Source organism: Roseateles sp. (assembly GCF_047654805.1).
GTDB lineage: Bacteria > Pseudomonadota > Gammaproteobacteria > Burkholderiales > Burkholderiaceae_C > Pelomonas.
The window spans coordinates 3,803,964-3,860,548 of sequence record NZ_JASGIV010000001.1 but is presented as its reverse complement, the minus strand read 5'-3'; the positions used below and the strand labels follow the sequence as shown (position 1 = coordinate 3,860,548).

General features: G+C 67.7%; 51 protein-coding genes and 1 tRNA gene (2 of these 52 cut by a window edge). 32 read left to right on the top strand and 20 right to left on the bottom strand.

Annotation, left to right across the window (positions count from 1 at the left end):
* Positions 1-880 carry the 3' portion of a dihydroorotase gene (locus QM732_RS17575; protein ID WP_415657391.1) on the top strand. The gene continues 425 nt to the left of window position 1, outside the view, so only the last 880 of its 1,305 coding nucleotides appear in the window; the start codon falls outside the window, past its left edge; it ends in the stop codon at positions 878-880.
* Positions 877-1,599, top strand: coding sequence for a lysophospholipid acyltransferase family protein (locus QM732_RS17570; protein ID WP_415657390.1), 723 nt, complete (start codon positions 877-879; stop codon positions 1,597-1,599). The genes QM732_RS17575 and QM732_RS17570 overlap by 4 nt, the downstream gene beginning before the upstream one ends.
* Here QM732_RS17570 and QM732_RS17565 read toward each other — a convergent pair.
* Positions 1,586-3,001, bottom strand: coding sequence for a PLP-dependent aminotransferase family protein (locus QM732_RS17565; RefSeq protein ID WP_415657389.1), 1,416 nt, complete (start codon positions 2,999-3,001; stop codon positions 1,586-1,588). The two genes, QM732_RS17570 and QM732_RS17565, sit on opposite strands and share 14 nt — an antisense overlap.
* A 206-nt stretch (positions 3,002-3,207) precedes the next feature.
* Here QM732_RS17565 and QM732_RS17560 point away from each other — a divergent pair, with 206 nt between their 5' ends.
* From QM732_RS17560 to QM732_RS17550, 3 genes are all read left to right on the top strand, one after another.
* Positions 3,208-4,491 (top strand): MFS transporter, encoded by a 1,284-nt coding sequence (locus tag QM732_RS17560; protein ID WP_415657388.1) that lies wholly within the window; start codon positions 3,208-3,210, stop codon positions 4,489-4,491.
* A 75-nt stretch (positions 4,492-4,566) separates the two neighbouring features.
* Complete coding sequence (locus tag QM732_RS17555; protein WP_415657387.1) at positions 4,567-4,878, top strand: autorepressor SdpR family transcription factor; 312 nt, start codon at positions 4,567-4,569, stop codon at positions 4,876-4,878.
* Positions 4,871-5,533: an SdpI family protein gene (locus tag QM732_RS17550; RefSeq protein WP_415657386.1), complete on the top strand. Its 663-nt coding sequence runs from the start codon at positions 4,871-4,873 to the stop codon at positions 5,531-5,533. The genes QM732_RS17555 and QM732_RS17550 overlap by 8 nt, the downstream gene beginning before the upstream one ends.
* Before the next feature lie 6 nt (positions 5,534-5,539).
* Here the strand turns inward: QM732_RS17550 and QM732_RS17545 are convergent, their stop codons facing one another.
* The gene (locus tag QM732_RS17545) at positions 5,540-6,298 is read right to left on the bottom strand and encodes a hydroxypyruvate isomerase family protein (RefSeq protein ID WP_415657385.1); all 759 of its coding nucleotides are present in this window, start codon (positions 6,296-6,298) and stop codon (positions 5,540-5,542) included.
* Complete coding sequence (locus QM732_RS17540) at positions 6,295-6,918, bottom strand: DUF4254 domain-containing protein (protein WP_415657384.1); 624 nt, start codon at positions 6,916-6,918, stop codon at positions 6,295-6,297. Before QM732_RS17540 ends, QM732_RS17545 begins: the two co-directional genes overlap by 4 nt.
* 38 nt (positions 6,919-6,956) lie before the next feature.
* On the opposite strand from QM732_RS17540, the gene QM732_RS17535 reads away from it, so the two are divergent.
* Complete coding sequence (locus QM732_RS17535) at positions 6,957-7,958, top strand: glycosyltransferase family 9 protein (RefSeq protein WP_415657383.1); 1,002 nt, start codon at positions 6,957-6,959, stop codon at positions 7,956-7,958.
* On the opposite strand, the gene gpmA is transcribed toward QM732_RS17535, so the two are convergent.
* A complete protein-coding gene (gene gpmA / locus QM732_RS17530; protein WP_415657382.1) occupies positions 7,892-8,635 on the bottom strand; it encodes a 2,3-diphosphoglycerate-dependent phosphoglycerate mutase in 744 nt (247 codons plus the stop codon). The two genes, QM732_RS17535 and gpmA, sit on opposite strands and share 67 nt — an antisense overlap.
* Positions 8,636-8,723: 88 nt before the next feature.
* On the opposite strand from gpmA, the gene QM732_RS17525 reads away from it, so the two are divergent.
* The 4 genes from QM732_RS17525 (at position 8,724) to QM732_RS17510 (ending at position 11,095) form a co-directional block, all read left to right on the top strand.
* Entirely contained in the window at positions 8,724-9,134 is a 411-nt protein-coding gene (locus QM732_RS17525) for a rhodanese-like domain-containing protein (protein ID WP_415657381.1), read from the top strand.
* A gap of 35 nt (positions 9,135-9,169) precedes the next feature.
* Positions 9,170-9,430, top strand: a complete 261-nt coding sequence (gene grxC / locus QM732_RS17520) for a glutaredoxin 3 (protein ID WP_415657380.1) — start codon at positions 9,170-9,172, stop codon at positions 9,428-9,430.
* Positions 9,431-9,546: 116 nt separating this feature from the next.
* A complete protein-coding gene (gene secB / locus QM732_RS17515; RefSeq protein WP_415657379.1) occupies positions 9,547-10,020 on the top strand; it encodes a protein-export chaperone SecB in 474 nt (157 codons plus the stop codon).
* A 76-nt stretch (positions 10,021-10,096) separates the two neighbouring features.
* Positions 10,097-11,095: an NAD(P)H-dependent glycerol-3-phosphate dehydrogenase gene (locus QM732_RS17510; RefSeq protein WP_415659406.1), complete on the top strand. Its 999-nt coding sequence runs from the start codon at positions 10,097-10,099 to the stop codon at positions 11,093-11,095.
* A gap of 66 nt (positions 11,096-11,161) precedes the next feature.
* On the opposite strand, the gene QM732_RS17505 is transcribed toward QM732_RS17510, so the two are convergent.
* On the bottom strand, positions 11,162-11,632 hold the full coding sequence (locus tag QM732_RS17505) for a tRNA (cytidine(34)-2'-O)-methyltransferase (protein ID WP_415657378.1): 471 nt from the start codon (positions 11,630-11,632) through the stop codon (positions 11,162-11,164).
* 21 nt (positions 11,633-11,653) lie between these two features.
* Positions 11,654-12,409 carry a ComF family protein gene (locus QM732_RS17500; protein WP_415657377.1) on the bottom strand — a complete coding sequence of 252 codons (756 nt, stop codon included), beginning with the start codon at positions 12,407-12,409 and terminating at the stop codon, positions 11,654-11,656.
* Between the two features lie 23 nt (positions 12,410-12,432).
* Between QM732_RS17500 and QM732_RS17495 the strand changes: the two genes are divergently transcribed.
* The 7 genes from QM732_RS17495 to QM732_RS17465 all read left to right on the top strand — a co-directional run bounded on the left by QM732_RS17495 (position 12,433) and on the right by QM732_RS17465 (position 18,299).
* A complete protein-coding gene (locus QM732_RS17495) occupies positions 12,433-13,356 on the top strand; it encodes a methyltransferase domain-containing protein (protein ID WP_415657376.1) in 924 nt (307 codons plus the stop codon).
* Between the two features lie 206 nt (positions 13,357-13,562).
* Positions 13,563-14,726, top strand: a complete 1,164-nt coding sequence (coxB, locus tag QM732_RS17490; RefSeq protein ID WP_415659405.1) for a cytochrome c oxidase subunit II — start codon at positions 13,563-13,565, stop codon at positions 14,724-14,726.
* Positions 14,727-14,754: 28 nt separating this feature from the next.
* Positions 14,755-16,401 carry a cytochrome c oxidase subunit I gene (gene ctaD, locus QM732_RS17485; RefSeq protein ID WP_415657375.1) on the top strand — a complete coding sequence of 549 codons (1,647 nt, stop codon included), beginning with the start codon at positions 14,755-14,757 and terminating at the stop codon, positions 16,399-16,401.
* An 11-nt stretch (positions 16,402-16,412) separates the two neighbouring features.
* Positions 16,413-16,523 carry a cytochrome oxidase small assembly protein gene (locus QM732_RS17480; RefSeq protein WP_331174656.1) on the top strand — a complete coding sequence of 37 codons (111 nt, stop codon included), beginning with the start codon at positions 16,413-16,415 and terminating at the stop codon, positions 16,521-16,523.
* Between the two features lies 1 nt (position 16,524).
* Complete coding sequence (locus QM732_RS17475; protein ID WP_415657374.1) at positions 16,525-17,130, top strand: cytochrome c oxidase assembly protein; 606 nt, start codon at positions 16,525-16,527, stop codon at positions 17,128-17,130.
* Positions 17,127-17,366, top strand: coding sequence for a DUF2970 domain-containing protein (locus QM732_RS17470; RefSeq protein ID WP_415657373.1), 240 nt, complete (start codon positions 17,127-17,129; stop codon positions 17,364-17,366). The genes QM732_RS17475 and QM732_RS17470 overlap by 4 nt, the downstream gene beginning before the upstream one ends.
* A 48-nt stretch (positions 17,367-17,414) precedes the next feature.
* Positions 17,415-18,299 carry a cytochrome c oxidase subunit 3 gene (locus tag QM732_RS17465; RefSeq protein ID WP_415657372.1) on the top strand — a complete coding sequence of 295 codons (885 nt, stop codon included), beginning with the start codon at positions 17,415-17,417 and terminating at the stop codon, positions 18,297-18,299.
* 57 nt (positions 18,300-18,356) lie between these two features.
* Here QM732_RS17465 and QM732_RS17460 read toward each other — a convergent pair whose 3' ends face one another.
* Positions 18,357-18,578 (bottom strand): DUF2909 domain-containing protein, encoded by a 222-nt coding sequence (locus tag QM732_RS17460; protein ID WP_415657371.1) that lies wholly within the window; start codon positions 18,576-18,578, stop codon positions 18,357-18,359.
* Between the two features lie 30 nt (positions 18,579-18,608).
* Between QM732_RS17460 and QM732_RS17455 the strand changes: the two genes are divergently transcribed.
* Genes QM732_RS17455 through QM732_RS17430 form a run of 6 tightly spaced genes read left to right on the top strand, consistent with a single transcriptional unit; the run spans position 18,609 to position 23,911 of the window.
* Positions 18,609-19,319: an SURF1 family protein gene (locus tag QM732_RS17455; protein ID WP_415657370.1), complete on the top strand. Its 711-nt coding sequence runs from the start codon at positions 18,609-18,611 to the stop codon at positions 19,317-19,319.
* A complete protein-coding gene (locus QM732_RS17450) occupies positions 19,267-19,977 on the top strand; it encodes an SCO family protein (protein WP_415657369.1) in 711 nt (236 codons plus the stop codon). Before QM732_RS17455 ends, QM732_RS17450 begins: the two co-directional genes overlap by 53 nt.
* 7 nt (positions 19,978-19,984) lie before the next feature.
* A complete protein-coding gene (locus QM732_RS17445; RefSeq protein ID WP_415657368.1) occupies positions 19,985-21,073 on the top strand; it encodes a COX15/CtaA family protein in 1,089 nt (362 codons plus the stop codon).
* A gap of 2 nt (positions 21,074-21,075) precedes the next feature.
* The gene (gene cyoE, locus QM732_RS17440) at positions 21,076-21,981 is read left to right on the top strand and encodes a heme o synthase (RefSeq protein ID WP_415657367.1); all 906 of its coding nucleotides are present in this window, start codon (positions 21,076-21,078) and stop codon (positions 21,979-21,981) included.
* The gene (locus QM732_RS17435) at positions 21,978-22,580 is read left to right on the top strand and encodes an SCO family protein (protein WP_415657366.1); all 603 of its coding nucleotides are present in this window, start codon (positions 21,978-21,980) and stop codon (positions 22,578-22,580) included. The genes cyoE and QM732_RS17435 overlap by 4 nt, the downstream gene beginning before the upstream one ends.
* 32 nt (positions 22,581-22,612) lie before the next feature.
* A complete protein-coding gene (locus tag QM732_RS17430; RefSeq protein ID WP_415657365.1) occupies positions 22,613-23,911 on the top strand; it encodes an ectonucleotide pyrophosphatase/phosphodiesterase in 1,299 nt (432 codons plus the stop codon).
* 102 nt (positions 23,912-24,013) lie between these two features.
* Here QM732_RS17430 and rpoH read toward each other — a convergent pair whose 3' ends face one another.
* The 5 genes from rpoH to QM732_RS17405 form a co-directional block, all read right to left on the bottom strand.
* Positions 24,014-24,931, bottom strand: coding sequence for an RNA polymerase sigma factor RpoH (rpoH, locus tag QM732_RS17425; protein ID WP_415657364.1), 918 nt, complete (start codon positions 24,929-24,931; stop codon positions 24,014-24,016).
* Between the two features lie 222 nt (positions 24,932-25,153).
* Positions 25,154-25,654: a chemotaxis protein CheW gene (locus QM732_RS17420; protein ID WP_415657363.1), complete on the bottom strand. Its 501-nt coding sequence runs from the start codon at positions 25,652-25,654 to the stop codon at positions 25,154-25,156.
* 32 nt (positions 25,655-25,686) lie between these two features.
* On the bottom strand, positions 25,687-28,893 hold the full coding sequence (locus QM732_RS17415) for a CHASE domain-containing protein (protein WP_415657362.1): 3,207 nt from the start codon (positions 28,891-28,893) through the stop codon (positions 25,687-25,689).
* Complete coding sequence (locus QM732_RS17410) at positions 28,890-31,457, bottom strand: ABC transporter permease (RefSeq protein WP_415657361.1); 2,568 nt, start codon at positions 31,455-31,457, stop codon at positions 28,890-28,892. The genes QM732_RS17415 and QM732_RS17410 overlap by 4 nt, the downstream gene beginning before the upstream one ends.
* Before the next feature lie 99 nt (positions 31,458-31,556).
* The gene (locus tag QM732_RS17405; RefSeq protein WP_415657360.1) at positions 31,557-32,663 is read right to left on the bottom strand and encodes an alpha/beta hydrolase; all 1,107 of its coding nucleotides are present in this window, start codon (positions 32,661-32,663) and stop codon (positions 31,557-31,559) included.
* Between the two features lie 211 nt (positions 32,664-32,874).
* On the opposite strand from QM732_RS17405, the gene QM732_RS17400 reads away from it, so the two are divergent.
* Positions 32,875-32,948, top strand: a tRNA-Gly gene (locus QM732_RS17400).
* A gap of 80 nt (positions 32,949-33,028) precedes the next feature.
* Here the strand turns inward: QM732_RS17400 and QM732_RS17395 are convergent.
* From QM732_RS17395 to QM732_RS17385, 3 genes are all read right to left on the bottom strand, one after another.
* Entirely contained in the window at positions 33,029-33,967 is a 939-nt protein-coding gene (locus QM732_RS17395) for a diguanylate cyclase (RefSeq protein WP_415657359.1), read from the bottom strand.
* Positions 33,964-36,600, bottom strand: coding sequence for a response regulator (locus QM732_RS17390; RefSeq protein WP_415657358.1), 2,637 nt, complete (start codon positions 36,598-36,600; stop codon positions 33,964-33,966). Before QM732_RS17390 ends, QM732_RS17395 begins: the two co-directional genes overlap by 4 nt.
* A gap of 130 nt (positions 36,601-36,730) precedes the next feature.
* On the bottom strand, positions 36,731-38,413 hold the full coding sequence (locus QM732_RS17385) for a bifunctional metallophosphatase/5'-nucleotidase (protein WP_415657357.1): 1,683 nt from the start codon (positions 38,411-38,413) through the stop codon (positions 36,731-36,733).
* A gap of 433 nt (positions 38,414-38,846) precedes the next feature.
* On the opposite strand from QM732_RS17385, the gene QM732_RS17380 reads away from it, so the two are divergent.
* Positions 38,847-42,215: a TonB-dependent receptor gene (locus tag QM732_RS17380; protein ID WP_415657356.1), complete on the top strand. Its 3,369-nt coding sequence runs from the start codon at positions 38,847-38,849 to the stop codon at positions 42,213-42,215.
* 114 nt (positions 42,216-42,329) lie between these two features.
* Here QM732_RS17380 and QM732_RS17375 read toward each other — a convergent pair whose 3' ends face one another.
* Positions 42,330-43,814, bottom strand: a complete 1,485-nt coding sequence (locus QM732_RS17375) for an NAD-dependent succinate-semialdehyde dehydrogenase (RefSeq protein WP_415657355.1) — start codon at positions 43,812-43,814, stop codon at positions 42,330-42,332.
* Positions 43,815-43,921: 107 nt separating this feature from the next.
* On the opposite strand from QM732_RS17375, the gene alaS reads away from it, so the two are divergent.
* Entirely contained in the window at positions 43,922-46,546 is a 2,625-nt protein-coding gene (alaS, locus tag QM732_RS17370; RefSeq protein WP_415657354.1) for an alanine--tRNA ligase, read from the top strand.
* Positions 46,547-46,613: 67 nt separating this feature from the next.
* Here the strand turns inward: alaS and QM732_RS17365 are convergent, their stop codons facing one another.
* The 4 genes from QM732_RS17365 to QM732_RS17350 are packed head-to-tail and all read right to left on the bottom strand — an operon-like array spanning position 46,614 to position 50,216.
* Positions 46,614-47,138, bottom strand: coding sequence for a chemotaxis protein CheW (locus QM732_RS17365; protein ID WP_415657353.1), 525 nt, complete (start codon positions 47,136-47,138; stop codon positions 46,614-46,616).
* A 28-nt stretch (positions 47,139-47,166) separates the two neighbouring features.
* A complete protein-coding gene (locus tag QM732_RS17360; protein ID WP_415657352.1) occupies positions 47,167-49,308 on the bottom strand; it encodes a chemotaxis protein CheA in 2,142 nt (713 codons plus the stop codon).
* A 25-nt stretch (positions 49,309-49,333) separates the two neighbouring features.
* Complete coding sequence (locus tag QM732_RS17355) at positions 49,334-49,696, bottom strand: response regulator (protein ID WP_268165303.1); 363 nt, start codon at positions 49,694-49,696, stop codon at positions 49,334-49,336.
* 52 nt (positions 49,697-49,748) lie between these two features.
* Positions 49,749-50,216 carry a hypothetical protein gene (locus QM732_RS17350; RefSeq protein ID WP_415657351.1) on the bottom strand — a complete coding sequence of 156 codons (468 nt, stop codon included), beginning with the start codon at positions 50,214-50,216 and terminating at the stop codon, positions 49,749-49,751.
* Positions 50,217-50,416: 200 nt separating this feature from the next.
* Between QM732_RS17350 and QM732_RS17345 the strand changes: the two genes are divergently transcribed.
* The 6 genes from QM732_RS17345 to QM732_RS17320 all read left to right on the top strand — a co-directional run.
* Entirely contained in the window at positions 50,417-51,577 is a 1,161-nt protein-coding gene (locus tag QM732_RS17345) for a response regulator (RefSeq protein ID WP_415657350.1), read from the top strand.
* Positions 51,574-52,233, top strand: a complete 660-nt coding sequence (locus tag QM732_RS17340) for a response regulator (protein WP_415657349.1) — start codon at positions 51,574-51,576, stop codon at positions 52,231-52,233. The genes QM732_RS17345 and QM732_RS17340 overlap by 4 nt, the downstream gene beginning before the upstream one ends.
* Before the next feature lie 198 nt (positions 52,234-52,431).
* On the top strand, positions 52,432-53,649 hold the full coding sequence (locus QM732_RS17335) for an efflux RND transporter periplasmic adaptor subunit (protein WP_415657348.1): 1,218 nt from the start codon (positions 52,432-52,434) through the stop codon (positions 53,647-53,649).
* 4 nt (positions 53,650-53,653) lie between these two features.
* Positions 53,654-54,346, top strand: a complete 693-nt coding sequence (locus QM732_RS17330; protein WP_415657347.1) for an ABC transporter ATP-binding protein — start codon at positions 53,654-53,656, stop codon at positions 54,344-54,346.
* A gap of 10 nt (positions 54,347-54,356) precedes the next feature.
* Positions 54,357-55,526 carry an ABC transporter permease gene (locus QM732_RS17325; protein WP_415657346.1) on the top strand — a complete coding sequence of 390 codons (1,170 nt, stop codon included), beginning with the start codon at positions 54,357-54,359 and terminating at the stop codon, positions 55,524-55,526.
* A 1-nt stretch (position 55,527) separates the two neighbouring features.
* Positions 55,528-56,585, top strand: partial view of an ABC transporter permease gene (locus QM732_RS17320; RefSeq protein ID WP_415657345.1) — the 5' portion only. The gene runs 259 nt beyond the window's last position; 1,058 of the gene's 1,317 nt are visible here — the first part of the coding sequence; its start codon is at positions 55,528-55,530; the stop codon falls past the right edge of the window.

The following is a 56,585-nucleotide window of genomic DNA, read 5'->3' as shown; positions in this document are numbered from 1 at the left end:
CGAGGCCGGCTGCATCGGCTTTTCGCAGGCCGAGGTGCCGATCAAGGACACGTTGGTGCTGAGTCGCGCGCTGCAGTACGCCGCGACCTATGGCTACACCGTCTGGCTGCGCCCGCAGGACGCCTGGCTGGGCGGCGGCGTGGCCGCCAGCGGTGCCGTGGCGACGCGGCTCGGTCTGTCCGGCGTGCCGGTCAGCGCCGAGACCGTGGCCCTGCACACAATCTTCGAGCTGGTGCGTGCCACCGGCGCGCGGGTGCACCTGTGCCGCATCAGCAGCGCTGCAGGCGTGGAGTTGGTGCGTGCTGCCAAGCGGGACGGCCTGCCTGTCACGGCCGACGTGTCCATCAACTCCCTCCACCTCAGCGACGTCGACATTGGCTACTTCGACTCCGCAATGCGGCTCACGCCGCCGCTGCGACAGGGCCGTGACCGCGATGCGCTGCGCGCCGGCCTGGCCGATGGCACGCTGGATGCGCTGGTGTCCGACCACATGCCTGTGACTAGCGACGAGAAGGCCGTCCCCTTCGCCGAGGCCACGCCGGGAGCCACGGGCCTGGAGCTTTTGCTCAGTATGGCGCTGCGCTGGGCGCGGGACGCGCAGCTGCCGCTGCAGCGCGCGCTGGCCGTCGTCACGGCCGAACCGGTGCGAGTGCTGGGCGGCGCCTTGGGATCGCTGTCAGCCAGTGCCGGCCGCCTGGTGGAGGGGGGGGTGGCCGATGTCTGTGTGTTTGACGCCGATGCGAGCTGGGCCGTCACGCCTGAGGTGCTGGCCAGTCAGGGCAAGCACACACCCTTTGCCTTCGCCTCCAGCGGGTTCGAGCTGCCGGCGCGGGTACGCTGCACGCTGGTGGCGGGCCACATAGCCTACGAAGCAGGATGAGAGCGTTGTGGCGCCTCGCGCGCCTCGCGCCCCATGTGCTGCACGGCCTTTGGATCGTGAGCCGGCACTTCGGCCGCATGACGCCAGCGCGGCGCCATGAGCGCATCCGCTGGTGGTCGGTGAAGACGCTGCGCATCCTTGGCATCGAGCTCAAGGTCTCGGGCCAGGCATCGCCGGCCGGTCATCTGCTGGTGGCCAACCATGTGTCCTGGCTGGACATCGCCGGCGTCCATGCCGTGTTGCCGCAGGCGCGTTTCGTGTCCAAGGCTGACGTGAAGCACTGGCCCCTGATCGGCACGCTGGTGGACGGTGCTGGCACGCTCTTCATCGAGCGTGCCAGCAAGCGCGATGCACTGCGCGTCGTCCATCAGACGGCCGAGGCGCTTAAGAACGGCGACTGCGTGGCGGTCTTCCCTGAAGGCACGACCGGCGCAGGTCCGGGGCTGCTGCCCTTTCATGCCAACCTGCTCCAGGCTGCCGTCACCACCAACGTGCCCGTGTTGCCCGTCGTGCTGCGTTGGTATGAGCCCGGCGAGCGTTTCAGCCCGTCGGCCCGCTTCATTGGCGACATGACGCTGGCTCAGAGCCTGTGGCGCATCGCGTCGGCCCAGGGGCTGGGCATAGAGGTGCAGGTGCTGGATGCCGTCGCGACCGAGGGCCGGGATCGCCGTGCGTTGGCAGAGGCGCTGCGGGCTTTGATCGCGGCTAGGCTGGGCTAGCGCCGGCCAGCATCCGGCAGGCTGCCTCGCCCAGGCGCCGCAGCCCGGCCGCGCGCACCCCCTCCAGCGGATGCGCTGCTGTCAGGCGCAGGCAGTGATCGAAGCGCCCCGACAGGCTGAAGACGCCTCCCGGCACGAAGCCGTAGCCGTCGGCCTGGACCTGTGCCAGCAGCGCCGACGTGTCCAGCCCAGCGGGCAGCTCCACCCAAAGTACATAGCCTGCATCGCCGGCAGACACGCGCGTTCCTGGCGGGAAATGCTGCCTCGCGGCCCGGATCCAGGCCGCCACCTGCTGGCGCAATCGCGATCGCAGCCGGCGCAGATGGGCATCGAAGGCAGGCCCTGCGAGGAAGGAAGCGAGCACTCGATCGGTCAGCAGCGGGATCAGCTCGCCGTGCACCGAGCGCGCCGCGCGCAGCCGCAGGCGGTGGCGTCCGCTGGCGACGCAGCCCAGACTGAAGCCCGGGCCGGTGACGCAGGCTAGGCTGGTGCAGTAGATGACGCCGTCCTCGGCATCGAAGGACTTCAGCGGGCGTCCTTGCTCTGCGCCGCGATGCAGCTCGCCCATCAGGTCGAGCTCAATGATTGCGACGCCGTGGACCTTCAACAGGGTCACCAGAGCCTGCTTGTCGGCGTCGTGCATGGGCCCGGCTGCCGCAGCGAGCAGTCCCAGGTCGATCACGCAGACGGTGGGCCGCTCGCGCGCCAGCCATGCTGTCAGGGCGTCACCGGCCAGCGGCATGGGAAGTTCGACGGGCAGCAGGCCCAGGGCGGTCACCACTTCCAGCATCCGCAGCGAACCTGGTGACGCGACCGCGACGCGGTCGCCGGGGCGCGCCAGCAGGCCCAGGCACAGTTGCAGGGATTCGCCATCACCCTGCGTCAGGACCAGGTCTTCGGCATTGGCTCGCACGCCGCGGCGATCCAGCCGAGCGGCGAACTGCTCGCGCAAGGTCTGGCTGCCGAAGACGCTCCCCGACCCCAGCGCGTCAACCCCGGTCCGCAGGCAGGCGGCCATCTCGCGGCGCAGCGCGGCTAGCGGCAACAACGACGGCGCCAGCGCGAGATGGCTCAGCGACAGCTGGCCCTCCCGTGAGGCGGCCAACGCCATCAACCGCCGCCGCCTGTCTTCCAACTGCAGCGCGGGCGCTGCGGGCGGCGGCTGACTCAGCGGGCCGGTCGCGGCGGCGCGCACGAAGAAGCCGCGCCGGGGCCGGGCCTCGATCCAACCAGCGTCCTCCAGGCGATGTAGGGCATGGGTCACGGTGGCCAAGCTCATGCAGTGGGTCTGGCACAGCTCGCGCACCGAGGGCAGCTGATCGCCGGGGCGGTAGCGGCCTGCGCGCAGGGTATGAATCAGCTCGTTGGCGAGCGCCAGGTAGAGCGGTGGGCGAGAGGTCACGGTTGAGGCGATGAGGGCAACGCGGCAAAAGTTGCAAGGGGCCGAACGATATCGACAGTCGCCCCGGCCGTATCGATGCACGAAGGGGTATCAGCGATGGATACAGCATCGGCCTGTATCCATTGCCTCGGGCGGCCTCTGGGCCTGCCATGGCCGGACAGCCCTGCCTAGAGTCCTGACGCCCGATATTTCCAGGCCTTCCAAGCATGACTTCCTTCGTTGACGCCCTGCGCCATTGCCCGTCCGCCGTGCGCAAGCTCCTGGTTGGTGAGACGGCCGGGCTGTTGGCTACCGCGTGTACCCAGACCACGCTGGCCTGGTGGATCGCAAGTGCCGGCGGCGCGGCCGACCTGGCGCGCTACGGCATGGTCACGGCAGCCTGTGCGCTGGTGGCGCTGCCGCTGCTGTCGCCGCTTGGCGACCGCTGGCCCAAGCATCGTGTGGTGCAGGGGGCGCGCGCCGTGCTGCTGGTCGAGGCGTTGGCGCTGATGGTGCTGGCGTGCATCGAGGCCTACAAATGGCCGTTGCTGTGTCTGTCCGGAGTCTTGTCGGCGCTGGCCGGCGCGGCGTTGTTGCCGGCTCAGGCCAGCTTGCTGCCCGAGCTGGTGGATGGGGCCCGCCTGCCCGAGGTGATTCGGCTGCGGCGCGGGGCCCAGGCGCTGGGCGGGTTGCTGGGCCCTGCAGCGGGCGGTGTCTTGCTGGCGCTGGCCGGCATCGCCGTGGCCTCGGCAGGGGCTCTGCTGCTGGCGCTGCTCGCCGCGGGCGCGGCGTTGCGGCTGGAGCGACCCGGGCGAGTACCGGTCACCGCCGCGTCTGCCGGCTGGCTGGGCGACGTGGGTGCCGGCCTGCGCGCCAAATGGGGTGTTCCCGTCGACCGCTGGTGGACCTTGACGGGTGCCCTGATGATGGTGTTCTTGCTGCCGGCTACTGGCCTGCTGCTGCCATTGCGGCTGCAGGCCCTGGGCCTGTCCGGCGGCTGGCTGGGCGCTTGCCACGCTGCGCTGTCCCTTGGGGTGATGGCCGGCGTTGCGGGCCTGGCGGACGCGCTAATCCGCAGGCTGGATCGCGTGCGCGCGATCGCCGCCGCGATAGGCGCCTGCGCAGGCGCCGTGGCCGTCGTGGGGTGCAGCGCCCGGCCGTTGGTGTTGGTTGCCTGTTTCACGCTGATGGGTTTGTGTATGTCAGTCACGCAGCTGGTGGGTCAGACCCACCGGACGCTCGCGATACCGGAGCTGTTTCGCGCGCGCATGGCGGCGGTGCAGCTGACGCTGGCCCAGTTGGCGGCCACCCTGGCGCCGGCGTTCGCGGGCGTGTTGCTGACGCGCTGGCCTGTCGACGCCGTCTACCTCGGCATGGCAGCGGGTTTCCTGGCCAGCGGCGCGCTGTTGCTTGTCGTCCCTGGGCTGGGACCCTTCCTTCGGCTCGACCACGAGCAGGTCAGGGACTGGTACGGGCGGCGCTATCCACAGGCGTTTGCGCCCAGGCGCTGACGCGCGGGACAGGCACCCCGGAACGCTTCACCTCCGGGGGTGCTAATATTTTGCTAATTGGCAAAATAGCGAATCATGGACAAGGTCTTCAAGGCACTGAGCGACCCGACGCGGCGGCGCATCCTGCAGCTGTTGCGCGAGCGGGAGATGACTGCCGGCGAGCTGGCCGCTTGCTTCGAATTGTCCAAGCCGACGCTGTCGGGCCACTTCGCCGTGCTGCGGGAGGCCGACCTCGTGAGCTCCGACCGCAGTGGCACCACCATCACTTACCGGCTCAACGTGTCGACGCTGGAGGAGGCCCTGCTGGGCTTCGCCGAAGTCTTCGGCATTGGCGAGGTCAAGGCGAAAACACCATCTCCACACAAGGCAGGAAGCTCCCATGCTTGAACGTTTCGGCACCCGTATCCAGATCGCGCTGATCGCCGCCATGGCCTTGGCAGGCGCCTGGGTCTTCTTGCAGCTGCCCGAGGGCTCCCAGGTGCCGGTGCACTTCAACGCGCAGGGCGAGGCCGACGGCTGGGCTGCGGCCGGGCTGGGGCTCTTCATGCTGCCCGTGCTGGCCCTCGGTCTGCTCGCCCTCCAATGGGTGCTGCCGCAGCTGGACCCGCGCGGCGACAACTTGCGCAAGTCCGGCAAGGCGCTGGCAACGATCTGGCTGGCGATCACGCTGTTGCTGGCGCTGGTGCAGGCCCAGGTCGTGGCGATGTCGCTCGGCCTGTCCGGCCCCGCGCCCCGGCTGCCCATGTTGCTGATGGGTGGCCTGTTCGTCTTCATGGGCAATGTGCTGGGCAAGCTGCGCTCCAACTACACCGTCGGCATCCGCACGCCTTGGACGCTGGACAACGAGCGGGTCTGGGACCAGACACACCGCTTCGCCGGGAAGGTCTTCGTCGTGGCAGGCTTGCTGCTGGTGGCACTGTCGATGTCGCCGCTGCCGCCGCAATGGCAGGCCGGTGCCATCTGCGGAACGGCGCTGGCTGCGGCGGCGGTGTCGGTACTGAAGTCCTACTGGCTGTGGCGTCGGCAGCGGGGCGGGACCTGAGCGAGATCAGCCCAGCCAGGCCAGCCCGGCTCGCGTGTCGCCGCGCGGCCGGTACTCCAGGCCGATGGTGCCGCGCCAGCCGCGCTCGTCGAGCAGCGCGAGTTCGGCCGCGTACTCGTTCGCCTCGGGTTCGTGTCGGCCCTTGACGCCCGCGATTTGCACGTGTCCCAGCAGGTCCAGGTCCAGCGCCCGGACAAGGTGGGTCAGCGATTCGCCGTCTTCGGCCATACGGCAGTGGTAGAGGTCCAGTTGCAGCTTCACGCACGGCGACCCCAGCGCGGCCAGCAGTTCCAGCGCCTGGGCCTGCCGGTGCAGGAAATAGCCGGACATGTCGCGGCGGTTGATGGGTTCGATGGTCAGTGTCAAACCCGCGGGCGCGTGCTCGGCCGCCCAGGCAAGGTTGGCGAGCCAGGTGGCACGCGTCCTGACGCCGTCCTCGGCGATGCCCGACATCAGGTGCACGACGGGCGCGCCGACCTGCCCGGCAAGCTCGAAGCCGCGCAGGCAGTGGTCGCGGAATTCGGCTTCCCGCCCAGGCAGGGCGGCCAGGCCACGCTCGCCCCCTGCCCAGTCTCCCGCTGGCGCGTTGAGCAATGCTACGGGCAGACCGTCCAGTTGCGCGAGCAGCGCCGCGCGCTCCTGCTGGTGGGCCAACAGCATCTCGACGCGGCCGAAGCCGTCGGCACGCGCGGCGGCGATGCGGTCGAGGTAGGCCAGCTCCGGATAGAGCCAGTCCAGGTTGGCAGCGAAGCGGGGCGGGATCAAGTGGACTCAGCCACCAGGGCCGGATTCAGGCGCGGGTCGTTGTACATCTTGAACTGGCGGTAGACCTTGAAATAGGCCCGGCCGGCGCGGGCGTCGGCCAGCAGTTCGTCATAGCAGTGACCCAGGTCGGTGCGCTGCTGCGTCAGCTGCTGCAGCCGCTCGGTGCAGAGCCGGCGATGCGCATCGTCGACGTCGCCGCGCAACGTCTGCTCGCGCATCGCGGCGATTTTCAGGCCCAGGATGGAGATGCGGTCCAGCATGGAGCCGGCGGTCTCGCTGTTCAGCCGCACTCCGCCCTGCACGGTCGAGCGGGGTAGGGGACTGGCAAGCGTCTCGGGGTCGACAAGGCGCAGCGCGCCGAGCAAGAACTCGTCGATGCGTTCGACGGCATCGTTGCGGGCCTGGTTGTGGCGGTCAATGGCGCGCTTGTTGGCGACTATCTCTGCGTCGACCGCCAGCGTACGGCGCGCCAGGTCTTCCTGGGCCCAGAGGCTGCGGTTGTGAAAGTGGTTGGCGGCAATGCAGCCGGCCAGGTCTGTTGTCTCGGCCGCCACGGGGGGCTCGGCGAGAGCCTGATCGTGTGCGGCGATGACGTCGGCGGAGGTGGGAAGGGAGATCATGGGGCGCGAGAATCTCACACCATTTTGACGATTCGCTGATGATAAAAGCCCGGCCATTGATTGTTCGCCTGCGCAATTTCGTCGGCGACACGGTGTTGAGCCTGCCTGCGCTGCGGCTGCTGCAGGAACATGGCCATCGGCTGGAGCTGGTGGGCAAGGGCTGGGCGCGCAGCCTGCTGGAGGCCGAGGGCTGGCCGGTGCATGTCCGGCCCGCCGGCCTGCGCGAGCGCGTCGCGCAGTTGCGCGAGTTGCGACGGCGCCTGGTGGCAGAGGATCCGGGCTTCGACGGGCGCTCGAACACGCTGCTGCTGCCCTATGCGTTCTCGGCCGCGTTGGATGGGCGCCTGGCCGGATTGCATTCAGAAGGGCATGCCGGTGAAGGCCGCAGCGGGTTGCTGCGGCGTGCCCACGCGCGCCGCGAGGGCCGGCATGCGCTGCAGGAATACTGGGAGCTGGCCTGCGACTTCCTTGGCATCGAGGCCGAGCCGCCCGAGAGCATCGGCCTGCGGGTCAGCGAGGCGCAGCGCGAGCGGGCCCGGGCACTGCTGGCGGCACAGGGCATAGCGCCTGGCCGTTTCGTGCTGATCTGCCCATTCGCCAATGGGCGCGTGGAATTCCTCGATCGCAGCTGGCCTGCCTTCCCGGAGTTCGTGCGCAAACTGCATGCGGCTGGGCGCCGTGTCGTCATCGTGCCGGGGCCTGCGGAAGTGCAGGGCGCCCGGGACCTTTATCCCGCTGCTACCCGCCTCGAAGGTGTGGCCCTTGGGGACTACAACGCGCTGCTGCAACTGGCCGGCGTCGTGGTGGCCAACGACACGGGGCCGGCGCACATGACCGCGGGCGTTGGCGCGCGGCTGCTGAGCATCTGGGGACCGGTCGACGCCGACCGCTGGGCGCCATGGGGGCCTACCGTCACGCTGTTGCGGCGCCAGCCCGGGTGGGTCGGTGTCGACGAGGTCCAGTCAGCGGTAGATCAGGCCTTGCCCTGGGCCGCGACAGCGGCGGCGGCCTTGGCGGCCGCTTCGGCGTCGCCCAGGTAGTAGCTCTTGATGGGCTTGAGGTCGGCGTCCAGCTCGTAGACCAGCGGGATGCCGTTGGGGATGTTGACGCCTACGATAGCGTCATCGGCGATACCGTCCAGATATTTGACCAGCGCACGGATGCTGTTGCCGTGGGCGGCGATCAGCACCCGCTGGCCGCTCTTGATGGTCGGTGCAATGGTCTCGTTCCAGAAGGGCAGCACGCGGGCGACGGTGTCCTTCAGGCATTCGGTCAGCGGCACCTCGCCGTCCTTCAGGCCGGCGTAGCGGCGATCGCCGCGCTCGCTGCGCGGGTCGCCCGCTTCCAGCGCCGGCGGCGGCGTGTCGTAGCTGCGGCGCCAGATCAGCACCTGCTCGTCGCCGTACTGCTTGGCCATGTCGGCCTTGTTGAGCCCCTGCAGCGCGCCGTAGTGGCGCTCGTTCAGGCGCCAGGCGTGGCGCACCGGCAGCCACGTGCGCTCCATCTGGTCCAGGCAGTGCCACAGCGTCCAGACGGCGCGCTTGAGCACCGAGGTGTAGGCGATGTCGAAGTCGTAGCCCGCTTCCTTCAGCAGCCGCCCGGCCGTCTTGGCCTGCTCCACGCCGGTGGGGGTCAGGTCCACATCGGTCCAGCCGGTGAAGCGGTTTTCCAGGTTCCAGGTCGATTCGCCGTGGCGGATGAGGACGAGCTTGTACATGGGCAAGAGGCGCGCAGGTGGTGGGAAGCGGCGGATTATCCGACCCGGCGATAATCAGCGGCTTCGTTGAATTACACGGGATGCTTGCTTGAACTTCCTGATCGAGAACTGGTTTTTGCTCGTCGCCGCAGTCGTGTCCGGCGGCATGCTGCTCTGGCCCCTGCTGGTGTCGGGCTCACGAGGTGCTGCTGTCGGTCCCGCCGAGGCGGTGCAACTGATCAACCGTGAGAAGGGCGTGCTCATCGATGTCAGCGAGCCCGAGGAGTTCGCCAAGTGCCACGCCGCTGGTGCGCGCAACATCCCCTTCGGCCAGATCGAGAGCCACAAGTCCTTGCCCAGCAACAAGGCCCTGCCGCTGGTGTTGGTGTGCCCGACCGGCGCACGCGCCGGGCGCGCTGCTGGCATGCTGCGCAAGCTGGGCTACGAGAAGGCCCGCGTGCTGGCAGGTGGCCTGAAGGCCTGGCGCGACGCCAATCTGCCGGTCGAGAAGTCCGCCTGAGCGGGCTTTCGCAAGGCTTCCGAGAGGATTGGTGAATGGCTTCCGTCAAGATGTATACGACCCTGGTCTGCCCTTTCTGCGTCCGCGCCAAGATGCTGCTGAAGCAGCGCGGCGTGGAGCAGATCGACGAGATCCGAGTCGACCTGAACCCGACCGAACGCCAGGCCATGATGGACAAGACCGGCCGCCGCACCGTGCCGCAGATCTTCATCGGCGACACCCATGTCGGGGGGTGCGACGACCTGATTGCGCTGGATCAGCGGGGCGGCTTGCTGCCCTTGCTCCAGTCGGCCTGATTTCAAGCCCGGGCAAGCCCCGGGCGGTCTGTCACGGGCCCTCGCCCATAATCCGCCTACCGCCCGCAGCATGCCGCCTGCGGGCTTTTGTTTGACGCTCCGCTAGAAAGAGTCCCATGGCCGACGAGATCCAAGCCGCCCCCGAAGGCACACCCGTGTTCCAGATCCAGCGCATGTACCTGAAGGATCTGTCGCTGGAGCAGCCCAACGCGCCGCATATCCTCCTGGAGCAGCAGCAGCCGCAGGTCGACATCAACCTGGCACTGTCTGCCGAGAACGTCACCGACGGCATCTTCGAGGTCTGCGTCACGGCCACCGTCAATACCAAGGTCGGCGACAAGACGCTGTTCCTGGTCGAGGCCAAGCAGGCAGGTATCTTCGAGATCCGCAATGTGCCGCAGGATCAGGTCGAAGGCATCTTGGGCATTGTCTGCCCGCAGATGGTCTACCCCTACCTGCGCGCCATCGTCTCCGATGTCTGCACGCGCGCCGGCTTCCCGCCCGTGCTGCTGACGGAAGTGAACTTCCAGGCCATGTTCGAAGCCCAGCAGGCGCAGCTCGCGGCGCAGGGCGGCCAGGCGGTCAACTGAAAGTAGCGCCCCTCTTGACGACGCCCCGCCCCATGCGGGGCGTTTTACTTGGTGGACACTCCCACGCATGACGATGATGAAGATCAGCGTGCTCGGCGCCGGCGCCTGGGGCACGGCCCTGGCCATCCAGGCTGCCAACGCAGGCCATGAGGTGCTGCTGTGGGGGCGCGACGGTGCCGCCATCAAGCGGATGCGCGCTGACCGTCGCAATGCGGCCTATCTGCCGGACAGCGAACTGCCGGCTGCTCTGAACCTGAGTGCCGACCGCGACGCCGCGATCGGCCATTGCGCCCAGGGCCTGACCATTGTTGCCACGCCGATGTCCGGTCTTCGCGAGACTCTGGCCACTCTGCCGTCCACGCACCGCGTGCTGTGGCTGTGCAAGGGCTTCGAGGCCGGAACGGGGCGGCTGGGTCACGAGATCGCCCGCGAGCTGCAGCCGGCACTGCGCGTGGGCGTGCTGTCAGGCCCCAGCTTTGCGCAGGAGGTGGCCGCTGGAAGGCCGACGGCGCTGGTCGCGGCCAGCGAGGATGCCGGCCTAGCGCAGGCAGCCGTTGATGCTTTCCACGGCGACAGACTTCGTGTCTATACCTCTACCGACCCAGTCGGCGTCGAGGTTGGTGGCGCGGTCAAGAACGTCATGGCCATCGCGGTGGGTGTCTGTGATGGCCTGTCGGGCGTCGCGCCGGATGCGCCGGGCCTGAATGCGCGCGCCGCCCTGATCACGCGTGGCTTGGCCGAGATGCTGCGCCTCGGTCAGGCGCTGGGCGCTCGGGCCGAGACCTTCATGGGCCTTTCGGGCCTTGGTGACCTGGTGCTGACGGCTACCGGCGATCTGTCGCGCAACCGCCGCGTCGGCCTGATGCTGGCGCAAGGCTTGGCCCTGCCACAGATCCTGGCCCAGCTGGGCCACGTGGCCGAAGGTGTCTACAGCGCCCCCACGGTGCTGGCGCGCGCGCGCGAGGCAGGTGTCGAGATGCCTATCACCGAGGCCATGGTGGCCTTGCTGGAAGGCCAGCTGCGCGTGACGGAGGCGATTGCCCGTTTGATGGGCCGTGACGCGCGGGCGGAATAGAGCCGTCGGGCTGAGCGACGGGCCCATGGGGTGCCGTCCAAGGTGTGCCCTGGCCGAAGGGCTTGCCTACGTCCCGCCTGCGTAATCGTTCTGTCGCCAGGCCTCGAAGACGGCCACCGCGACGCTGTTGCTCAGGTTGAGGCTGCGCTGGCCCTCACGCATCGGCAGGCGCACGCGCTGTGCGGTGGGGAAGCTCTCGCGCAGCGTCGGCGCCAGTCCGGCCGTCTCGCTGCCAAAGACCAGCCAGTCGCCCGGCAGCCAGGCAACCTCGCCAAAGGGCCGGCTGCCGCGCGTCGTGAAGGCGAACATGCGCGCCGCGTCGGGAGACTCGGTCATGAGGAATGCAGCCCAATCGGCATGTCGGTGCACGCGGGCGTACTCGTGATAGTCCAGGCCGGCACGCTGCAGCAACCGGTCCTCCATGGAGAAACCCAGCGGTTCGATCAGGTGCAGGCTGCTGCCGGTGTTGGCCGCGAGCCGGATCACATTGCCGGTGTTGGGCGGTATCTCCGGCTGGACAAGGACGATGTTGAACATGTCCGGGAGTATCCGCCGCCCTCATGTGCCCTCAGGTTCTGGGGTGCGCGCGACGACCCAGGCCTGCACGCTCATGACCCCGCCCTGCAGCAGCACGCCAGCCAGCTCGAACAGCGTGGCACCGCTTGTCATCACATCGTCCAGCAGCGCCACACTGGTGCCGCGCAGGCGGGCCGCATGGCGAGGCTCTATGGCGAAAGCGCCGCGCACATTGGCTGCGCGCGCTTCCAGCTCCAGCCCGGCCTGGGCGGGGGAATGCCTAACACGCAGCAGCATCTCGGGTTTGCAGCGAAGGTCGCGCCGTCGCGCCAGCGCGCGGGCCAGTTCATTCGACTGGTTGTAGCCGCGCACGCGCAGGCGTTCGGGGGACATCGGCACGGGCAGCAGCCAGTCCGGCGCATCGACCTCGGCCGCGGTCAGCGCGGTGTTCAGCCGCTCGAGCAGGCTCTCGCGCAGGTCCAGTGCCTGGTGGTGCTTGAGTTGTTGAAGCAGGCCGTCCCAGGGGAAGCAGTAGTCCAGCGCGGCGACAGTGCGGTCCAGGGGCGGTGCTTCGCGCAGACAGCGCCCGCATTGCGGTTGTGGCCGGCCGAGGAGCTCCAGCGGCAGGCGGGCCGCGCAGGTCCAGCAACGCGGCTGCGGGCGGGCATAAAGGGCCAGGCAGCTTTCGCAGACGGCCTGGTGGCTCCAGGCACGACAGACGGTGCACTGGCCGGCGCAGCGCAGCAACACCTTCCCGATCAGTGCGGGCTTGATGGCGGGCAGCCGGCGCTCTGGCATCGTCTCAATATACTGAGCAGCCCATGAACGAGCCGGCGCCGCCCCCTACTTCAAACAAGGGGCCGCGGCCCCAGGATCTTGATGCGGCTGCGCTGCAGCATCAGGCCCGGCGCCTCTCCAGGGCCGACCAGCCCCCCTGGCTGCATGCCGAGGTGGCGGGGCGCATGGCCGAGCGCCTGGGCTACATCAAGCTCCGGCCGGGCCGGGTGCTCGATGCCGCGCCGGCGCTGGGCGCCAGTGCGGAGCTGTTGCGGCTTGCCTACCCTGATGCCCAGATGCTGTGGCACGAGACCGACGCCCTGCTGGCAGCGCGTGCCGCCGAGGCCCGCTCGCTGAACTGGTGGCGCAGGCTGCGCGGCGCGTCCATGGGTCAGGTCGAGGTGCTGCCCGCCAGGCCCGAGGTGGACCTGGTCTGGTCCAACATGGCTCTGCATGCCTGCATCGACCTGCCTGCGCTGCTGGAGGCCTGGCAGGCCAGCATCGCCGTGGGCGGCTTCGTGATGTTCTCCTGCTTGGGGCCGGACAGCTTCGTCGAGCTGCGCGCGCTGTACGCCCGCAACGGCTGGGGCCGACCGGCGCCGGACTGGTGGGACATGCATGACATCGGCGACCTCGTGCTGAAGGCCGGCTTTGCCGACCCCGTCATGGACCAGCAGCGCCTGCGCCTGACCTGGGCCAGCCCCGATAGTCTGTTGGCCGACCTGCGCGCGCTGGGGGGCAATCTTGCGCCGACGCGCTTTGGCGGCCTGCGCGGCCGCGGCTGGAGGCAGCGGCTGATGGCGGAGCTGGATACGCTGCGCGATGCCGAAGGGCGCCTGGCGCTGACACTGGAGCTGGTCTTCGGCCATGCCTTCAAGGCCGCGCCGCGGCTGACTGTTGCGGCCGAGACCCATGTGTCCGTCGACGCCATGCGCGCCTCGCTGCGCAAGGGTCGCGAACCGGGCTGATCTGCACCAGGAGTGGGTGATTCCCCGGGGCTGGCACGGGTCTGGGGCGGGATATGCCTGGGCTAAACTCTTGCGCCGCATCAAGGGCTGGGCATAAATCCGGTCCACCTCACGGAACTTGCGTCGCAAATCAGGCTATATGGCCGGATTGCAAGCCCCGCACCTCTAAGAACCAAGTGACAACCATGACGATGATGAACGCACGAGTGCAGAGCGCCTCACGCGCTTGGGGCCGTTGGGCCGCGGCGGCGATGGCCCTGGCAGCGGGTCCGGCCCTGGCGGTGAACGATCTCAAGGGTGGCCCTGGCGTCAATCAGCTCAATCTGCACGAACCGGTGACCAACATCGCCCGTGACCAGATGTGGTTGCACAACTTCATGCTGATCATCTGCCTGGCGATCTTCGTCGCGGTGTTCGGTGTGATGTTCTATTCCATCTTCAAGCACCGCAAGTCAAAGGGCGCGGTGTCAGCCAATTTCCACGAGAGCGTGGCCGTCGAGATCGCCTGGACGGTGGTGCCCTTCCTCATCGTCATCGGCATGGCCCTGCCGGCCACCAAGGTCGTCGTCGCGATGAAGGACACCACCAACGCCGACGTGACCATCAAGGCTACCGGTTACCAGTGGAAGTGGGGCTACGACTACCTGAAGGGCGAAGGCGAGGGCATTGGCTTCCTGGCCACGCTGGACACCGAGCAGCGCGAAGCGTCCAACTCCGGCAACCCCGCACCGGTCGACAACTACCTGCTCAAGGTGGACAACCCGCTGGTGGTGCCGGTGGACAAGAAGGTCCGCATCATCACGACGGCCAACGACGTCATCCACGCCTGGATGGTGCCGGCCTTCGGCGTCAAGCAGGATGCCATCCCCGGTTTCGTGCGCGACACCTGGTTCAAGGCCGAGAAGATCGGCGACTACTATGGCCAGTGCGCGGAGCTGTGCGGCAAGGAGCACGCCTACATGCCCATCCACGTCAAGGTCGTGTCCGCCGAGGACTACACCAAGTGGGTCGAGGGCAAGCACAAGGAAATGGCCGCCAAGGCTGACGATCCGAGCAAGGTCTGGGAGCAGGCCGCCCTGATCGCCCGCGGCGAGAAGGTCTATGCCGCCAACTGTGCGGTCTGCCACAAGGCCGACGGCACCGGCGCCGGCCCCATCAAGCCCCTGGACAAATCGCCCGTCGTGCTGGCAGAGAACCATCTGGAGCAGATCCAGGTCGTGCTGAATGGCCGCATGGACAAGGGCATGCCTGCCTGGAAGCAGCTGAGCGACACCGACATCGCCGCGCTGGTCACGTACACGAAGAACAGCTGGTCCAACAAGACGGGCCAGACGGTGCAGCCGGCCGAAGTGGTCGCCGCCCGAAAGTAATTCCGAACGCCGAATCAGAGGAAATCACATGAGTGCAGTGCTCCCCCCCCACGGCGTTCACGGTGGCCATGCTGGCGACCACGCCCACGACGATCACCATGACCATCACGCGCCCACCGGCTGGCGCCGCTGGGTCTTCGCGACCAACCACAAGGACATCGGCACGCTGTACCTGCTGTTCAGCTTCACGATGCTGATGATTGGCGGCATCCTGGCGCTGTGCATCCGCGCCGAGCTGTTCAAGCCGGGCCTGCAGTTCTTCAACCCGGAGCTGTTCAACCAGTTCACGACCATGCATGGTCTGATCATGGTGTTCGGCGCGATCATGCCGGCCTTCGTCGGCTTCGCGAACTGGATGATCCCGCTGCAGATCGGTGCCAGTGACATGGCCTTCGCGCGGATGAACAACTTCAGCTTCTGGCTGATGATCCCCGCGGCCATCATGCTGGTCGCCAGCTTCTTCATGCCCGGTGGTGCACCCGCCGCCGGCTGGACGCTCTACGCGCCACTGACGCTGCAGATGGGCCCCTCCATGGATGCAGGCATCTTCGCGATGCACATCCTGGGTGCCTCGTCCATCATGGGCTCGATCAACATCATCGTGACCATCCTCAACATGCGCGCCCCCGGCATGACGCTGATGAAGATGCCGATGTTCGCCTGGACCTGGCTGATCACCGCCTACCTGCTGATCGCGGTGATGCCGGTGCTGGCAGGCGCCATCACGATGACGCTGACCGACCGCCACTTCGGCACCGCCTTCTTTAACCCGGCGGGCGGCGGCGACCCGGTCATGTACCAGCACATCTTCTGGTTCTTCGGCCACCCCGAGGTCTACATCATGATCTTGCCGGCCTTCGGCATCATCAGCCAGATCGTGCCGGCCTTCGCCCGCAAGCGCCTGTTCGGCTATGCCTCCATGGTGTACGCCACGGCTTCCATTGCCATCCTGTCCTTCATTGTCTGGGCTCACCATATGTTCGCCACCGGCATGCCGGTGACGGGCCAGCTGTTCTTCATGTACGCGACCATGCTGATCGCGGTGCCGACGGGCGTGAAGATCTTCAACTGGCTGGCCACGATGTGGCGTGGCTCGATGACTTTCGAGACGCCCATGCTGTGGGCCGTGGGCTTCATCTTCGTGTTCACGATGGGTGGCTTCACCGGCCTGATCTGTGCGATGGCTCCCATCGACATCCAGATCCAGGACACCTACTACGTCGTCGCCCACTTCCACTACGTGCTCGTGGCCGGCTCGCTGTACGCCCTGTTTGCCGGTGTGTACTACTGGGGTCCGAAGTGGACCGGCGTGATGTATTCGGAGACGCGCGGCAAGATCCACTTCTGGGGCTCGCTGATCTTCTTCAACATCACCTTCTTCCCGATGCATTTCCTCGGCCTGGCCGGCATGCCGCGTCGCTATGCCGACTACCCAATGCAGTTCACCGACTTCAACCAGATCGCCTCGGTGGGCGCATTCGGCTTCGGTTTGATGCAGGTCTACTTCTTCCTCTTCGTCGTCGTGCCCATGATGCGCGGCAAGGGTGAGAAGGCTCCGCAGAAGCCTTGGGAAGCCGCCGAAGGCCTGGAATGGGAAGTGCCGTCGCCGGCCCCCTTCCATACCTTCGAAGAGCCGCCCAAGCTGGACGCTTCGGCCACCAAGATCGTCGGCTGAGGAGCCCGGTCGTGACGCCCGAGCAGCGTAAGAGCAATCGTCGGCTGGGCCTGATCCTGCTGACGGTGGCCCTGGCCTTCGGTTTCGGCTTCATCGCCAAGATGGTGCTGTTCGCCCACTGAGATGCGCTTCCTCGCCGCGCTTCACCGAGACAACCGCCAGCTCCTCATGAAGCTGGCGCTCATCGTCGCGTTGATGTTCGGCTTCGGCTATGCGCTGGTGCCGCTCTACAAGGCGATCTGCGAGGCGCTGGGGATCAACGTGCTCTCGTTGTCAGAGCGGCAGACGCTGCTGGCCGACAAGGGCATCGCGAACGGCAACGGTCAGGTCGACTACAGCCGCGAGATCACGGTGGAATTCGATACCAATGCTCGTGGCCCCTGGGACTTCAAGCCCGCCGTTCGCCATATGACGGTCCATCCGGGCGAACTGAGCCAGGTCATGTACGAGTTCCGCAACAAGCAGGACCGCACCATGGCTGCCCAGGCCATCCCGAGCTATGCGCCGATGCAGGCCAGCGCGCACTTCAACAAGCTGGAGTGCTTCTGCTTCAATGAATACACGCTCAAGCCGGGCGAGACCAAGCAGTGGCCGGTCGTGTTCGTCATTGACCCCAAGCTGCCCAAGGACGTGAAGACCATCACGTTGTCCTACACGTTCTTCGAGGTGGCGGGCAAGGGTGGGGTCAAGCTCGGCGAGGCGCCAAAGGGTGCGGGAGCCGCGTTGTGAGCGAGGCCGGCAAGGATCTGAAGGAAGCCGTGGGCCGCAAGGCTTCGCCGCTGCAGACGATCTCGGCCGTGGCTTGGGGTTTCTTCGGCGTGCGCCGGGGCAAGGACCGTGAGAGCGACATGGCCAAGCTCAATCCGGTGCACGTCATCATCGCGGGCCTGATTGGCGCCGCCCTGTTTGTATTGATGCTGGTGCTGCTGATCCGCTGGGTCGTCGGCAGCGGTGTGGCGGCCTGAAGCGTGGCCGCGACAAGGTTTAGAACGAGCGAGAACTAGGAGAACGACATGTCGGCAGCGACAACCCCGGGCAAGACCCCGTACTACTTCGTCCCCGCACCTTCGCGGCATCCGGTGATGGCCGCCACCGGCCTGTTCTTCGTCATCCTTGGTGCCGGCCAGTGGGTCAATGGCCATGGCTGGGGCATGTACTCGCTGTTCGGCGGCCTGGCCCTGTGGGCCTTCGTGCTGCAGCAGTGGTTCCGCGACGCCATCGGCGAGAGCGAGGGCGGCCTCTACAGCGACCGCATCGACCTCTCCTTCCGCTGGAGCATGGGCTGGTTCATCTTCTCCGAGGTGATGTTCTTTGCTGCATTCTTCGGCGCGCTGTACTGGGCGCGCGTCTTTTCGGTGCCCTCGCTGGGCAGCCTGGAGAACTCGCTGCTGTGGCCGGACTTCAAGGCCATCTGGCCCAGCACCGCGCCCGGCTTCACTGCCGCGCCGGGCGGTACCGTCGAGGCCTTCAGCACCATGGGCCCATGGCCCATCCCGACGATCAATACCGCACTGCTGCTGACCTCGGGCGTCACGCTGACCATCGCCCACCACGCGCTGATCGCCGGCAACCGCGCCAAGACCATCGCCTGGATGTGGATCACCGTGCTGCTGGGGATCACCTTCCTCGGCTTCCAGGCCTATGAGTACCACCACGCCTACGCGGATCTCAACCTCAAGCTCAGCTCTGGCATCTTCGGTTCCACGTTCTTCCTGCTGACCGGCTTCCACGGCTTCCACGTCTGCGTGGGTGCGCTGATGCTGCTGTTCATCACGATCCGTCTGATGAAGGGCCACTTCACCGCGGACCGCCACTTCGGCTTCGAGGGCGCCGCCTGGTACTGGCACTTCGTCGACGTCGTCTGGCTGGGCCTGTACGTCGTCGTCTACTGGATGTGACGCGGTCGACCCCGCAAGACAAAAGCGCCGCAGTCGCGGCGCTTTTTTTTGATCCACTCAGGACCGTACCGGCAGCCCCGTGGGCTGTATCCAGCCCAGCTTCCAGCTCAGCAGGATGATGAGGAACAGTGCCACCGATAGCGCCACCCGCAGGGCCAGCGCGCGAGCCATGTTGGGGCTGCGCTTGCTGTCGCCGCGGCCCTTGCGCAGCATGAAGAAGCCGGCCGCGGCCAGCGCGCCGAGGATGCCGATGAAGGCGATCAGGAACACGAATTTCATGGCGACGAATTATCCGCGCGGGGTGGCGGTATGAAAGCCAGGCGCTGGCTGCTGCTGGGAGCTGTGCTGCTGGGATGCGCACTGACGGCGCGCCTGGGGCTGTGGCAGCTCGACCGCGCACAGCAGAAGCTGGCCCTGCAGGCTGCCATCGATGCCGAGGCTGCCCGGCCCGCTCTTGCCAACGCAGACCTGGACGGCGCTCAGCAACTGCACCGGAGCGTCGCTCTGCACGGCCGTTGGGTCGCCGAGCGCAGCGTCTGGCTGGACAACCGGCCCATGGACGGCCGCGCTGGCTTTTACGTCGTCACGCCGCTGCGCCTCAGTGGCCGCGATGAAGCCATCCTCGTGCAGCGAGGCTGGGTGCCGCGCGACCCGTCCGACCGCAGCCGCCTGCCGCCGCTGGCCACGCCGGCCGGGGAGGTGGAGGTCTTCGGCCGCCTGGCCGCATCGCCGTCGCGGCTTTACGAGCTGGGCGAAGGCGCATCGGGTGTGATCCGGCAGAATCTGGATGCTGCGGCCCTGGCCGCCGAGTCCGGGCTCCGGCTGCTGCCGCTGACCGTCGTGCAGACCGTCGGTGCGGCGGATGATGGCCTGCTGCGCCACTGGCCGGTGCCGGATCTGGGCCTGCACAAACACTATGGCTACGCCTTCCAATGGTTCGCGCTCTGCGCGCTGATCCTGCTTCTTTATGTCTGGTTCCAACTCATCCGCCCCCGGCTCCGCCACCGCCAGCAGCCCTGAACCGCTGAGCTTCGCGGTGCACAGCCTGCCCGACCCGCGTGCACTTGCCGGTAGCCCGCAGCAGCGCGCCGGCCGCTGGAAGATGCTGATGGTGCTGGCCATCTGCGCGGCGCCGGTCATCGCGTCGTACTTCACGTTCTACGTGGTCAAGCCCAGTGGCTCGGCCTATGGCGAGCTGATCGCACCCACCGTCGACATGCCGGCCGACCTTCCGATGACCGACCTGCAGGGACACGCGGTCCCGGCCGAATCGCTGCGTGGCCAGTGGCTGCTGGCCGTCGTCCAGCCCGCCGATTGCGGCCAGGCCTGCGAGCGCCAGCTCTATGTGCAGCGCCAGTTGCGCGAGATGCTGGGCAAGGAGCGTGCCCGTGTCGACAAGCTCTGGCTCATCCCCGATGACGGCACGCCGCGAGAGAAGGTGCTGGAGGCGGTGGGACAGAAAGGCGTCGAGGTCAACGTCCTGCACGTGCCAGAGGACCGTCTCGCGGCATGGCTGCGGCCGGCGCCGGGCAAGGCGCTCAGCGACCACTTCTACGTCGTCGATCCCATGGGCCGCTGGATGCTGCGCGCACCCGCCGACCCGGATCCCAAGAAGTTCAAGGCCGACCTCGACAAGCTGCTCAAGGCCAGCGCCGGCTGGGACAAGCCGGGCCGCTGAGTTGGCGATGAACGAGGTGCTGCTTCCCCTCGGGCAGGTCGCCGCCATCGGCGGCGCCGTCGCCCTCGGCCCGCTGCTGTGGTGGCGTCAGCGCTCGCGCGCCGGCACGCCGGCGGCGCGGCTGCGCGCGCTGACGCTGCTGACCCTGTTCCTGACCTTCGACCTCATCGTCTTCGGAGCGTTCACGCGCTTGACCGATTCAGGGCTGGGTTGCCCCGACTGGCCTGGCTGCTACAGCGCGGCCAGCCCGGTCGGTGCCCGCCACCATATCGAGGCGGCGCAGACTGCGATGCCCACCGGCCCGGTGACCCACGGCAAGGCCTGGATCGAGATGGTGCACCGCTACCTGGCCAGTGGGGTGGGGCTGCTCATCCTCGTCATGACGGTGCTGGCCTGGCGGCTCAAGCGCTCGTCCGGCGAGACGGCGCCCTCGGCTTGGCTGCCGACGCTGACTTTTCTGTGGGTCTGCGTGCAGGGCGCCTTCGGCGCATTGACCGTCACGATGAAGCTGTTCCCGGCCATCGTAACGCTGCACCTGCTGTTCGGCCTGGGCCTGCTGATGCTGCTGGCCTGGCAGCACGAGGCGTATCGGCCGCGCCCCATCCCCGCCCGGTCCGGGCTGCAGCTCGCTGTCGCCGCTGTCCTCGTGCTGGCCATGGCCCAGGTCGCCCTCGGCGGCTGGGTCAGTACCAACTACGCGGTGCTGGCCTGCGACGAGTTCCCGACCTGCCACGGCGGCCAGTGGTGGCCTCACCTCGACTTCGCCCAGGGCTTCCAGCTCTGGCGCGAGCTCGGGCAGCGAGCCGACGGCAACTACCTTGGCTTCGAGGCGCTGGCCGCCATCCACATGGCCCATCGCCTTGGCGCTCTCGTCGTCTTCGCTGCCGTCATCGTGCTGGCCTGGCTGCTGCGCGCGCGGGCGCCGGGCTGGGCCAAGGCCTTGCTCGCCGCCGCCGGCTGGCAGCTGGCATCCGGCCTGTCCAACGTCGTGCTCGACTGGCCCATCTTCGCGGCCCTGGCCCACACCGCCGGCGCAGCCGTGCTGCTGGGCCTGCTCACCACCCTGCTCGCGCGCCTGCAGCGCGCCCACCCCTGACCATGGCCTCCACATCCACCGCCAGTGCCTTCGTGCACAGCCCGCGCTGGCAGCAGTTCTACCAGCTGACCAAGCCCAAGGTCGTCCAGCTCATCGTCTTCTGTGCCGCCATCGGCATGGCCCTTGCCGTGCCCGGCCTGCCCGACCCGGGCCAGGCGATGACCATGCTTGCGGCCATCGTCGGTATCTGGCTGGTGGCAGGCGCGGCCGCGGCCTTCAACTGCCTCATCGAGGATGGCATCGATGCGCGCATGAAGCGCACCGCCTGGCGGGCGACCGCCAAGGGCGAGCTGAGCCGCCCGCAGACGCTGGCCTTCTCGGCCCTGCTGTGCGGCATCGGCATGGCCATCCTGGGCGTCTACGTCAACGTGCTGACGATGTGGCTGACCTTCGCCACGTTCGTTGGCTATGCGGTCATCTACACCGTCGTGCTGAAGCCGATGACGCCACAGAACATCGTCATCGGTGGTGCTTCAGGTGCCATGCCGCCCGTGCTGGGCTGGGCGGCGCTGCGTGGCGAGCTGGGCCCCGAGCCCTGGCTGCTGTGCCTCATCATCTTCCTGTGGACGCCGCCGCACTTCTGGGCGCTGGCGCTGTACCGCGCCGAGGATTACGCCCGTGCCGGCCTGCCAATGCTGCCGGTGACCCATGGCAACGACTACACGCGACTGCAGATCCTGCTCTACACCTGGGTGCTTTTCGCGGCGACGCTGCTGCCTTTCCTGACCGGCATGAGCGGCTGGTTCTACCTCGCCAGCGCCGTGATTCTGGGCCTGGGCTTCTGCGGCTATGCCTTCCGGCTGTGGCGCGCCTACTCGGAGATGCTGGCGCGGCGGACCTTCTGGTTCTCCATCTGGCATCTGTCGCTGCTGTTTGCGGCCCTCCTGATCGACCACTACATCGCATGAGCACTCGACGTTTCGCCCTGGCGGCCCTGGCCGCGCTGCCCCTAGCTGCCTGCCAGAAGTCCGCCCCCGACAAGCCGGCCTTCAAGGGGATAGAGCTGACGGGCGCCGAGTACGCCAGGCAGCTCAACCTCACAGACCAGGACGGCCGCGCCCGCTCGCTGGCCGACTTCAAGGGCAAGGTGCTGGTGGTGTTCTTCGGGTACACGCAGTGTCCGGACGTCTGCCCGACCACCATGGCGGAGGTGGCCGAGGTCAAGCGCTCACTGGGTGATGACGGAGACAAGGTACAGGGTGTCTTCGTGACCATCGACCCTGAGCGCGACACCGGCCAGTTGCTGAAGGCCTACATGGCCAGCTTCGACCCCAGCTTTGTCGCGCTGCGCGGCAGCGCTGAGCAGACGCAGGCCGCGGCCAAGGAGTTCAAGGTCTTCTACGCCAAGGTGCCGGGCAAGACGCCCGAGACCTACACCATGGATCACACGGCTGCGAGCTTCATCTTCGACACCGAAGGACGCGTGCGGGTCTACGCCCGCTACGGCTCGGGTGCCCAGGCGCTGGCGGACGACATCAAGCTGTTGCTTGCCGAGAAGAAGAGCTGAGCGCCCGCATGGTCAGTCCAGACTCCAGTCGCGTGGGACCCCGGGCCGCCACCACCCTTGCCGGCGTGCTGGTGGCAGCCGTCCTCGCGCTGGCGGGGTGCGCCGCTTCGGAGCCGGAGCCGCCGCCGCTATCGCGCGCCACGGCCGGGCGGCAGCCCGTGACCCTCCTGGTCTCCATCGACGGCTTCCGCGAGGACTACCTCCGTCGCGGCGCCACGCCCACGCTGTCGCGGCTGGCGGCCGGCGGCGTCACGGGGGTCATGCACCCGTCCTTTCCCTCCAAGACATTTCCCAACCACTGGACGCTGGTGACGGGCCTGCGCCCGGATCGCCACGGCATCGTTGGAAACCGGATGGAGTCGCCCGAGCACAGGGCGGTCTTCACCATGGCCACTGACGACCCCTGGTGGTGGAGCGCGGCGTCGCCGCTGTGGGTGGATGCGGAGAGGGCTGGCATCCGTACTGCCGCGATGTTCTGGCCGGGCGCCAACGTCGCGATCGGTGGGATGTCCGGCGAGGTGGAGCGTCCGGAGCCCGCGGGCATGCGGCCCTCGGACTGGGTGCCCTACAACAAGGCCGTGAACGACTCTCAGCGGGTGAACATGGTGCTGGACTGGCTGCGTCGGCCCGAGGAGATCCGGCCCAGCTTCGTGACGCTGTATTTCGACAAGGTCGACACGGCCGGTCATCACCATGGCCCCGACAGCGCACAGACCACGCAGGCGGTGGCCGAGGTCGACAAGGCGATCGGCGTGCTCGTGGCCGGGTTGAAGGCCCTGGGCCAGCCAGCCAATCTCGTCATCGTGGCCGACCACGGCATGGCTGCGACCAGCAGCGAGCGCACGATCGCGCTGGACACGCTGGCCGATCCCGAGCGCTACCACTTGGTGGAGACAGGCCCCTTTGCGAGCCTCGCTCCGCGGCCCGGCGCTGCCGCGGACGTGGAGCGGGCCTTGCTCGCACCGCACGAGCACATGCAGTGCTGGCGCAAGGCCGACATCCCGGCGCGCTTCCATTACGGTGCGAATCCGCGTGTACCACCCATCCTGTGCCTGGCCCAACCCGGCTGGCTGATCCAGGCCAGCGCGCCGCGACAGCCTGCCTCCGGTGGCAACCACGGCTATGACAACATGGCGCCGGAGATGAATGCCCTGTTCATCGCGACGGGCCCCGCCTTCGCGGCAGGCCGGGTGCTGCCGGACTTCGACAACGTGGACATCTACCCGCTCCTGCGCCAACTGATCGGGCTGCCGGCCGCTGTCGGCGTCGATGGCAGCAGCGCGGTGTTTCAGGACGTCCTCAAGGGGCCGGCAGTTCCGGCCACGAACTGACAGTCGGCGTCGGCGCGTCGCCGGGAAGGCCCGGGTGCAAGCGCGGTATCGCCCAGATGAAAAAAGGGCCTGCAAGCAGGCCCTTTGCTGGAGATGAGAGGATCAGGCCGCTTCTGTCAGCGCCTTCTTCATCTTCTTCATCGCCGCGACCTCGATCTGGCGGATGCGCTCGGCCGACACGCCGTACTCGGCCGCCAGCTCGTGCAGCGTCATGCCGCCCGAGGCGTCGTCGTTCACCTTCAGCCAGCGCTCTTCGACGATGCGGCGGCTGCGCGGGTCCAGCACTTCCAGCGCGCGTTGGATGCCGTCGCCAGCCATATGGTCGCGCGAGCGGGCCTCGATGACGCGAGTCGGCTCATGGCTTTCGTCGGCCAGGTAGGCGATGGGGGCGAAGCTCTCGCCGTCGTCGTCGGTCTGGGGCTCCAGTGCGACGTCGCCGCCCGACAGGCGGGTTTCCATCTCCAGCACTTCCTCGCGCTTGACATTGAGCTCACGGGCCACATGGGCCACTTCGGCCTCGCTCAGCGTGTTGCGGTGCGTCTGGCCCTCGGCTTGTTCGGCCTTCAGCTGATGCTTCATCGAGCGCAGGTTGAAGAACAGCTTGCGCTGAGCCTTGGTCGTCGCGACCTTGACCATGCGCCAGTTCTTCAGGATGTACTCGTGGATCTCGGCCTTGATCCAGTGCATGGCGTAGCTGACCAGGCGCACGCCCTGGTCCGGGTCGAAGCGCTTGACGGCCTTCATTAGGCCCACGTTGCCTTCCTGGATCAGGTCGCCCTGCGGCAGGCCGTAGCCCACGTACTGGCGCGAGATGGACACCACCAGGCGCAGGTGCGACAGCACCATGCGGCCGGCAGCCTCCAGGTCGCCCTTGTCGCGCAGGCTGCGCGCGGCAGAGCTCTCCTCCTCCGCTGTCAGCAGCGGCAGGCGGTTGACGGCGGAGATGTAGGCGTCCAGATTGCCCAGCGAGGGCACCAGGGCCCAGGGGTCGCGGACGGCAATGGCAGAAGAAGCGGACATCGTCTTGAATCCTTCGAACCCGCGGCGTGGAAGTGCCGCGGCGGAAAAGATATTAGCACTCCAATCCAGCGAGTGCTAAGGATGACGATGTCGCTGATGAAAAGCAGTGTTGCCGCGGTTGAAGCAGTTGGCGAACACTAACTTGCCTTGGGCGGGCGCCCGCTTGATGGCTTGAACCCAGCCGGTTCCGGGCGGATCGCAGCGACCAGTTTCCGGCCTGTCTCAGTCCACCAAGCCGAAATCCGGGCTGGTGATCATGGCCTCGATGTCCAGCAGGATCAGCATGCGTTCGCCAATCTTGCCCAGGCCGGTGATGAAGCGGGCGTCCATTGCGGCCGGTACCTCGGGGCGGGGCTTGATCTCCTCGGCGCCCAGCTCCAGCACGTCGGACACCGAGTCCACGACGATGCCGACCACCCGGCCAGCCACGTTCAGCACGACGACGACGGTGAAGGCGTTGTACTCGCCGGCCTGGCCGAGGCGCAGGCGCAGGTCCAGGATGGGAACGATGACCCCGCGCAGGTTGACGACGCCCTTGACGAAGGCGGGCGCATTGGCCACCCGAGTGGGCGGCTCATAGGACCGGATCTCCTGCACGCGCAGGATGTCCAGGCCGTACTCCTCCTCACCGATGCGGAAGGTCAGGAACTGGCGGCCATCGGCATGTGCCAAGGCCTGCACGGCCTGGGCGCCGGTGCTGGGAACGAGGTCGGTGGAACTCATCGGGAACGGCGTTGTGTTGGAAGGCTAGGCCTTCATTCTGCCCGCTCCGCCCCCCCGCCCGTCGCCAACAATTCATCGATCAGGGCCAGCACTTCACGCACGTCCAGCGGCTTGGTCAGATAGTGCCGGGCGCCGGCCACCTGGGCAGCGGCGATCTGTTCCGGCTGGGCGTTGGCCGACACGACGATGACCGGCGGCAATGGTCCGCCGCGCTCGTGCAGCCGTCTCAACAGCATCAGGCCGTCGCCATCGGGCAACTGCCAGTCGAGCAGCAGCAGGGCCGGCGGACGCTCGTGCAGGGCGCGCAGGCCGGCGTCGACCGTGCCGGCCACTTCCAGCTCAATGCCGGGGCGTTGCTCCAGGATGCCCCGCATGACCTCGGCGTTGAGCTCGTTGTCCTCGACATAGAGCAGGTGCTGTCTCGGCACGGCGCGTGGCCGGGAGGGTTCGTCGGGTGCTTCGAACCCGTCGCCGGTCCTGGCTGCCGCGGTGCCGGCGGCGGCCAGCCGCAGCACGAAGCAGGCGCCAGCGCCTCCCGTGGGATCCACGGCCTCGGCGCGCAGGCTGCCGCCCATCATCTCGGCCAGTCGCTGGCTGATGACCAGGCCGATACCGGTGCCTGCCAGGCCAGTGCGCTCACGGCCAAGGCGGTTGAAGGGCTGGAACAGGGCGGCGCGCTGCTCCTCCGTCAGTCCCATGCCGGTGTCGTGCACGGCGATCTCGACCCAGCCCGGCGCCGGGCTCCCGGCCTCAATGTCGATTCGGCCGCCGGGGTGGTTGTACTTGACCGCGTTGCTGAGCAGGTTGGTCAGGATCTGCGTGACCCGTGTCGGATCGCCGATCAGGTTCATTGCGCCTGTGTCGATGCGCTGGGTGATGGCCAGGCCGCGCTCCGTCGCCTGGCCCTGCACCAGGGCCAGCGCGCGGGCCAGCAGGGGAGGCAGCTCCAGTGCCGCCATCTCCAGCCGCAGCGAGCCGGCTTCGATGCGCGACAGGTCCAATGTGTCGTTGATCATCTCCAGCAGATGCCAACCTGCCTGGGCGATCTGCTGGGCGCGGCCGCGCTGGCCTGGCGGCAGGGGCTCGCCGGCGTCCATCTGCATCAGCTGGGTGAAGCCAAGGATGGCGTTCATCGGCGTGCGCAGCTCGTGGCTCATGCGCGAAAGGAACTCGTTCTTGGCCTGGTTGGCGGCCTCGGCCGCCTCCCGGGCGCGATCCAGCTCCTCGATGCGCAACTGGTCGGTGATGTCCTCGACGATGCCCACCATCCGGTGCGGCCGGCCGTCCGTGCCACGCAGCAGGCTGACGATGGTGCGCACGTGGATGACGCTGCCGTCAGGCCTTACATAGCGCTTCAGGCGTCGGTAGAACGGGATTTCGCCGCGCATCAGCCGGCGCGCCAGGCGGATGTCCTCGCGGCGGTCATCGGCATGGGTCAGCTCGATGGAGCGCCGGGTCGCCAGCGCCTCGGCAGAGTAGCCGACGAGATTGCTGAAGTACGCGTTGACCTCCTGGAAGCCGCCGTTCAGGTCGGTAAAGGCGATGCCTATGGGTGCCGTCTCAAAAATGCTGTGAAAGCGCCGCTCGCTCTGGCTCAGCGCGCGTTCGCCCTGGGCGCGGCTGGCGACCTCTCGCTCCAGTGCCGCCGTACGCTCCCTCACGAGGGCTTCTACGTGCTGGGTGCGTCCCGACATCAGCAGCAGCAGCGCGCCGACCATGGCGGTGGCCAGCAGGCCCACCAGCGCGAAGGCCCAGCTGCGACCTGGTGCCTGGGCCAGCCCGGGCAGGTCGTAGATGCGGACTTCCCAGCGGCGGCCGCCGAACTCCAGCGGCATCTTGACCAGCGGCAGTGCTGAGTCGCCGCCGCGCTGCACGGCGTCGCAGCCGAGGCGGCCGGCCAGCCGTGGGTACAGGGCGTCCGGCTCCAAGTCGACGAGGCAGGCGCCCAGATGCTCGGGCCAGCTCGCGGACAGCCGCGAAAGCAGCAAGTCGGGCCGCAGCGTCGCGAAGACGACGCCTTCGAGCCCATCCTCGCCGCGCTGTGCCTGGCCGCGGTAGAGCGGCTGGTAGATGACGACACCGACGGCGGCTTCCTTGTCCTGTGACAGCTGTATGCCCGCCGAGGCCGTTGGCTGCCCCGTCGCAGCGGCTTTCTCGACGGCGGCGCGCGCGCCGGGAACCGTGCGCACGTTGATGCCCAGCGCGCCGGCATTGCGCGACAGCGGCTCGATGAGGCGGATGGCCACCATGTCTTCGTCCACCGGTGGGCGCAGGTCGCCGGCACGCAGTCGGTCTCGGGCCTGGAAGCCGCCGGGGAACGCGTCGGCCGCAGCCGCGGCGTTGAAGCGCTCGACGTCAGCGCGTGTGACGCGTTGCGCCAGCCCCAAAGCGATCAGCGGGCTGTCCTCCGTCAGAAAGCCGCTGGTGGCGCGGGCGAACTCGACCCGCGTCGGCAGGGGCTTGAGCTTGACCATGCCGTGCAGGCCCTCGAGCGCCAGCAGCGGTTCGCGCAGGCGGCCGGCGAGGGCCTGGGCCGCACTGGTTGCATCGCGCGTGAAATCGGCGCGGTTGCGCTGGCGGTCCCACTCGACCGTGGCGGCCACGCCCATGCCCACGAGCAGCGTCGTCAGCAGCATGGGCAGTCCCACGCTCAGGCGGCGCGTCGCCCAGGCGTTGCGCGGCTTGCCGATCAGCGCCAGCGTGATGGGCGTGGCGATCAGCACGCCCATCAGGTCACCCGTCCACCACACCATCCAGACGATGCCCATCTGTGCGGTGGCGATGGTGTCGGTGGCTGCAAGCACCAGCGTCGCGCAGCTCGGGCTGAGCAGCCCTGCCAGCGTGACCGCCCCCAGATAGCCGCCCACCTCGCGTGGCGAGGCCAGCACCAGCGGCCGGCCGCACCAGCGCCGGATCAGCAGCGTGCCGACGGCGCCCTGAGCTGCGGCGCCCAGCGCGATCCCTGCGGCCAGCGGCAGCACTTGGGTGCTGAGGTTGCCGAGCATGGCGGCCTGCACGATGAAGGAGCCCAGGGCCACGGCCGGCAGGTAGCGCAAGCCCAGCACCAGCAGCACCGCCAGGCCCCAGCCCGCGGCAGGGTAGATGGGTGCCACCTCGTAGGGCGGCAGCACCATCAGCAGGCCCAGCCGGCCCAGCAGCAGGTAGACAGCGGTAATGCCCGCCGAGAGAGCCAGGTAGCGGCCGATCGCGCGGGCGGACGTGCCGCCTGCGTCGTTCATTCGGCCTGTGCCTCGCGCAGCGTCTGCACGACAGGTCGCTGCAGCACGCCTCGCAGACTCCACCAGCCGGCGCTCCAGGCCAGCAGCGCCCCTACCACGGCACTGGCCAGCGGCACCCACGGCTTGAGCTGCCAGTCAAACTGGAAGACGAAGCGCGCCAGCAGTGCTGCCAGCACCAGCGCCACCGCGCCGGCCAAGAAGCCGGCCAGCGCGCCCACGCCCAGCAGTTCGGCGCGCTGCACCTGGGCCAGCAGCGAGGAGGGGGCCCCCAAGGCGCGCATCAGCGCGAACTCTCGCGTGCGCGCTTCTCGGGTGCTCCCCACGGCGGCCAGCAGCACGACCAGGCCGGTCGCCAGCGTGAAACCGAACAGGAACTGCACGGCCTGGATGACCTGGTTCAGCACGCCCTGCACCTGGTTGAGCTGGGCCGACACGTCGATGACGGTCAGGTTGGGGAACTGCCGGGCCAGCTCGCGGTCAAGCTTGGCGGCCGGTGGGTTGCGGTAGGCGGCGATCTGCGTGGACGGCAGGTCGGGTAGCTCCGCGGCTTCGAACAGCACGAAGAAGTTGACCCGCATCGATGACCAGTCGACCTTGCGCAGGCTGGTGACGCGACCCTGCACCGGCTGGCCGGCGATGTCGAAGGCCAGCGTGTCGCCGAGCTTGAGCCCCAGCGTCTGCGCGAGTCCTTCCTCCACGCTCATGCCCATCTCGCCCGGTTTAGCGTCATCCCAGCGGCCGGCCACGATCTGGTTGTGCGCTGGCTGCTCGGCCGTGTGGCTGAGGTTGAACTCGCGCTCGGCCAGGCGCTGGGCGCGCTCCTCGGCGAAGCGCCGACCCTGCACGGCCTCGCCGTTGATCGTCGTCAGCCGGCCACGAATCATGGGGTACCAGTCGTAGTCCTGCACGCCAGCCCCGGCCAGCGTCTTGCGGAAGGACTCGGTCTGGTCGGGCTGGATGTTGATGACAAAGCGGTCGGGCGCCGACGCCGGCGTGGCCTGGCGCCAGCTGGAGATCAGGTCGGTGCGCAACAGCACCAGCAGCGCCAGCGCCAGCAGGCCCACGGCCAGCGACGCGACCTGCATGACGGCAAAGCCAGGCCGCGCAGCGACCTGGCGCGTCGCCAGCAGCAGCCAGCGCGGCACGCCCGCGCCGCTGACGTTGCTTGGCACGACCCGCCGCAGCAGCCTCACCGCGGCCCAGGCCAGACCTGCGAACAGCAGCACCGCGCCGCCAAAGCCCGCCGCCGCGATGCCGCCAAGCATCAGGTCGCCGGCCAGTACCACGAGGATGGCGGCCAGGCCAGCCACACCCGCGCCCAGCACCAGCAGCGAGCCGGCCTTGGGTGCGCCCAGGTCGCGGCGGATCACGCGCAGCGGCGGCACGGCTGCCAGCTGCAGCACAGGCGGCAGGCCGAAGCCCAGCAGCAGCGACAGCCCCAGCCCCAGACCCAGCAATGCCGGCCAGACGCTGGGCGGAGGCAGGCTCACGTTGACCAGGCCAGCCAGCAGCGATACGAAAACCTGGTGCAGGCCCAGGCCCACCACCACGCCCGCCAGACTGGCACCCAGGCCGGCCAGCAGGAACTCCAGCCCGTAGGCCCAGGCGATGCGCCGCTGCGGCTGGCCCAGCACGCGCAGCATGGCGCAAGCGTCCAGGTGGCGTGCCGCGAAGTCGCGCGCCGCCAGCGCCACGGCGACCGCCGCGAGCAGGGCCGACAGCATCGCCACCAATCGCAGGAAGCGCGCCGCGCGGTCTAGCGTCTGGCGCATCTCGGGCCGGCCGGACTCCAGCGACTCCAGGCGCACGCCGCGCAGCTTGTCCTTCTCGACGAGCTGCTCCGCCGCCGTGACGAAGCGCCGCACGGCATCCGGCGCAGCGCCCGCCCCGGGCACAAGGGCCATGCGGTAGGTGATGCGGCTGGCCGGTTGTACCAACTGGGTGGCGGCGAGGTCACTCTCGGCCAGCATGACGCGCGGCGCGAAATTCATGAAGCCGGCGCCGCGGTCGGGCTCGGTTTCGATGAGGGCACCGACCTGGAGCTGGCTGTCGCCCAGGAGCAGCGGGTCACCGAGCTTCAGGCCCAGGCCGTCGGCCACGGCCGGGTCCACCCAGACCTCCCCGGCCGCTGGCGCGTCACCACGGCCGGGCAGGGCCTCGCGCAGCGCGATGCGGCCACGCAGCGGATAGCCGGCACTGACCGCCTTGACGGCGACGAGCCGGCTCTCGCCGCCCTGGGCTTCAGTCGCGCGCGCCATGCTCGGGAAGGTCGCGCTGCGCACCATCGTCAGCTTCTGCTCGCGTGCCAGGTCGATCAGCGCCTGGGGCGTAGGCTGGTCGCTGGCCACGACGGCGTCCCCGCCCAGCAACTGGGCCGCATCGCGGCGCAGGCCCTGGTCCAGCCGGTCCGACAGGAAAGCCACCGCGCACAGCGCGGCTACGGCCAGGGCCACGGCGAGCATCAGCAGGCGCAGCTCGCCGGCTCGCCAGTCCCGCAGCAGTTGGCGCCATGCGACGGCCAGGGTGGAGGGGGGACGCTGGGCGGGCAGGGCTGGGGACTTCATGCGCGTGACTTTAGCGGCGCGCAACGGGGTTGGCCGCCATTCAGCCAATGCCGCGAACACGCCACAGGCCGGCGCAGCGGCCCGTGGCGAAGCGCTCGCTCAGGCCGGCTTGCTCATGCCCTTGAAGATGAAGGGCAGAGCCTCGCGCAGCGTCGCCTGCCAGACGGGCCAGTCATGGTCGCCATTCAGGATGCGCAGCTCGGCCTTGATGGACGCCACGCGGGAGACGCGGTTGAACAGCAGGTGCGCCTCCATGTCGATGTCGTTCATCGCCTCAGCCGGGTTGCTCTCCTTCCACTCGTCGTCTCCCGCGGAGATGAACAGGTTCAGGGGCAGCTTCTTGGCCGCGAAGGTTGGTAGCAGGGCCGGATAGGTCTTGCTGCGGTAGATCTCGTCGACGAACAGGGTGTTGCCGCTCCCGAAGGCGCCGAACTCGCGCGTGCTGGAGCCCGCGGGCGGCAGCGGCGTGTAGATGGCCGGGCTCATGACGATGCTGGCACTGAACTGCTCGGGGTAGGCCAGGGCATAGCGCAAGGCGCCATAGGCGCCCATCGAGTAGCCCGCCAGCGCGCGTGCCTCGCGTTGTGGGAGTGTGCGGTAGTTCGCGTCGATGTAGGGCAGCAGTTCGGTGATGAACGCGGTCTCGACCTTGGCGCCCGGCAGTGTGCTGCTGGTGTAGGCCGAGTCGACGTAGTAGCCGCCGCGGTTGCTGGACGGCGCATCCGGCATGACGCCGATGAAGGCCGGGATGGTGCCGGCCGCGATCAGCTCATCGAACATCGCCTGATTGCGCCCCCAGGCGGACAACGTGTCGCCCCGGCCATGCAGCATGTAGACGACCGGGTAGCGCAGGCCTGACGTCGCGTAACCCGGGGGCAGGTAGATCTTGACCCAGCTCTCGTCATTGAGCGCGGTCGAGCGGTAGTGGATCTCGGTGATGGAGCTCGGCCCTGCCGATGCCGGCGGCGGGGGCGGGGGCGGGGGCGGGGGCGTGGATGGCGTCGGCGTGACAATCGCCGGCAGGCCGCCGTCGCCGCCACCGCAGGCGGTGACGCCCAGGCCGCCCAGGCCGGCCAGCACGAGGCCGCGGCGACTGAGGCTGGGCGAAGGCGGCTGGGTGATCACGGCTGTCGCGGGGGCTTGGCGCGGTGCGGGGCTCGCTTGGTCGAGGCCGGCGAGGCCTGACTCATCTTTCGGGGGGATCATGCGGTCTCCTTTTTTTTGTTGGGAGGCCGAGTCTCCGGGCGGCTGCTGCGTGGATGAAGTGGCAGCCGCTTGGTTCACAAGATAGCTTTCCTGTGGTCAGGGTCCGGTTCCACCGTCATCCACCGCCGCAGCGAGCATGTCCGTTGGCGATGGTGCGGATCTACGCGATGGATGCCGCCATTGCCAAACCGCACCTAGAATGACAAGCGTTGCGGGTGTAGTTCAATGGTAGAACGCTAGCTTCCCAAGCTCGATACGTGGGTTCGATTCCCATCACCCGCTCCAAACGCCAACGGCCCTCGCGGGCCGTTTCCGGTGGTGGCAGGCCGGGTGCGAGGCAGTACTGATGCAGGCAATCCGCGCTGTCAGTCCGCCACCCAGCTCACCCGCCCGCGCCCCGCTGCCTTGGCGAGGTATAGCGCCCGGTCCGCCGCTTCGACCAGCCCCTGCGACTGCGTTCCGGCTGACACGCCAAGGCTGATCGTCACGCAGCCCTCCACGCCCGGATGCGGCAGCGCGAGCGCGCGCACGGTGTCCTCCATCAACTGCGCCACGCCGATGGCACCCGCCAGGTCGGTGTCCGGCAACAGGCAGACGAACTCTTCGCCGCCGTAGCGGGCCAGCAGGTCGGTGGGCCGCCGTAGGCAGGCCTTGAGCGCTGCCGCGACGCGCCTCAGGCAGTCGTCGCCCGCGAGATGGCCCAGCGCGTCGTTGTAGCGCTTGAAATGATCGACATCGGCCAGCGCAATGGCCAGTGGCGTGCGGGTGCGCTGGGCGCGTCGTCCCTCGGCGTTGAAGCGCTCATCGAAGTGGCGACGGTTGTGGACACCGGTCAGGCCGTCGACGAAGGCCAGCTCGCGCAGCAAGTCGGACTGTGCCTTGATCGTGAGCTGGGTGCGCACGCGGGCGCGCACGACGGTCGGGTTGAAGGGCTTGGTGATGAAGTCGGCTGCGCCGGAGTCCAGTGCGCGGGTCTCTTCCTCGGGCTGCGTCTGCGCGGTGACGAAGATGACGGGGATGGAGCGCAGCTGCGGGTCAGCCTTGAGCTCAGCGCAGAGTTCGTGGCCGTCCATGCCGGGCATCTGTACATCCAGCAGCACGAGGTCTGGCTGGCGCTCGCGGCAGAGCTGCAGCGCGCTGGCGCCGTTGGTGGCCATCAGCACCTGGCAGTCGGCGGCGAAGACGCGGTGCAGCGCCTGGATGTTGACAGGCTGGTCGTCGACGATGAGCAGGCGAGGGCGGCGACCTGGCGAGGCCTGGCCTGGCTGCAGAGGCGTCAGGCCGGGCAGGGAGAGCTGCATCATGCCTGGACCTCAAGCGTGGCGCGCAGTTGCCGGCACAGGTCCAGCGCGGTGGGGAAGTCGAGTGTGGCCATGGCGGCGGACAGCGGCGCTGCGATGTCGGGCGGCAGCACGGGATGCAGGGCCTCGTGTGCGTCCAGTGCTTCGAGGTCGGCGCCGTCCAGCAGCGCGACGAAGGCGTCCAACTGATGCGCGAACGTGCCCGGCGCAGCGGGTGCGACCGGCGGGCCATCGTGCGGAGCATGGCGTGCCTGCAGGGTGGCGGCAAGGCGGTCCAGCGCGGCGAGGTCGGCCTCGCGGCGCGCGAGGAAGCGGCGGTGCCAGTCGGTGTCGGCCCGGGCGGCGTGCTCGCCCTCGGCCGCCAGGGCGGCCAGTTCGCTGGCTCCGAGCATGGCGGCCAGGCCGCGGTAGCCGTGCAGGCCGCGGGTAGCGCTGCGGCCGCCCTTGGCGAGAGCCTGGGCAAGCTTGCGGTCCTGTTCGTGCAGGGCGGCCAGCGTGCGCTCGAACAGCTCGACGCGGCCCGACATGCGCGCAAGCGCCTCGGCCAGGGCGATGCCGGCGCGGCCCGCGTCAGAGAGCAGTGCCGGCGGCAACTCAACAGCGGCGGCGTGCTCCCGGAGCGGTGCGGCTCCGCAGCGGCGCCGCAACACGGCCACCAGGGTGTCGGGGTCGAAGGGTTTGCCCATGTGCTCGTCCATGCCGGCGTCCAGGCATGCCTGCCGCTCGGAGTCGAGGGCGGCGGCGGTCATCGCAATGATGGGCAGGGTCAGGCCGAGTTGGCGGCGGATGAGCCGGGTTGCCGTCGTGCCGTCCATCACGGGCATCTGCACGTCCATCAGGACGGCGTCGAAGCCGCGCCGGCCGCGTGTCTGGGCGAGCAGTGTCAGGGCCTGCCTGCCGTCCGCGGCCAGCGTGACGGTGGCGCCCTCGAGCTCCAGGAGTTCGCGGGTGACCTGCTGATTGCCGGGGTTGTCTTCGACGAGCAGCAAGCTGAGATCGGCGAGGCGCTGCGGCACAGGCTCGGGCGGCGTGCCGGCGCCGCAGCGCGCGTGTCGAGCTGCGACGACGGCCTGCTCCAGCAACGCCGCCGTGACGGGCTTGACGAGAAAGCCGTCGAGCAGGGCCTGCTCGGCTGCGCTGCGCTGGGAGAGGCGTTCTCGGTCATGGCTGGTGATCATCAGGATCAGCGGCGCTGGGCCGAGGCACTGGCGCAGCCGCACGGCAGCCTGCCAGCCGTCAATGCCCGGCATGACCCAGTCCAGCAGCACGACCTCCGGTGGGTCGTCGGCGACGAGGTCCAGCGCTTCGGCGCCGCCGGCAGCCAGCCTGACTTGCCAGCCCAGCGAGGAGGCCAGCGCGCCGATGATGCGGCGTGCTTCGGCGTGGTCGTCAATGACGAGCGTCTTCAAGGTTTCCCTGGCAAGGCGCGGCGCTGGCACGTTCTCGTCAGCAGGCAAGGGGAAGCTCAGTGTGAAGCTGAAGCGGCTGCCCACGCCGGGCGTGCTTTCGACGTGGATGTCGCCTCCCATCAGGCGTACGAGGCGGCGGCTTATGGCCAGCCCCAGGCCGGTGCCGCCGAAGCGCCGCGCCGTCGATGCCTCGGCCTGGCTGAAGCCGGAGAAAATGCGCTGCTGCTGCTCGGGCGGGATGCCGATCCCGGTATCGCGCACGACGAAGTCCAGCACGATGTTGCCTGCGGTCCGCGCGGCCTGGGTGATGCGGAGCACCACCTCGCCGGTCTGGGTGAACTTGATGGCGTTGCCCGCCAGGTTGATGAGGACCTGCTGCAGGCGCAGCGCATCGGCGACGATGATGGGTGGTAAGCCGGGGTCAAGGTCGAAAAGCAGTTCCAGCCCACGCTTGTCGACGTTCGCGGCCAGGATGACGGAGAGGTCGCGCAGCAGTTCGTCCAGCCGTGTTGGATGCGGGTCCAGGCTGAGGCGGCCGGCCTCGATCTTGGAGAAGTCCAGCACGTCGTTGAGCAGGCCGAGCAGGCCGCGCGCGGCGCCCTCGCTCTTGACGGCGTAGTCTCGTTGGCGAGCGTCCAGGGGGGTCTTCTGCAGCAGCCGCAGCATGCCCAGCACGGCGTTCATCGGCGTGCGGATCTCGTGGCTCATGTTGGCCAGGAAGCGCGTCTTGGCCTGCGAGGCGCGTTCGGCGGCGAGGCGTGCCTGGGCCTGCGGCGTGAGGTCCAGACACGTCAGCACGAGGCCGCCCGGAACAGAGGAGTTCTCTGGCAGCGGCGCAGTGCGGGCCTCGATGATGCGGTCGCCCGTTCGATAGGTCTCGAGGCGACTGGCGCGCTGCTCGCGGCCGAGGGCTAGGGCAGCCTCGACGGCGGCGCGGGTCTGCTCGCCTTGGCCGTAGTCGCCGCGAGCTGCGAAGAAGAAGACGAGGTCGTCGAAGCGCAGCAGCGGCTCTTCGAACAGCGAGGCCGGCACATTCAGCAGGCGCTCGAATTCGGCGTTATGCACGAGCAGGCGGCGCTCGGCATCGAAGACGGCCAGGCCGCAGGGGAGGTGGGCGATGACCTCGCGGATGAGCGGGCTGGCCGGCGGGCCGTCGTCGGCGCTCGCGGCCAGCGCTCCGGCCCGAGGTGGGCCGTCCGCGCCATCTTGTTTCTCCCACGCCGCCATCGCTCTCCCGACCCGCTGGCGCCCGGCGGACAGGCCGGGCGCTTCGAGTCTAGGACGGGTGTCTCAGCGTGTCGGGATGGGGTAGCTACAAGAAGTTACAGGTTTGCCCTAGGGTGCCCGCATAGCTGTTTCAGTCCCGCACGATGCGGCCGGGAGCGGCCTGCGTGACGGCTTGCGGGGCGTCGCGCAGCAGCTCGACGAGAGCGTCGATGTCGGTGCCGAGCACCGCGCGATCGCGGCCATGCTTGAAGCCGGCCTGGGCGTCGCCGCCTTCCGACAGGAAGTTGTTGACGATGACGCGGTAGTCCCGGGTGCGGTTCAGTGGCTGGCCGTCGACGAGGATTTCGCCGAGCTGAGCCACGCCGTCGGCACCCTTGCTCCAGTGGTAGCGCAGCGTGGACGAGGGCTGCAGCATGCGCGGCGCGGCGTCGCCCTTGGGCAATTGGCGCTGCAGGATGTCCCATAGCTGCTGCCCGGTCAGCGTCAGCGCGACGATGTCGTTACCGAAAGGCTGAATGGCCAGCAGGTCGCTCATCGTCGTGGCCTTGCCGGGCTCGACGGTCAGGTCGGCGCGGATGCCGCCCGGGTTCATGAAGGCAATGTCGGCGGGGCCCTGCTTGCGGGCGTAGAGAAGCTGGCTGTCGGCGATCAGGTTGCCCAGCCATGAGTCGCCGTTCGGCTCCTTGGCATGACGTGTTGCGCCGCGCGGTAGCGTGGCGACCGGCTTGTTGCGCGCCGCCTGGGTGAGGGCAGCGGCCTGGGCCACCAGGTTGGCCAGAGCCGGGTTGGGCGCATAGACGGACTGCAGCACCGGGTGGTTGACGGCCTGGGCGTCCAGCACGCGGCCCGCAGCGTCGAGCTTGAGGTGGGTCTCGGTGATCCAGCCACCGTAGCTGCCACCCTGCACGACGAGGCGGCCATTGATCTTGCAGGTGTAGGCTTGGTGGGTGTGGCCGCCGATGATGATGGCGTAGGCCGGATCCAGCCGCTTGGCGATGTCCAGCACGCGTCCGGTCAGCGTCGGACAGGCGTATGTCGGGTCGTTGGCGCTGCTGCCAGGGCCTTGCACGCCGCCTTCATGCATGACGGCCACGAGCACCTGGGCGCCTTCGGCCTTGAGCTGGGGCACAAGTGCGTTCAGGGTGTCGGCCTCGTCAGCGAAGCGAATGCCCTTGATCGCGCGGGCAACGATGACGTGGGGGGTGTCCAGCGTCGCGACGCCGGCGATGCCAACCTTAAAGCCGGCCGACTGCTTCATCACGTGCGTGGGCAGCAGCGGCTTGCCGGTGTTGGCATCCAGCACATTGGCGCCCAGATAGGGGAAGCCGGGGCCTTTGAAGCCAGGCCAGAGGCATTCCGTCGGCGCGCATTCACCGCGCGCCTTGCGAAGCAGTTCGGGCAGCCCGGCGTCGAGCTCGTGGTTGCCCAGCGCGCTGGCTGAGATGTCGAGTTGCGACAGCGCCGCGAGCGTCGGTTCGTCACGCAGCAGGCTGGAGATCAGTGGTGACGCGCCGATCAGGTCACCGCCGGCAATGACGATGGAGTCGGGGTACTTGGCGCGCAGCGTCGCCATCGCCGTGGCCAGGTGGGCCACGCCACCTGCGGGCTGCGCCTTGACCTCACCGGTAGCCGGGTCGGCCACGCGAGGCATCAGCGGCGTGGGCTGGGCGGGCTGGATGTTGCCGTGGAAGTCGTTGATGGAGAACAGCGTCAGCTCGGCCGTCCTGGGGGACTGCTGGGTCGCGCATCCGGCGAGCAGCAGGACGCCGAGCAGCAGGCCGGCACCGAGGCGGTAGGAGGGTGTGTGGACCATGGCGGGGAGGGCTTGAAGAAGGGCGCGATCTTAGAAGTGGGTTTGTTGCCCGAGTTTGTCGCGGTTTCGCGACAAGACCACATGGGCTCTCAATGTTTACATTGTTGAAAGAAATGCACCAATATGGTGCATTTTGGGTTGCGCTGGAGGACTTCGGCGTTTGACGCCCCCAGATGGAGGGGTGTTCGATGTGCACTGTCGCGAGCGAGCGACGCACCGCCCCGGTGCTTCGGCCTGGGCTGCGTGTCGAAAAATGGCCACTTCTGACTTACCCGTAAAGTTCTGTCACAGAAAGTCATGACAATTCTGTTCACCGTCGCGCCCCGCCCCTCTGCAGGGCCGGGCGGCGCGACCACGGGAAGCGCTTCATGACGTTTCCGTGACCATTTTTCGACATCAGCCGCGCCCTGCGCGCACAACAGGAGTGATTGGGATGAGCAACAGGTTTGGATCTGGGTTCCCGCTATCGGCGCTCTGCGCCGCCGTGGCCATCGTGGCCGCAGCACCCGCGATGGCGCAGAACACGACGGCGGCTGTCGCCGGTCGTGTCACGGCCACGGATGGCAAGCCGGTGGCCGGCGCTACGGTGACCATCGTGCACCGGGAGTCCGGTTCCTCGAACACGCAGGTGACCGACGCCGAAGGCCGCTACGGTGCCCGCGGCCTGCGCGTGGGCGGTCCCTACACCATCACGGTGAGCAAGGGTTCCGACCGCAGCGTCCGTGACGACGTCTACCTGCAGCTGGCCGAAACCACCAACTTCGACGTGGCGCTGGGCGCCAACCAACTCGAAGCCGTGGTCGTCACGGGCAGTGCCGCCGCGAACAGCAAGTTCGCCAGCACCGCCATGGGTTCGGGCACCAACCTGAGCCGCGCCGACCTGGACAACTTCGCGTCCATCAGCCGCAGCCTGGCCGACTATGCCCGCACGGACCCGCGCCTGTCGCAGACCGACAAGGAACGTGGCGACATCTCCGCCGCCGGCCAGAACGCCCGCTTCAACTCCGTCACCATCGACGGCGTGCGCGTCAACGACACATTCGGCCTGGAGTCCAACGGCCTGCCGACGCTCAAGCAGCCGATCTCGATCGACGCCATCCAGGCGGTGCAGGTCAACATTTCCAACTACGACGTCACCCAGCAGGGCTATACCGGCGCGAACATCAACGCGGTGACCAAGTCCGGCACGAACGAGTTCAAGGGCAGCGTCTACTACGTCTACCGCGACGCCAACATGGCGGGCGACCGCTTCAATCGCCAGGCAGGCACGACGTTCAAGTCGCCGGCCTTCAAGGAAGACCTGAAGGGCTTCACCCTCGGCGGCCCGATCATCAAGGACAAGCTGTTCTTCTTCGCCAGCTACGAAGAGCTGAAGAGCAGCCGCAACGCCCCGAGCTTCGGCCCGGTGGGCAGCGCGCAAGCCAACGTCGGCATCACCAACGAGCAGATCGCTGCTGCCCAGAAGGTGGCCTCCGACATCTACAAGATCGACATCGGCAGCATGGCGATCCCCACCGGCGTGCAGCTGGTTGCCAAGGACACGCTGCTCAAGCTCGACTGGAACATCTCCGACAAGCACAAGGCCAACCTGCGCTACACGAAGTCGGAGGAAAGCAACCCGATCTTCCCGGGCTTCAGTGCCAACATCCTGACCATGTCCTCGCACTGGTACAGCCAGGACAAGACGCTGGAGACGCTGGTGGGGCAGTTGTTCTCCGAATGGACGGACACCTTCTCCACCGAGCTGAAGGTCTCCAAGCGCGACTACGCGAGCGACCCGAAGAACAACAGCGACCTGCCGCAGATCAGCCTGGTCTGGACGACGCCGGCCCCGACCGGTACTGCCACTGGCAACCGCACGCTGCGCTTCGGCACCGAGCAAAGCCGCCACTTCAACAGCCTGAAGACCAAGACGCTGGACGCGTACTTCGCCGGCAACCTGATGCTTGATGATCATGAGATCAAGGCCGGTGCCGACCTGCAACGCAACGAGATCTTCAACGCCTTCCTGCAGAACACCAAGGGCACGTACACCTTCAGCGGCACCGACCCGGTCGCGATGTGGCAGAACAGCCAGGTCACGTCCTATACGGTGCAACTGCCCCTGGCCGGCAACACGCTGACTGACGGTGCCGCCAACTGGACGCTGAGCAACGTCGGTGTGTTCATTCAGGACACCTGGAATGTCAACAAGCGCCTGACCCTGACCGGCGGCATCCGAGTCGACATGCTCAGCACGGGCGACCGTCCCAAGGCCAACGCTGCGGCGTCCAGCCCCATGATCGCGGGCAACCCGGCCACGAATACGCGCCAGTCGGGCGGCTTCGGCTACGACAACACCCGCACGCTGGACGGCGAGAAGTTGGTGCAGCCGCGCTTCGGCTTCAACTATGCGCTGGATCCGGTGGACAAGCGCAAGTCGCAGGTCCGCGGCGGCTTCGGTCTGTTCATGGGCTCGGCAGCTTCGGTCTGGCTGACCAACCCCTACCAGAACACCGGCGTCACCACCGCCAACTTCAGCTGCAGCGCGACGACGACGCCTTGCTCCACCATCCAGTTCACGCCCAACACCGGCGCACAGCCGATCGTGACCGGTACGCCGCCGGCTGCCAACGTCGACTTCATCGGCCCCAATACCAGCCAGCCCTCGGTCTGGAAGATGAACCTGGCCTGGGACGGCGAACTGCCCTGGTACGGCCTGGTGGCCGGTGCCGAGCTGCTGCACACCAAGGTCAATGACGGCCTGTACTACAAGCACCTGAACCTGGGCGCTGCCACCCGCACCTCGCCCGTCGACGGTCGCGACATGTTCTACAACGCCGGCGGCAGCAACCCGCTGTGCTTTGCCGGCGGCAACGACAGCAACCCGACCGGCTGCCTGAGCAACAAGGCTCTCAGCAACCTGTCCTATGGCACGGTGACCGTCGTCGAGAACACGAAGAAGGGCAGCGGCAACGCGCTGACCCTGTCGCTGAGCGCTCCCACGCGCAACGGCTTCGGCTGGGGCGTGGCCTACACCCGCACCAGCGCCACGGAAGTCAGCCCGCTGACCTCCTCGACCTCGAACTCGAACTGGCTGAACCGTTCCATCTTCAACCCGAACGAGGAAGTGGCCGCGAACTCGGCTTCGCTGATCCGCAACCGCTTCAACGCCCAGATGAATTTCTCGAAGGCGTTCTTCGGCAAGTACAAGACCAGCTTCGGCGTGGTCTATGAGGGTCGCGATGGCCGTCCGTACAGCTGGGTCTTCGCCAACGACATGAACGGCGACGGTGTGTCCGGCAACGACCTGCTGTACATCCCGAAGGGCCCCGGCTCCGGCGAGGTGCTGTTCCGCCTGCCCAACACTGGCTCCACCATCACCAACGCTGCTGCGCTGAGTGCCTACCAGCAGAGCACGGCTGCCCAGGCAGAAGCCAAGTTCTGGTCCATCGTCGACAGCGAGCCGGGCCTGCGCAAGTTCAAGGGCGGCGTGGTGGGCCGCAACTCCGCCTACTCCAAGTTCACGAACAGCTTCGACGTGCGCGTGAGCCAGGAGGTGCCGGGCCTGTTCAACAACAACAAGGGCGTGCTGACGCTGGACATCCTGAACTTCGGCAACCTGATCAACAAGCGTTGGGGCCGCATCGACGAAGCACCGTTCGGTGCAGGCAACAGCCGCACCTTCGTTCGCTACGCCGGTATCGACTCGGCCACGGGCAAGATGATCTACTCGGTCAACGATCCGCAGGACTTCATCAACAAGCAGACCCGCGGCGAATCGTCGTGGGCCATGCAGGTGACGGGCCGCTACGAGTTCTAACGACGAGCAGGAAATGGCCGAGCCGCTTCACGAGCTCGGCCAAAGCGAGGGGCCCACAGCGTGGGCCCCTTTTTTGTTGCGCGACCCGCTTGGACGAGGGCGTTTGGCGCAGGGCTACTTCTGGATATCGCCCAGGCAGAGGTACTTCACCTCGATGTAGTCCTCGATGCCCTGGCGCCCTCCCTCGCGGCCCAGGCCCGACTGCTTGACACCACCGAACGGCACCTCGGCCGTCGAGATCAGGCCGGTGTTGATGCCCACCATGCCGTACTCCAGCGCTTCGCCGACGCGGAAGATTCGGCCGATGTCGCGGCTGTAGAAGTAGCTGGCCAGGCCGAACTCGGTCGAGTTGGCGAGCCGGATTGCGTCCTCTTCGGTCTGGAACTTGAACACCGGCGCCACCGGGCCGAAAGTCTCTTCCCGCGAGCACAGCATCTCCGACGTCGCGTCAGCCAGCAGCGTGGGCTCGAAGAAGTTGCCGCCCGCCGTCTCGATGCGCTTGCCGCCGGTCAGCAGCTTGGCGCCGAGCGCGATGGCGTCTGCCACGTGGGTCTCCACCTTCTGCAAGGCCTGGTCGTCAATTAGTGGGCCGACGTTGATGCCGGCCTCGAAGCCGTTGCCGGTCTTCAGGCCTGCGACCTTGGCCGCGAATTTCTCCAGGAAGGCGTCGTAGACGCCCGCCTGCACGTAGATGCGGTTGGCGCAGACGCAGGTCTGGCCGGCGTTGCGGTACTTGCTGGCCAGAGCCCCGTCCACAGCCGAGTCCAGGTCGGCGTCGTCAAAGACGATGAAGGGCGCGTTGCCGCCCAGCTCCAGGCTGAGCTTCTTGATCGTCGGCGCGCACTGGGCCATCAGGATGCGACCCACCTCGGTGGAGCCGGTAAAGGACAAGTGGCGCACGACGTCGCTCTCGCACAGCAGCTTGCCGATCTCGACGGACTGCGCCGCATCGGCGGTCAGCACGTTCAGCACGCCGGATGGCATACCGGCGCGCTGTGCGAGTTCGGCAACGGCCAGCGCCGTCAGCGGCGTGGCCTCGGCTGGCTTGATGATGACGGTGCAGCCGGCGGCCAGCGCCGGTGCGACCTTGCGCGTGATCATGGCCAGCGGGAAATTCCAGGGCGTGATGGCTGCGCAGACGCCCACGGCCTGCTTGACAACCAGATAGCGCTTGCTCGGGTCCGTCGTCGGGATGGTCTCGCCGTAGACGCGCTTGCCCTCCTCGGCGAACCAGTCCAGGAAGCTGGCGCCGTAGACGACTTCGCCGCGCGCCTCGGCCAGCGGCTTGCCCTGTTCGGCCGTCATCAGCCGGGCTAGGTCATCGGCGTGCTTGATCAGCAATTGCTGCCAGCGCAGCAGCACGGCTGCGCGCTCCTTGGCCGGCTTGCCGCGCCAGGCATTCAGCGCATTGACTGCCGCGGCGATGGCTGTGTCGGCATCGGTGCGGCCCAGGTTGGGCACCTGGGCCAGCTCCTGGCCAGTGGCCGGGTCGGTCACGGCGAAGCTGGCGGCGCCAGCCACCCACTCGCCGTTGATCAGCGCCTGGCTGCGCAGCAGGCTGGCGTCGTCGAGCGCCGCCAGCGGGGAGTTCGGGTCCATCGGGGATTCTCCAGAGGGGTTTGAACATCACTCTACCCGCGGCACGTAAAGCCCCCTCTCTACAATCGCTCCTCTTTGTCACTGACCTTTTCCAGAAAGCCCCCGGGATGAAAGCCGCCGAGATCCGCCAGACCTTTCTGAAGTTCTTCGAGTCGAAAGGCCACCAGATCGTCGCCTCCAGCCCCGTGGTGCCAGGCGACGACCCGACGCTGCTGTTCACGAACGCGGGCATGAACCAGTTCAAGGACGTCTTCCTGGGCTTCGACAAGCGCCCCTACAGCCGCGCGACCACGAGCCAGAAGTGCATCCGCGCGGGTGGCAAGCACAACGACCTGGACAACGTGGGCTACACGGCGCGGCACCACACCTTCTTCGAGATGCTGGGCAACTTCAGCTTTGGCGACTATTTCAAGAAGGATGCCATCGCCTACGCCTGGGAGCTGTTGACTGTCCACTTCAAGCTCCCGGCCGACAAGCTCTGGGTCACCGTCTATGCGGAGGACGACGAGGCCTACGACATCTGGAACAAGCAGGTCGGCGTGCCCGCCGAGCGCATCGTGCGCATCGGCGACAACAAGGGCGCGCGCTACATGTCCGACAACTTCTGGATGATGGGCGATACCGGCCCCTGCGGCCCCTGCACCGAGATCTTCTACGACCACGGCCCCGAGGTCGCCGGAGGCCCCCCGGGCAGCCCGGACGAAGACGGTGACCGCTATATCGAGATCTGGAACAACGTCTTCATGCAGTTCAACCGCACGGAAGACGGGGTCATGCACCCGCTGCCCAAGCCCAGCGTGGATACCGGCATGGGCCTGGAGCGCCTGGCCGCCGTGCTGCAGCACGTGCATAGCAACTACGAGATCGATACCTTCGTGAATCTGCTCGCGGCGGCCAAGTCAGCGGTGGACGCCGCGGGCGGCAGCGACTGCGACAAGGACAGCCCGAGCCTGAAGGTCATTGCCGACCACATCCGCGCGTGCTCGTTCACCGTCGTCGACGGCGTCATTCCCGGCAACGCCGGCCGCGGCTATGTGCTGCGCCGCATCGCCCGCCGCGCCATCCGCCACGGCTACAAGCTGGGCGCCCGCACGCCTTTCTTCCACAAGCTGGTGGCGGCCCTTTCGGCCGAGATGGGTGATGCCTACCCCGAGCTGCGCCAGGCTCAAGGCCGCGTCACCGACGTGCTGAAGCAGGAAGAGGAGCGCTTCTTCCAGACCATCGCCACGGGCATGGAGATCCTCGAGGCTGCCCTCGCCAAGGGGGGCAACGTCGACGGCGACACCGCCTTCAAGCTGCATGACACCTATGGCTTCCCGGTCGATCTGACCGCCGACGTCTGCCGGGAGCGCGGCGTGGCGGTGGACGAGGCGCGCTTCAACGAGCTGCTGGAAGAGCAGAAGAACCGCGCTCGCGCTGCCGGCAAGTTCAAGATGGCCCAGGGCCTGGCGTATAGCGGTGTGCCTACCAGCTTCCATGGCTACGAGCACCTCGTCTGCGAGGCTGCCAAGGTCACGGCCGTCTATGTCGACGGCGCTCCAGTTGCCGAGGCCCAGGCCGGCGATGACGTCGTCGTCGTTCTGGACAACACGCCTTTCTATGCCGAAAGCGGCGGTCAGGTCGGCGATGCCGGAGAGTTGCGCAACGGTGCCACGCGCGTCATCGTTGAGGACACGGTCAAGATCCAGGCCGATGTCTTCGGTCATCATGGCCGCGTGACCGAAGGCTCGGTCAAGGTCGGAGACGTCTTCGCCGCCCGCGTGGACGCCGAACGTCGGGCCAAGACGGTGCGCAACCACAGTGCCACCCACCTGATGCACAAGGCTTTGCGCGAGGTTCTGGGCGCGCACGTGCAGCAAAAGGGCTCGCTGGTGAACGCCGAACGCACCCGCTTCGACTTCGCGCACAACGCGCCGCTGACGGCCGAGGAGATCCGAGAGATCGAGTCGCTGGTCAATGCCGAGATCCTGGCGAACGCCGGTGCCACAGCGCAGGTCATGGCGCTGGACGACGCGCAGAAGTCGGGCGCCATGATGCTGTTCGGGGAGAAGTACGGCGACACGGTGCGCGTGCTCAGCATCGGCTCCTCCAAGGAGCTGTGCGGCGGCACGCACGTGAAGGCCACGGGCGACATCGGCCTGTTCAAGATCGTCGCGGAGTCTGGCGTCGCGGCCGGCATCCGCCGCGTCGAGGCCGTCACCGGCGACAACGCGCTGACCTATCTACAGTCGCTGGAGACCACGGTGCAAGGCGCTGCGATGACGCTCAAGACCACGCCGCACGAGCTGGGTTCGCGCCTGCATGCCGTGCTGGAGCAGGTGCGTCAGCTGGAGAAGGAACTGACCGCAGCCAAGAGCAAGCTGGCATCAGCCCAGGGCGACGAGCTGCTGGCACAGGCCGTGGACGTGAAGGGCCTCAAGGTGCTGGCCGCCAGGCTGGAGGGCGCCGACGCGAAGACGCTGCGCGAGACCATGGACAAGCTCAAGGACAAGCTCAAGACCGCGGCCATCGTGCTGGCTGCCGTGGACGGCGACAAGGTGCAGCTGGCGGCCGGCGTGACGTCGGACAGCACGGCCAAGGTGAAGGCCGGCGAGCTGGTCAACTTCGTCGCCCAACAGGTGGGCGGCAAGGGGGGCGGCAAGCCTGACCTGGCCATGGCTGGCGGCACGCAGCCAGCTGGCGTGGCCGCGGCCCTGCAGAGCGTGGTGGGCTGGGTGTCCGAGCGCGTCTGACGCTTTAGCGCGCACCACAAAAAAGGGCGGCCCGCAGGCCGCCCTTTTTGCTTCTTGATGGTGTCGGTCAGGCTGCGATGGCAGCGTCCATCAGGCCCATCTCGGCGCTGCTCATCAGGCCTTCGATGTCCATCAGGATCAGCATGCGCTCGGCCACCGAGCCGATGCCGGTGATGAAGCTCGTGTCCACCGAAGAGGTGTTCAGCTCGGGCGCGGGCTTGATCGCGTCGCGGCTCAGCTCAAGAACGTCTGACACCGAGTCCACCACAGCGCCAACGACGCGGTTCTTCACGTTCAGCACGATGACGACCGTGAAGCTGTTGTACTCGGCGCTGGGGCAGCCCAGCTTCAGGCGCAGATCAACGATGGGGACGATGACGCCGCGCAGGTTGACGACGCCCTTGATGAAATCCGGCGCGTTGGCGATGCGCGTGGGGGCTTCGTAGGAGCGGATCTCCTGCACCTTCAGGATGTCGATGCCGTACTCCTCCGAGCCGAGCCGGAAGGTCAGGTATTCGCCGCTCTTGGGGCCTGCGGACTGGGCCGTGACGGCGCCTTGCTGGCGCAGGGCGGGAACGTTGCTGGCTTCCATATGGACCTCTCTATTTGGGTTGGATTGTTTAGTGGCGCGAGCGGCGCACCAGGCTGCCGACGTCCAGGATCAGTGCGACGCGGCCGTCACCCATGATGGTGGCGCCCGACACGTCGCTGACCTTGCGGTAGTTCGCTTCGAGGTTCTTCACGACGACCTGCTGCTGGCCGAGCAACTCGTCCACCAGCAGCGCGACGCGGCCGCCTTCGGCTTCCACGACGACCATGATGGAGCTGACGTGCTCGAAATCGAAGCGCGGTACGTCGAAGACCTTCTCCAGCTCGATGACCGGCATGTACTCGTCACGCACCTCGACGACGCGGCCCGAGCCGGCAACCGTCTTGATCGTGTCAGCCTGAACCTGGAAGGACTCGACCACGCTCGACAGCGGGAGGATGTAGCACTCGTCGCCTACGCCCACGCTCATGCCGTCCATGATGGCCAGCGTCAGCGGCAGGCGCACGGACACCTTCATGCCATAGCCCTCGGCGGAGTCGATCTCGACGGTGCCACCCAGGGACGTGATGTTCTTCTTCACGACGTCCATGCCCACGCCGCGGCCCGACACGTCGGTGACGACATCGGCTGTGGAGAAGCCGGGCGCGAAGATCAGGTTCCAGCACTCGGCGTCGGTCATCGTGTCCGGCGCGTCGATGCCCTTCTCGCGGGCCTTCTTGATCAGCTTCTCGCGGTTCAGGCCACGGCCATCGTCGCGCACCTCGATGACGATGCTGCCGCCCTGGTGGGAGGCCACCAGCGTGATCGTGCCCTGCTCGGGCTTGCCGCGGGCAAGGCGGTCCGCCGGCATCTCGATGCCGTGGTCGCAGCTGTTGCGCACCAGGTGGGTCAGCGGGTCGGTGATCTTCTCGACCAGGCTCTTGTCCAGCTCGGTGGCCTCGCCCTGCGTGACCAGCTCGACCTTCTTGCCCAGCTTGGCAGCCAGGTCGCGCAGCATGCGCGGGAAGCGGTTGAACACCGTCGACATCGGAATCATCCGGATCGACATTACCGATTCCTGCAGGTCACGCGTGTTGCGCTCAAGGTCGGCCAGGCCGCTGGTGAGCTGCTGGTAAAGCGCCGGGTCCAGCTCGCGGCTGTTCTGGGCCAGCATGGCCTGGGTGATGACGAGCTCACCGACCAGGTTGATGAGCTGATCCACCTTCTCGATGGAGACGCGCAGCGTGGTCTGGTCCAGGCCGCCGCCGGCAGGCTTGGCGTCGGTGCGGGCCGGCGTGGCCGCGCGGGCCGGCACGATGGCGGCGGCGGGCTTGGCTTCTTCCGCTGCGGACGCGGTGGCGCTGGCCGGCACGCCGGGGGCATTGTCGAAGAAGCCGTAGCCGGGGTCGGTGGACGGCGGTTCGGCCGGCGGCGCGCCGGGTGCGCCTTCGTGGAAGCCGAAGCCAGGGCCGAGCGGCATCAGCTTGACCTGCTCGCGGGCAACGTGGAAGGTGAACAGGTCCAGCAGGTCGTTGTCAGTGGAGCTGGTCAGCACCTTGAAGCGGCGCATGCCGTCGGAGCCCTGTCCAGCGTCCAGAGGTTCGATGGTGCCGAGGTCGGTGATTTCCTTGAACAGCTCGACCAGGTTGTCGGCCAGGCTCAGGTCCGTCAGCGGGCCGACCTGCAGCTCCAGCAGCCGGGTGGCGGTCGTGGCGGCCGCGGCGGGCGCGGCAGCGGCCGGTGTCGGCGCCGGTGCGGCGGCTGCAGCAACGGGTGCCGGCGCAGGAGCAGCCGTGGCAGGTGCAGCGCCGCCGCCTTCGACGAAGGCCTTGATGTTGGTCAACAGGTCGGTCGTGTCGACGGGGTCGGCGCCGGAGCCCTGGTGGCGGCCCAGTTGTGCGCGCAGAGCGTCGCCGGACTGCAGCAGCACGTCCACCATGGCAGCGTTGGGCTGCAGTTCGTGGCGGCGCAGCTTGTCCAGCAGCGTCTCCATCTGGTGGGTCAGCTCGGCGACGTCGGAGAAGCCGAAGGTCGCTGCACCGCCCTTGATGGAGTGGGCGCAGCGGAAGATGGCGTTCAGCTCTTCATCGTCGGCGGCCTCGACGTTCACGTTGAGCAGCAACTGCTCCATGTTGTCGAGGTTCTCGCCAGCCTCTTCGAAGAAGACCTGGTAGAACTGGCTGAGGTCGATGCCAGCACTGATGCTGGCGCCTTCGGTGGTCATGTCACCCATGGCAATGCTCCCTTTGGACCTGACTTCAGCGGATGACCTTGCCGATCACTTCGATCAGCTTGGCCGGGTCGAAAGGCTTGACGAGCCAGCCGGTCGCGCCGGCAGCGCGGCCCGCCTGCTTCATCGTGTCGCTGGACTCGGTGGTCAGGATCAGGATGGGCGTGGTCTTGAACTTGGGGTTCTCGCGCAGCTTCTTGGTCAGGCTGATACCGTCCATGCGCGGCATGTTCTGGTCGGTCAGCACGAGGTCGAAGTCCCGTTGGCCGGATTTTTCCCAGGCGTCCTGTCCGTCCACTGCTTCCACCACGTTGAAGCCGGCGTTCTTGAGCGTGAAGGCCACCATCTGGCGCATCGAGGCCGAGTCGTCGACAGCGAGGATTGAGTGCATTGAGTTTTCTCCGAGGGGGACGTGTTGCCAGGGGGCTGAGATTGCGGGGAAATTAGAAGAGTTCGATGGAGCCGGCGTCCATCTCGTCTTGCGTGACCGGGTTGGGGCGCAGCGGCGCGATCTCGACGACGGCCGCGCCGTCCTCGTCATCCATGCCGAAAGTGTCGCGGGCCAGTTGGTCCGAACAGTTGCGCAGACGCTGGCTGGTGTGGGCGATGAGCTGGGTGGCCATGTCCTGGAATTGCAGCGCCGTGATGGCGCCGGCGATGTCCTGCATGATCTGCTTGAGGCCTTCCGAGGCCGGAGTGCCGTCACTGCTGCTGAGCAGGCTCATGGCTTGGCTGGAGGCGCTGAAGAAATGCGAGGACAGGGCTTCGCCGGCGTCGTCCAGCAGTCGCTGCAGGCGCTCAAGGTCGTGCGTCACCGTCAGCAGGTGATCTTGCAATTCCGCGGCCGCCAGCAGCGGCATGGCGGCCACGGCTCCATCGAAATCGGCGGCGGTGGAAGGTTCTGACTGCATCGTGGCTCCGCGAGGGGATGCTTGCTTTTGTGTCCCAAAGCCCTGTGGATACTCTCAGGGCAAATGCATCATGGCATGTTCACCCCTTTTTCGACACCTGTCGACGAGGAGATGTCGGGAGAACGCGCGGTATTACCGCTCTGAACCGCGTTGAGTGTGGCGCCAGCCATTGGTCCCGGCGCGCGGCATACTGCGCCCCCATGACGATTTCTGGTCTGGAGCAGGCCTCCCGGGTCCTGCGCGTGCTGCATGTCGAGGATTCCGAACTCGACCACCAACTCATCTCGGCCCAGCTCGCCCGTGCCGGGCTGAAGGTGGAGCTTGAGCGGCTGGACGCGCTGCCTGCGGTGCTGGCGGCCCTGGAGCGGCCCTGGGATGCCATCGTCTCCGACTACAACCTGCCGGGCTACTCGGGCCTGGACGTGCTGGAGGCGCTGAAGGCTCGGCGGCTGATGGTGCCGTTCATCCTCGTCTCGGGCGAGATCGGCGAGGACATCGCGGTCGGTGCGATGCGTGATGGCGCGTCCGACTACCTGCTGAAGAACAACCTGAACCGCCTGGCGCCGGCCCTGCTGCACGCGGTCGATGCGGCCGAGAACGAGCGCGCACGGGTTGCGGCCGACCATGAGCTTGTCAAATCCAAGCAGCGGCTGCATGCGCTGGCGGGCCACCTGCAGACCAGCGTGGAGCTGGAGCGAGCAGCCATCGCTAGAGAGATCCATGACGATGTCGGCGGCTCGCTGACGGCCATCAAGTTCGACCTGGCCTGGATAGACCGTCACGCCCAGACGCCGGAAGTCCGGCAGCGAGTCAGCGCTGCACTGGAGACCGTCAACGCTGCCATCGATGCCAGCCAGCGCATCATGCACAACCTGAGGCCCGCCATCCTGGAGCAGGGACTGGTGGCTGCGCTGCAGTGGATGACGGCTCGCTTCGAGCGCCGCACGGGCATCGAGGCTGGCCTGCGTGTTGGCGATGAGCGCCTGGCGCTGCCGCCGGGCGTGCCGCTGGTGGCCTACCGCACGGCCCAGGAAGCGCTGACGAATGTGACCAAGCACGCCCTAGCGACCCGGGTCGACATCGAGCTCAGCCTGGATTCCGGCGTGCTGACGCTGGAAATCCGCGACAACGGCCGAGGCATGGGAACTCAGGACTTGGCCAAAGAGCGGTCTTTCGGCATCCGTGGTCTGCACGAGCGGGCGGCCACCGTGGGCGGTTGGCTCGATCTCTCCAGTCCGCCGGGTGGTGGTACGAGCCTCATCCTGACGGTGCCGTTGGCCCAGGACGCCATTGATGCCCTGGACGACGCAACCGACTTCGACAAGGACGACGACGGTCGCTCCATCTGGGGGCGCGTGTGATCCGCGTCATCCTTTGCGACGACCACGGCCTGATCCGCCGTGGCATCCGCGACACGCTGGCAGATGCCCAGGACATCGAAGTCATCGGTGAGGCCGGTGACTACACCGAGCTGCGCGGCCTGCTGCATCAGCTGGGCGGTGCCCAGGGCAAGGACGGCCCATGCGACGTCCTCGTGTTGGACATCAACATGCCGGGCCGCTCGGGCCTTGACGTGCTGCATGTGCTCAAGGAAGAGGGCAACCCGGTGCGCACCCTCGTCGTCTCCATGTACCCCGAGGACCAGTACGCCATTCGCGCGCTGAAGGCGGGGGCTTATGGCTACGTCAACAAGGGCGGCGACCCGGCCAGTCTTGTGCAGGCCGTGCGCACGGTGGCCCAGGGGCGCAAGTATGTGACGCCCGAGATCGCGCAGATGCTGGTGGAGAGCCTGACCGCGCCGGTCACCGAGCAGGCCCATCACAAGCTCTCCGACCGCGAGCTGCAGACCCTGGTCATGATCGCCTCGGGCAAGCGCCTTTCGGACATTGCCGAGGAGCTGATGCTCAGCCCCAAGACTGTCAGTGTGTACCGTGCCCGAGTGCTGGAGAAGCTGGGCCTGACGAACAATTCCGAGCTGACGGTCTACGCCATCCGTAACGGCCTGGTCGCCAGCTGACCCGTACCGTCGCCGTTCATCGGCCCTGGCTGTCGATTCGCCAGCGCAGGCTGCCGTTCATCGATTGATGACACCCTGTGGCAGCAGCCACTGCACAATGCGCGCCGGGTTCCAAGTGGGTGGCCGTGAGGCCGTTGCGTTCGAGGGCCGACGAGGTCTGGCGAGCGAGACTTTCAGGGGCGTGTCATCGATACCGGATTGCTGAAGGAGTTGCGCATCGACGGTGCGCATCGTGAGGACCAGGGCGGCGGCCCTCCCAAGTGGGTATGGGGCGGCGTGGCTGGCCTGGTCGTGCTGGCCCTGGCGGGCGGCGCGGCTTGGTGGTTCGTGGCGGGCAACAAGGCCGTCGCCGTGCAGACGGCCACCGTGCGCGCAAACGGTCAGGGGGCGGCGGCCGATGCGGTGCTGCAGGCCACCGGCTACGTGACGGCGCGCCGCATGGCTACCGTCTCGGCCCAGATGACCGGCACGCTGACCGAGGTGCTCATCGACGAGGGCTTCAAGGTCAAGAAGGGCCAGGTGCTGGCGCGGCTTGACGACACCGGGCTGAAGGCCGGCCTCGCGGCCGCCGAGGCCCAGATCCGCACAGCCGAGGCCAACCTGGGCCAGTTGCGCGCCCAGCTCGCGCAAAGCCAGGCCGACGAGCGTCGCCAGGCCGAGCTTGCCGCCAGCGGCATGACGACACGCCAGTCCCGCGAGCAGGCCGCCACGGCCGTGAAGACCGTTTCCGCCCAGATGGAGGCCGCGCAACGCCAGATCGAGGCAGCCCAGGCACAGGCCCGGCAGGCGCGCGTCAACTTCGACTACGCCACTGTGCGCGCACCCTTCGATGGCGTCGTCACGGCGCGGGCGGCCCAGGTGGGCGAAATCATCTCGCCGCTTTCGGCCGGCGGCGGCTTCACTCGCACTGGCGTAGGCACCATCGTCGACATGGACTCGCTGGAAGTGAACGTCGACGTCAATGAGGCGTACATCGCCCAGGTCAAGCCCGACATGCCCTGCGAGGCCGTGCTAGACGCCTATCCGGACTGGAAGATCCCGGCCCATGTGGTGGCCGTCATCCCGAGTGCCGACCGTGGCAAGGCCACGGTCAAGGTGCGCGTTGCGCTGGAGCAGAAGGACGACCGTGTCGTGCCCGACATGGGCGTGCGCGTGAGCTTCCTGGCGACCAAGCCCAAGGCTGAGGTCAAGCCGGTGCCGGGCGTGCTGCTGCCGCCCGATGCCGTCGTGCAGCGCGAGGGCGTGTCGGCGGTGTTCGTCGTCCAAGACGGACGTGCCGAGCAGCGTGCCGTGCAATTGGGCGCCGATGTCGGCAAGTTCAAGCTGGCCACCGGCGGGCTGAAGGCGGGAGAGACAGTCGTCGTCTCGCCGCCGGCCGAGTTGAAGCAGGGTTCCAACATCGTGAGCAAGGACTGAGAGCATGAGCGCATTGATCGAGATCCGCGACCTGTCCAAGGTCTACACCCGCGGCAAGCAGAAGGTGGAGGTGCTGCACAGCATCCACCTCGACGTGCAACAGGGTGACTTCCTCGCGTTGATGGGCCCCTCGGGGTCGGGCAAGACGACGCTGCTCAACCTGATGGGTGGCCTGGATGCCCCCAGTGGCGGCTCGATCAGCGTGGGTGGCGAGCGCATCGACAAGCTCGCTGGCGGCGCGCTCGCGAAATGGCGCGCCTCCCGCGTCGGCTTCGTGTTCCAGTTCTACAACCTGATGCCCACGCTGTCGGCGCAGAAGAACGTCGAGCTGCCGTTGCTGCTGACCAAGCTCTCGGCGGCCGAGCGTAAGAAGCGCGCGGCCATCGCGCTGCAGCTTGTGGGCCTTGCCGACCGCGCCTCGCACAAACCCACCGAGCTGTCGGGTGGCCAGCAGCAGCGCGTGTCCATCGCACGGGCCATCGTTTCCGACCCCACGCTGCTGGTCTGCGACGAGCCTACCGGCGACTTGGACCGCCAGTCCGCCGAGGACGTGCTGACACTGCTGCAGGCGCTCAATCGCGAACACGGCAAGACCATCGTCATGGTCACCCACGACCCGCGTGCCGCCGCCCGCGCCAGTCACACGCTGCATCTCGACAAGGGCACGCTGGTGACTGAAGCCGAGGCGCACGCCTAAGGGAGGCCTCATGAAATACCTCCACCTGATCTGGGCCGCGCTGTTCAGGCGCAAGGGGCGGACATTCCTGACCCTCGTGTCCATCATTACGGCCTTCCTGCTGTTTGGCCTGCTGGACGCGGTGCGCGTCGGCTTCGACCAGGCCGGCAAGAGTGCCAATGGCGCGCAGCGTCTGCAAACGGGCGCCAAGCTCAGCTTCATCCAGCTGCTGCCCATGTCCCTGGGCGCGCGCATCTCGCAGATCGACGGTGTCAAGGACGTGGCCTTCGCCAACTGGTTTGGTGGCGCCTACCAGAAGCCCGAGAACCAGGTCTTCAGCTTCGCCGTCTCGCCCAACTACCTGGATGTGTACCCGGAGATGGAGGTCTCGGCCGAGCACCGCAAGGCCTTCGCCGAGACCAAGGACGGCGCCCTCGTCGGCGAGGGCCTGGCCAAGAAGTTCGGCTGGAAGGTGGGCGACCAGATTCCGATGCAGTCCACCATCTTCCCGGACCGCAGCGGCAGCCAGAACTGGCCCTTCAAGATCGTCGGCTTCATCCACGTGGCCGACAAGAAGAGCGGTGCCTGGTACGACCAGATGTTCCTGCTGAACTGGAAGTACTTCGACGACACCACGCCGTGGAATCAGGGCCAGGCAGGCTGGTACGTGACGCGCGTGAAGGACGTCAACCAGGCCGACCGCGTACTCAAGGCCATCGACGAGATCTCCGCCAACTCCGATCATGAGACCCGCACGCTGACCGAGCAGGCCGCCATGTCGGCCTGGATGCGGCAACTGGCCGACATCAACCTCATCGTCACCTCCATCATGGGTGCTGTGTTCTTCACGCTGCTGCTGCTGGCCGGCAACACGATGATGCAGGCGGTGCGCGAGCGCACTGGCGAGATCGCGGTGCTGAAGACGCTGGGCTTCTCGAGTGAGAGCGTGCTGGCCATGGTGCTGGCCGAGTCGGTGCTGCTGCTGCTGATCGGCGGCGCCGTCGGGCTGTTCCTGGCCAGTGTGATCGGGCCGGCGGTGTCCGCCGGCAGCGGCGGTGCCCTGAACCTGCCGGCGGCGGGCTTGACGAGCTGGTTGATCGGCGTCGGGCTGGCGCTGCTTTTCGGACTGCTCGTGGGCGCTTTGCCGGCGCTGCGCGCCATGCGCGTAAACATCACCGACGCACTTGCCGGGAGGGCATGAGATGAAGTTCTTGAAAAACACCGGACTCGTCCTGTTGACGCTCCTTCTGCTCGTCGGCTGGATCCTGCTGCCCTGGCAGGGGGCCGTCGCTGCGGCGGTAGTGCTGGCTGCGTGGCTGTTCCTTTTCCGCTCCGGCATGCAGACCCGCTCCGTCGCCTCGGTGGGCATCAGCACGCTGGCACAGCGCCTGGGCTCCTCGGCCGTCATCGTCGTGGGCATCGCTGGCGTCGTCGGCGTGCTGGTGGCCCTGCTGGCCATGGCCGAAGGTTATGCGCAGACGCTGCGCAACTCGGGCAGCGATGACACCGCCATCGTCATGCGCGGCGCCTCGGCCAACGAGGTGTCGTCGTCGCTGAGCCGTGAGGACATCGTGCAGATCGAGCAGGCGCCCGGTATCGCCCGCAACGCGAAGGGCGAGCCCATCATCTCGGCCGAAACCGTGGTTGCGGCCAACCTGCCGATCAAGGGCAGCCAGACGGGGGACACCGGCAGCGCCCAGGTGCGCGGTATCAGCGAGGCGGCGTTCACCGTACGGCCCAACGCCAAGATCGTCGAAGGCAGGAGCTTCCAGCCGGGCCTTCGCGAGATCATCGTCGGCAAGGGTGCGGTGCGGCAGTTCGACGGGCTCAAGCTCGGTGCAACGCTGAAACTGGGCAACCAGCCCTGGACCATCGTCGGCATCTTTGCATCGGGCGACTCCATGGAGTCCGAACTCTGGGCCGATGCCAACGTCGTCAACGACAGCTACAAGCGCGGCAGCGGTCGCAACTCGGCGACGGTGAAGCTCGAGAACCCGGCCGCCATCAAGGCGTTCAGCGAAGCCCTTGAAGCGAATCCCCAGCTCAAGGTCAAGGCCAGCACGACGCTGGCCTTCTTCTCGAAGCAGGGCGAACAGATGACCAAGATCCTGCGCATCATCGGCATCACGGTGGGCTCCATCATGGCCGTGGGCGCGGTGTTCGGTGCGCTGAACACGATGTTCGCAGCCGTGGCAGCTCGGGCGCGTGAGATCGCCACGCTGCGCGCCATCGGGTTTCGCGGCCTGCCGGTGGTGGTCGC

Coding starts and splice junctions, on each gene's coding strand:
- rpoH (WP_415657364.1), bottom strand. CDS start 24,931: ATGTCCGCTTCTTCTGCCATTGCCGTCCGCGACCCCTGGGCCCTGGTG.
- cyoE (WP_415657367.1), top strand. CDS start 21,076: ATGGCCTCCACATCCACCGCCAGTGCCTTCGTGCACAGCCCGCGCTGG.
- QM732_RS17390 (WP_415657358.1), bottom strand. CDS start 36,600: ATGGCGGCGTGGGAGAAACAAGATGGCGCGGACGGCCCACCTCGGGCC.
- QM732_RS17355 (WP_268165303.1), bottom strand. CDS start 49,696: ATGCACTCAATCCTCGCTGTCGACGACTCGGCCTCGATGCGCCAGATG.
- QM732_RS17535 (WP_415657383.1), top strand. CDS start 6,957: ATGATAAAAGCCCGGCCATTGATTGTTCGCCTGCGCAATTTCGTCGGC.
- QM732_RS17455 (WP_415657370.1), top strand. CDS start 18,609: ATGAAAGCCAGGCGCTGGCTGCTGCTGGGAGCTGTGCTGCTGGGATGC.
- QM732_RS17540 (WP_415657384.1), bottom strand. CDS start 6,918: ATGATCTCCCTTCCCACCTCCGCCGACGTCATCGCCGCACACGATCAG.
- QM732_RS17380 (WP_415657356.1), top strand. CDS start 38,847: ATGAGCAACAGGTTTGGATCTGGGTTCCCGCTATCGGCGCTCTGCGCC.
- secB (WP_415657379.1), top strand. CDS start 9,547: ATGGCCGACGAGATCCAAGCCGCCCCCGAAGGCACACCCGTGTTCCAG.
- QM732_RS17325 (WP_415657346.1), top strand. CDS start 54,357: ATGAAATACCTCCACCTGATCTGGGCCGCGCTGTTCAGGCGCAAGGGG.
- grxC (WP_415657380.1), top strand. CDS start 9,170: ATGGCTTCCGTCAAGATGTATACGACCCTGGTCTGCCCTTTCTGCGTC.
- QM732_RS17415 (WP_415657362.1), bottom strand. CDS start 28,893: ATGAACGACGCAGGCGGCACGTCCGCCCGCGCGATCGGCCGCTACCTG.
- QM732_RS17420 (WP_415657363.1), bottom strand. CDS start 25,654: ATGAGTTCCACCGACCTCGTTCCCAGCACCGGCGCCCAGGCCGTGCAG.
- QM732_RS17330 (WP_415657347.1), top strand. CDS start 53,654: ATGAGCGCATTGATCGAGATCCGCGACCTGTCCAAGGTCTACACCCGC.
- QM732_RS17385 (WP_415657357.1), bottom strand. CDS start 38,413: ATGGTCCACACACCCTCCTACCGCCTCGGTGCCGGCCTGCTGCTCGGC.
- QM732_RS17500 (WP_415657377.1), bottom strand. CDS start 12,409: ATGCCAGAGCGCCGGCTGCCCGCCATCAAGCCCGCACTGATCGGGAAG.
- QM732_RS17550 (WP_415657386.1), top strand. CDS start 4,871: ATGCTTGAACGTTTCGGCACCCGTATCCAGATCGCGCTGATCGCCGCC.
- QM732_RS17450 (WP_415657369.1), top strand. CDS start 19,267: ATGTCTGGTTCCAACTCATCCGCCCCCGGCTCCGCCACCGCCAGCAGC.
- QM732_RS17505 (WP_415657378.1), bottom strand. CDS start 11,632: ATGTTCAACATCGTCCTTGTCCAGCCGGAGATACCGCCCAACACCGGC.
- QM732_RS17570 (WP_415657390.1), top strand. CDS start 877: ATGAGAGCGTTGTGGCGCCTCGCGCGCCTCGCGCCCCATGTGCTGCAC.
- QM732_RS17435 (WP_415657366.1), top strand. CDS start 21,978: ATGAGCACTCGACGTTTCGCCCTGGCGGCCCTGGCCGCGCTGCCCCTA.
- QM732_RS17560 (WP_415657388.1), top strand. CDS start 3,208: ATGACTTCCTTCGTTGACGCCCTGCGCCATTGCCCGTCCGCCGTGCGC.
- alaS (WP_415657354.1), top strand. CDS start 43,922: ATGAAAGCCGCCGAGATCCGCCAGACCTTTCTGAAGTTCTTCGAGTCG.
- QM732_RS17405 (WP_415657360.1), bottom strand. CDS start 32,663: ATGATCCCCCCGAAAGATGAGTCAGGCCTCGCCGGCCTCGACCAAGCG.
- QM732_RS17410 (WP_415657361.1), bottom strand. CDS start 31,457: ATGAAGTCCCCAGCCCTGCCCGCCCAGCGTCCCCCCTCCACCCTGGCC.
- QM732_RS17375 (WP_415657355.1), bottom strand. CDS start 43,814: ATGGACCCGAACTCCCCGCTGGCGGCGCTCGACGACGCCAGCCTGCTG.
- QM732_RS17445 (WP_415657368.1), top strand. CDS start 19,985: ATGAACGAGGTGCTGCTTCCCCTCGGGCAGGTCGCCGCCATCGGCGGC.
- QM732_RS17345 (WP_415657350.1), top strand. CDS start 50,417: ATGACGATTTCTGGTCTGGAGCAGGCCTCCCGGGTCCTGCGCGTGCTG.
- QM732_RS17465 (WP_415657372.1), top strand. CDS start 17,415: ATGTCGGCAGCGACAACCCCGGGCAAGACCCCGTACTACTTCGTCCCC.
- QM732_RS17395 (WP_415657359.1), bottom strand. CDS start 33,967: ATGATGCAGCTCTCCCTGCCCGGCCTGACGCCTCTGCAGCCAGGCCAG.
- QM732_RS17510 (WP_415659406.1), top strand. CDS start 10,097: ATGAAGATCAGCGTGCTCGGCGCCGGCGCCTGGGGCACGGCCCTGGCC.
- QM732_RS17360 (WP_415657352.1), bottom strand. CDS start 49,308: ATGGGTGACATGACCACCGAAGGCGCCAGCATCAGTGCTGGCATCGAC.
- QM732_RS17460 (WP_415657371.1), bottom strand. CDS start 18,578: ATGAAATTCGTGTTCCTGATCGCCTTCATCGGCATCCTCGGCGCGCTG.
- QM732_RS17555 (WP_415657387.1), top strand. CDS start 4,567: ATGGACAAGGTCTTCAAGGCACTGAGCGACCCGACGCGGCGGCGCATC.
- gpmA (WP_415657382.1), bottom strand. CDS start 8,635: ATGTACAAGCTCGTCCTCATCCGCCACGGCGAATCGACCTGGAACCTG.
- ctaD (WP_415657375.1), top strand. CDS start 14,755: ATGAGTGCAGTGCTCCCCCCCCACGGCGTTCACGGTGGCCATGCTGGC.
- QM732_RS17365 (WP_415657353.1), bottom strand. CDS start 47,138: ATGGAAGCCAGCAACGTTCCCGCCCTGCGCCAGCAAGGCGCCGTCACG.
- QM732_RS17495 (WP_415657376.1), top strand. CDS start 12,433: ATGAACGAGCCGGCGCCGCCCCCTACTTCAAACAAGGGGCCGCGGCCC.
- QM732_RS17475 (WP_415657374.1), top strand. CDS start 16,525: ATGCGCTTCCTCGCCGCGCTTCACCGAGACAACCGCCAGCTCCTCATG.
- QM732_RS17350 (WP_415657351.1), bottom strand. CDS start 50,216: ATGCAGTCAGAACCTTCCACCGCCGCCGATTTCGATGGAGCCGTGGCC.